At 51.3% G+C, this 57,671-nt stretch carries 38 protein-coding genes (2 of these 38 cut by a window edge); 26 read left to right on the plus strand and 12 right to left on the minus strand.

Translation table 11 applies throughout. The annotated features are described in order from the left end of the window. The 16 genes from J2Y43_RS26105 to J2Y43_RS26180 all read left to right on the plus strand — a co-directional run. On the plus strand, positions 1 to 410 hold the final stretch of the coding sequence (locus tag J2Y43_RS26105) for a formylglycine-generating enzyme family protein (RefSeq protein WP_309990034.1). Its footprint begins 676 nt before the window's first position; only the last 410 of its 1,086 coding nucleotides appear in the window; the start codon falls outside the window, past its left edge; it ends in the stop codon at positions 408 to 410. 24 nt (positions 411 to 434) lie between these two features. Beyond that, positions 435 to 1,004: an alpha/beta hydrolase gene (locus J2Y43_RS26110; RefSeq protein WP_309990031.1), complete on the plus strand. Its 570-nt coding sequence runs from the start codon at positions 435 to 437 to the stop codon at positions 1,002 to 1,004. Between the two features lie 113 nt (positions 1,005 to 1,117). Next, entirely contained in the window at positions 1,118 to 1,717 is a 600-nt protein-coding gene (locus tag J2Y43_RS26115; RefSeq protein ID WP_409014506.1) for a YceI family protein, read from the plus strand. 102 nt (positions 1,718 to 1,819) lie between these two features. Then, positions 1,820 to 2,965 carry a glycoside hydrolase family 130 protein gene (locus tag J2Y43_RS26120; protein WP_309990028.1) on the plus strand — a complete coding sequence of 382 codons (1,146 nt, stop codon included), beginning with the start codon at positions 1,820 to 1,822 and terminating at the stop codon, positions 2,963 to 2,965. Positions 2,966 to 3,280: 315 nt separating this feature from the next. Beyond that, positions 3,281 to 4,015, plus strand: coding sequence for a DUF1080 domain-containing protein (locus tag J2Y43_RS26125; RefSeq protein ID WP_409014505.1), 735 nt, complete (start codon positions 3,281 to 3,283; stop codon positions 4,013 to 4,015). 94 nt (positions 4,016 to 4,109) lie between these two features. Further along, entirely contained in the window at positions 4,110 to 4,961 is an 852-nt protein-coding gene (locus tag J2Y43_RS26130) for a sugar phosphate isomerase/epimerase family protein (protein WP_309990025.1), read from the plus strand. A gap of 27 nt (positions 4,962 to 4,988) precedes the next feature. Further along, complete coding sequence (locus J2Y43_RS26135; RefSeq protein WP_309990020.1) at positions 4,989 to 6,038, plus strand: ThuA domain-containing protein; 1,050 nt, start codon at positions 4,989 to 4,991, stop codon at positions 6,036 to 6,038. A gap of 29 nt (positions 6,039 to 6,067) precedes the next feature. Then, positions 6,068 to 6,895 (plus strand): TIM barrel protein, encoded by an 828-nt coding sequence (locus J2Y43_RS26140; RefSeq protein WP_309990017.1) that lies wholly within the window; start codon positions 6,068 to 6,070, stop codon positions 6,893 to 6,895. Positions 6,896 to 7,005: 110 nt separating this feature from the next. Beyond that, positions 7,006 to 7,818 (plus strand): alpha/beta hydrolase, encoded by an 813-nt coding sequence (locus tag J2Y43_RS26145; protein WP_309990015.1) that lies wholly within the window; start codon positions 7,006 to 7,008, stop codon positions 7,816 to 7,818. Positions 7,819 to 7,905: 87 nt separating this feature from the next. Next, positions 7,906 to 8,997, plus strand: a complete 1,092-nt coding sequence (locus J2Y43_RS26150) for an aldose 1-epimerase family protein (RefSeq protein WP_309990012.1) — start codon at positions 7,906 to 7,908, stop codon at positions 8,995 to 8,997. Positions 8,998 to 9,053: 56 nt separating this feature from the next. Beyond that, the gene (locus J2Y43_RS26155) at positions 9,054 to 10,268 is read left to right on the plus strand and encodes a hypothetical protein (RefSeq protein WP_309990009.1); all 1,215 of its coding nucleotides are present in this window, start codon (positions 9,054 to 9,056) and stop codon (positions 10,266 to 10,268) included. Between the two features lie 105 nt (positions 10,269 to 10,373). Further along, positions 10,374 to 11,408, plus strand: coding sequence for a TIM barrel protein (locus J2Y43_RS26160; protein WP_309990005.1), 1,035 nt, complete (start codon positions 10,374 to 10,376; stop codon positions 11,406 to 11,408). Positions 11,409 to 11,574: 166 nt separating this feature from the next. Then, entirely contained in the window at positions 11,575 to 12,735 is a 1,161-nt protein-coding gene (locus J2Y43_RS26165; protein ID WP_309990002.1) for a Gfo/Idh/MocA family oxidoreductase, read from the plus strand. An 81-nt stretch (positions 12,736 to 12,816) separates the two neighbouring features. Continuing rightward, positions 12,817 to 14,319 carry a sugar ABC transporter ATP-binding protein gene (locus tag J2Y43_RS26170; RefSeq protein ID WP_309990000.1) on the plus strand — a complete coding sequence of 501 codons (1,503 nt, stop codon included), beginning with the start codon at positions 12,817 to 12,819 and terminating at the stop codon, positions 14,317 to 14,319. 135 nt (positions 14,320 to 14,454) lie between these two features. Further along, complete coding sequence (locus tag J2Y43_RS26175; RefSeq protein ID WP_309989996.1) at positions 14,455 to 15,387, plus strand: ABC transporter permease; 933 nt, start codon at positions 14,455 to 14,457, stop codon at positions 15,385 to 15,387. Positions 15,388 to 15,494: 107 nt separating this feature from the next. Further along, complete coding sequence (locus J2Y43_RS26180; protein WP_309989993.1) at positions 15,495 to 16,436, plus strand: sugar ABC transporter substrate-binding protein; 942 nt, start codon at positions 15,495 to 15,497, stop codon at positions 16,434 to 16,436. Positions 16,437 to 16,440: 4 nt separating this feature from the next. Here the strand turns inward: J2Y43_RS26180 and J2Y43_RS26185 are convergent, their stop codons facing one another. Beyond that, positions 16,441 to 16,590 (minus strand): hypothetical protein, encoded by a 150-nt coding sequence (locus J2Y43_RS26185; RefSeq protein ID WP_309989989.1) that lies wholly within the window; start codon positions 16,588 to 16,590, stop codon positions 16,441 to 16,443. Continuing rightward, positions 16,587 to 17,030 (minus strand): DUF6934 family protein, encoded by a 444-nt coding sequence (locus J2Y43_RS26190; RefSeq protein WP_309989986.1) that lies wholly within the window; start codon positions 17,028 to 17,030, stop codon positions 16,587 to 16,589. The genes J2Y43_RS26185 and J2Y43_RS26190 overlap by 4 nt, the downstream gene beginning before the upstream one ends. 163 nt (positions 17,031 to 17,193) lie before the next feature. Between J2Y43_RS26190 and J2Y43_RS26195 the strand changes: the two genes are divergently transcribed. Together J2Y43_RS26195 and J2Y43_RS26200 are read left to right on the plus strand one after the other, a co-directional pair. Continuing rightward, the gene (locus J2Y43_RS26195) at positions 17,194 to 18,561 is read left to right on the plus strand and encodes a Gfo/Idh/MocA family oxidoreductase (protein WP_309989981.1); all 1,368 of its coding nucleotides are present in this window, start codon (positions 17,194 to 17,196) and stop codon (positions 18,559 to 18,561) included. A gap of 208 nt (positions 18,562 to 18,769) precedes the next feature. Then, entirely contained in the window at positions 18,770 to 19,345 is a 576-nt protein-coding gene (locus tag J2Y43_RS26200) for a DUF4136 domain-containing protein (RefSeq protein ID WP_223399956.1), read from the plus strand. A gap of 70 nt (positions 19,346 to 19,415) precedes the next feature. Here the strand turns inward: J2Y43_RS26200 and J2Y43_RS26205 are convergent, their stop codons facing one another. Further along, entirely contained in the window at positions 19,416 to 23,792 is a 4,377-nt protein-coding gene (locus tag J2Y43_RS26205) for an efflux RND transporter permease subunit (protein ID WP_309989978.1), read from the minus strand. Positions 23,793 to 23,796: 4 nt separating this feature from the next. Continuing rightward, positions 23,797 to 25,254, minus strand: a complete 1,458-nt coding sequence (locus J2Y43_RS26210) for a TolC family protein (RefSeq protein WP_309989976.1) — start codon at positions 25,252 to 25,254, stop codon at positions 23,797 to 23,799. A gap of 156 nt (positions 25,255 to 25,410) precedes the next feature. On the opposite strand from J2Y43_RS26210, the gene J2Y43_RS26215 reads away from it, so the two are divergent. Together J2Y43_RS26215 and J2Y43_RS26220 are read left to right on the plus strand one after the other, a co-directional pair. Beyond that, positions 25,411 to 26,088: a response regulator transcription factor gene (locus J2Y43_RS26215; RefSeq protein ID WP_309989972.1), complete on the plus strand. Its 678-nt coding sequence runs from the start codon at positions 25,411 to 25,413 to the stop codon at positions 26,086 to 26,088. After that, complete coding sequence (locus tag J2Y43_RS26220; protein ID WP_309989970.1) at positions 26,085 to 27,344, plus strand: HAMP domain-containing sensor histidine kinase; 1,260 nt, start codon at positions 26,085 to 26,087, stop codon at positions 27,342 to 27,344. Before J2Y43_RS26215 ends, J2Y43_RS26220 begins: the two co-directional genes overlap by 4 nt. A 169-nt stretch (positions 27,345 to 27,513) precedes the next feature. Here J2Y43_RS26220 and J2Y43_RS26225 read toward each other — a convergent pair whose 3' ends face one another. Next, positions 27,514 to 28,983: a thioredoxin-like domain-containing protein gene (locus J2Y43_RS26225; RefSeq protein ID WP_309989967.1), complete on the minus strand. Its 1,470-nt coding sequence runs from the start codon at positions 28,981 to 28,983 to the stop codon at positions 27,514 to 27,516. 187 nt (positions 28,984 to 29,170) lie between these two features. Here J2Y43_RS26225 and J2Y43_RS26230 point away from each other — a divergent pair, with 187 nt between their 5' ends. Then, the gene (locus tag J2Y43_RS26230) at positions 29,171 to 32,122 is read left to right on the plus strand and encodes an FAD-linked oxidase C-terminal domain-containing protein (protein WP_309989965.1); all 2,952 of its coding nucleotides are present in this window, start codon (positions 29,171 to 29,173) and stop codon (positions 32,120 to 32,122) included. A 3-nt stretch (positions 32,123 to 32,125) separates the two neighbouring features. On the opposite strand, the gene J2Y43_RS26235 is transcribed toward J2Y43_RS26230, so the two are convergent. Next, positions 32,126 to 32,386 (minus strand): hypothetical protein, encoded by a 261-nt coding sequence (locus tag J2Y43_RS26235; protein ID WP_106597568.1) that lies wholly within the window; start codon positions 32,384 to 32,386, stop codon positions 32,126 to 32,128. A 210-nt stretch (positions 32,387 to 32,596) separates the two neighbouring features. Between J2Y43_RS26235 and J2Y43_RS26240 the strand changes: the two genes are divergently transcribed. Beyond that, the gene (locus J2Y43_RS26240) at positions 32,597 to 33,361 is read left to right on the plus strand and encodes a hypothetical protein (RefSeq protein WP_309989963.1); all 765 of its coding nucleotides are present in this window, start codon (positions 32,597 to 32,599) and stop codon (positions 33,359 to 33,361) included. An 84-nt stretch (positions 33,362 to 33,445) separates the two neighbouring features. Here the strand turns inward: J2Y43_RS26240 and J2Y43_RS26245 are convergent, their stop codons facing one another. Continuing rightward, a complete protein-coding gene (locus J2Y43_RS26245) occupies positions 33,446 to 34,906 on the minus strand; it encodes a SusD/RagB family nutrient-binding outer membrane lipoprotein (protein WP_309989960.1) in 1,461 nt (486 codons plus the stop codon). Positions 34,907 to 34,931: 25 nt separating this feature from the next. Next, the gene (locus J2Y43_RS26250; RefSeq protein WP_309989957.1) at positions 34,932 to 38,069 is read right to left on the minus strand and encodes a SusC/RagA family TonB-linked outer membrane protein; all 3,138 of its coding nucleotides are present in this window, start codon (positions 38,067 to 38,069) and stop codon (positions 34,932 to 34,934) included. Positions 38,070 to 38,444: 375 nt separating this feature from the next. Here J2Y43_RS26250 and thrA point away from each other — a divergent pair, with 375 nt between their 5' ends. From thrA to J2Y43_RS26270, 4 genes are all read left to right on the plus strand, one after another. Next, positions 38,445 to 40,901 carry a bifunctional aspartate kinase/homoserine dehydrogenase I gene (gene thrA, locus J2Y43_RS26255; RefSeq protein ID WP_309989954.1) on the plus strand — a complete coding sequence of 819 codons (2,457 nt, stop codon included), beginning with the start codon at positions 38,445 to 38,447 and terminating at the stop codon, positions 40,899 to 40,901. A 16-nt stretch (positions 40,902 to 40,917) separates the two neighbouring features. Beyond that, positions 40,918 to 41,850: a homoserine kinase gene (locus tag J2Y43_RS26260; protein ID WP_309989951.1), complete on the plus strand. Its 933-nt coding sequence runs from the start codon at positions 40,918 to 40,920 to the stop codon at positions 41,848 to 41,850. A gap of 249 nt (positions 41,851 to 42,099) precedes the next feature. Continuing rightward, complete coding sequence (locus J2Y43_RS26265; protein ID WP_309989948.1) at positions 42,100 to 42,426, plus strand: iron-sulfur cluster assembly accessory protein; 327 nt, start codon at positions 42,100 to 42,102, stop codon at positions 42,424 to 42,426. A gap of 134 nt (positions 42,427 to 42,560) precedes the next feature. Beyond that, positions 42,561 to 43,460 carry a sugar phosphate nucleotidyltransferase gene (locus tag J2Y43_RS26270; RefSeq protein ID WP_309989945.1) on the plus strand — a complete coding sequence of 300 codons (900 nt, stop codon included), beginning with the start codon at positions 42,561 to 42,563 and terminating at the stop codon, positions 43,458 to 43,460. A 115-nt stretch (positions 43,461 to 43,575) separates the two neighbouring features. Here J2Y43_RS26270 and J2Y43_RS26275 read toward each other — a convergent pair whose 3' ends face one another. The 4 genes from J2Y43_RS26275 to J2Y43_RS26290 all read right to left on the minus strand — a co-directional run. Further along, complete coding sequence (locus tag J2Y43_RS26275) at positions 43,576 to 47,637, minus strand: FG-GAP-like repeat-containing protein (protein ID WP_309989942.1); 4,062 nt, start codon at positions 47,635 to 47,637, stop codon at positions 43,576 to 43,578. 174 nt (positions 47,638 to 47,811) lie between these two features. After that, positions 47,812 to 51,909 (minus strand): FG-GAP-like repeat-containing protein, encoded by a 4,098-nt coding sequence (locus J2Y43_RS26280; protein WP_309989939.1) that lies wholly within the window; start codon positions 51,907 to 51,909, stop codon positions 47,812 to 47,814. Between the two features lie 177 nt (positions 51,910 to 52,086). Continuing rightward, positions 52,087 to 56,154 carry an FG-GAP-like repeat-containing protein gene (locus tag J2Y43_RS26285; protein ID WP_309989937.1) on the minus strand — a complete coding sequence of 1,356 codons (4,068 nt, stop codon included), beginning with the start codon at positions 56,152 to 56,154 and terminating at the stop codon, positions 52,087 to 52,089. 233 nt (positions 56,155 to 56,387) lie between these two features. Further along, positions 56,388 to 57,671: the 3' end of an FG-GAP-like repeat-containing protein gene (locus J2Y43_RS26290; protein WP_309989934.1), read on the minus strand. It continues 2,802 nt past the right edge of the window; only the last 1,284 of its 4,086 coding nucleotides appear in the window; its start codon lies beyond the right edge, outside the window — the gene reads right to left on this strand; the stop codon is at positions 56,388 to 56,390.

The following is a 57,671-nucleotide window of genomic DNA, read 5'->3' on the forward strand; positions in this document are numbered from 1 at the left end:
ATTACTGGGGCGACCAGCTCAAACCGGGAGGCAAGTGGGTGGCTAACATTTACCAGGGCAGTTTCCCCGACAAGAATACCAAAGAAGATGGCTACCTCACGGCCGCACCGATCAAATCCTTCCCTGCCAACCCTTATGGCTTGTATGATATGGATGGAAATGTGTGGGAATGGTGCGAGGACCTTTACCGCCCTGATTACTACCAGAAAAGCCCGGCTGCAAACCCGAAAGGACCGTCGGATAGCTACGACCCCGACGAACCCGGCGCGGTGAAACGCGTGCAGCGGGGAGGGTCGTTCCTTTGCAGCGACGACTATTGTATTCGTTATAAGGCAGGTAGCCGCGGCAAAGGCGAAGTGACCAGCGGCAGCAACAACCTCGGTTTTCGTTGTGTAATGGACAAAAAATGATTTGAGTACCAAACCAATAATATCATGAGTGTGCGCTTTCTGACCGTACCAGGGCTTGCGAGCTCAGGCCCGCAGCATTGGCAGACTATCTGGGAAGAGCAATATCCCGACCGTTTCGACCGCGTACAGCAGGAGAACTGGGATTGGCCGGTAAAGCAGGATTGGGTGGCGCAGCTGCAAAAGCAGATCAGCGAACTCACCGAACCGACGATCCTTATTGCACATAGCCTGGGCTGTATTACCGTCGCGCATTGGGCGCAGGAGTTTAGTTCGGAGCTCATTAAAGGTGCATTACTGGTGGCCCCGGCTGATGCGGAGCTTTCCAAACGGTTGAATTTCGTGGTGGGTTTCACACCGATACCCGTGCGTACGATCCCTTTCAAAACGATCGTGGTGGCGAGTACCAACGATATTTATGCGACCATAGGCCGTTCCAAGGTATTTGCTGCGAATTGGGGAAGCGATTTTGTGAACGTCGGTAAAAAGGGGCACATCAATGCCGTTTCAGGGCTCGAAGACTGGACTGATGGCAAAAAGCTTTTAGAACGGTTCGAAGGCGTGAAATTGCTGGAAAGCGAAGCAACGCGCTCCTAAGAAACGGCGTATGCGTTTGTTAAAGCCTGTTAATGATTTGTTAAGTGCTTTTTATTCTTTATATCTTTCAAAACAGTTCTACACTTTAAACGATTGAAATTATTATGAAAAGAATGTTTGTACTCGCAGCAGCTGGTTTGCTTTTCAATGTTGCGGCTATTGCCAACGGTCCTGGAAAGAGTGCTGCCGACAAAACCCTGAAGGTGGATACCAAAGCGAGCACCATCAACTGGGGCGCTAAAAAAGTGACAGGAACACACGCAGGAACTGTGCCCCTGGAAAGCGGTACGCTCGTGATTGATAACGATAAGCTCAAAGGAGGAAGTTTTGTAGCCGATATCAAATCCCTGGTGGTGACCGACGTAACTGATAAGGAAATGAACGGCAAACTGACCAATCACCTCAAAAGCGACGACTTTTTCTCGGTAGAAAAACACCCGCAGGCGAAACTGGTTATTTCTTCGGTAACACCTAAGGGCGGCAATGCTTACGATGTAACCGGTAAACTGACGATCAAAGGCATTACTCAGGATGTAAAATTCCCTGCTACGGTAACAGCCGATGCTAAAAAGGTGACAGCTAATGCGAAAGTCGCCATCGACCGTACCAAATACGACATCAAATTCCGTTCGACCAACTTCTTCGAAAACCTTGGCGACAAGGCGATCGACAACGATTTTACACTCGATGTAAGCCTGGTGGCCAACAAATAATCAGCGAATATTTAGCAGATATAAAATCCGGTTTGAGCGATCAGACCGGATTTTTTTTGCTCTATATTTGGCAAACGTGATTTGATAACTGATAGAAAATCTATGAAAAATTTCATCGCGGGCCTCGCTATATGCACATCGATCTTTACCGGTCGGGCGTTTGCCCAAACTGAAAACAAATTGCCCGAATGGGCATTCGGCGGCTTCAAACGACCTGCCGGCGTGAACCCGGTTATTTCGCCTGACAGTACTTCCCGGTTTTTTTGCCCGATGAACAAGCGCCGGGTCGATTGGGAATCGAACGATACCTTTAACCCCGCCGCGACTATGAAAAATGGGAAGATCGTGGTGCTGTACCGCGCCGAGGACAAGGCTGGAAAGGCGATCGGAATGCGGACGTCGCGGTTGGGTTATGCGGAGAGCGAGGACGGAATCCATTTCAAAAGAAGAAAGGAACCTGTGCTATTCCCTGCCGAAGACAGCCAGAAAGCCAACGAATGGCCCGGCGGCTGCGAAGATCCGCGTGTGGCTGTTACCGAAGATGGCCTCTATGTGGTTGTTTACACGCAATGGAACAAAGACAAGGCCCGCCTGGGGGTAGCCACATCCCGCGATTTGCTCAGATGGGAAAAATACGGCCCGGTGTTCAGAGAAGCATACCATGGCAAATTCAATAATATCTGGACCAAATCGGGTTCCATCGTGACCAAACTGGTGGGCGACAAGCAAGTAATCGCTAAAATCAATGGAAAATACTGGCTCTATTTCGGCGAAGCCAACGTCAATATTGCCACCTCCACAGACCTGATCAACTGGGAGCCGGTAGTCGATAGCAAAGGCGAGCTGGTCAATCTTATTTCCCCAAGAAAGGGCTATTTCGACAGTAACCTCACCGAATGCGGTCCGCCGGCCATTCTCACCGACCACGGCATTGTGCTGCTTTACAATGGCAAGAATGATAAAGGCGAAGACGGGGATAAGCGCTTCACGCCGAACAGCTACTGCGCCGGTCAGGTGTTGTTTGATAAAAATGACCCCACCAAAGTGCTCGCCCGTCTCGATACGCCATTCTTCCGTCCAATGGAGTCATTCGAAAAGAGCGGCCAGTACGTGGCGGGGACGGTTTTTATTGAGGGAATGGTGTATCACAAGAAAAAATGGCTGCTCTATTACGGCTGCGCCGACTCGCGCGTAGGAGTGGCTGTGTATGATCCCGCCGCAAAAACTCCCGGCGATCCGCTGCCGTAACAGCTGGTACGCAGCTCCGGCTTCGTACTTACTATTCGCAGGCCTATGGCCGGTCGGAACGGCGATCATCGTGCATGGCAGAGCAGGAGCTCTGCAATATAGCAGGCACGAAGGCAAGACCTTCGCGCCAGTAGCAGGTTAGTACAGGATAGTGCATCAGATATTTTTAGGAATTTTTGGATATTAATTTCTGCTTTTTTAAGAGAAGTTAATGTCCAAATTGCCCTTGCAGTAAGGGAAATCAGTTGTTCAGGAGTCACTAAACCTATAAATGCGATCAAAATGAGTTTCAGATTTATCAAGGCCGGAATCCTTATGGCCGCCATGATGACCCTCACCAGCCAGGTCGACACTTTTGCCCAAAAAAGTGAAAAAGGCTTCAAATCCATCTTCGACGGAAAAACACTTAAAGGCTGGGATGGCGATCCGAAATACTGGCGTGTGGAAAACGGCTCGCTCGTTGGCGAAATCACTCCTGAAACACTGCTGAAAACCAATTCATTTATCATCTGGCGCGGCGGCGAACCGGGCGATTTCGAGCTGAAAGGCTCTTTTAAGATTGCAGCGGCAGGTAACTCGGGTATCAACTACCGCAGCGAGCAACTCACCGACGTGCCTTTCGCATTGAAGGGCTACCAGGCCGATATCGACGGTAAAAACAACTACACCGGCCAGAACTACGAAGAACGCAAGCGTACCACATTGGCCTACCGTGGCCAGAAAACGGTCATTAAGGAATATACTGGCGAAAAAACACCGGAAGGCGTACGCAAGAATGTGTCCAAGAATGCCTGGACCGGTTTCGAAGTGGTAGGCTCGCTCGGTTCTTCCGATTCTTTGAAAACTTTGATCAAAAGCGAAGACTGGAATACTTTCCACCTCATTGTGAAGGGAAATCACCTGCAACACTACATTAACGGCGTCCTGATGAGCGATGTTACCGACAACGACACGGTAAATGGAGCAAAAAAAGGCCTTTTAGGGGTACAGGTACATGTAGGCCCACCTATGAAAGTGGAATACAGAGATCTGCGCATCAAACAGTATTAATTTAACATCGGCTGTCGGCTGTCGGCCGGCGGCATAATGCAAAACCATTAATGCAAAGCTTATAGCCTAAGGCTTAAAGCGTAAAGCCTTAACAATGAATAAAATTGGATTTAATGTGCTGGCCTGGACGGCGGCGGTTTCGGACGACTTGTTTCCGATCATCGAGAGACTGAAAACGATTGGCTACGACGGCGTCGAGTTTTATTTAGGCCCCCAGGAAGCTGCTGCTTATCAGCGAATGGGCAGTTTTGTGAAAGATCTGGGCCTCGAAACCACGGCGGTAATGACAGTCGGCGCCGACGAAAATCCCGTGAGCGAATCAGCGGAAGTTCGCGGGAGAGCTTTGGATAAAATCAAATGGGCCGTTGACCGTGCGCATGACCTCAATTCGAAGGTTATCTGCGGGCCGTTCCACTCGGCGCACACGGTTTTTGTGAACCGCCCGGCAGACGACCGCGAATACGCATTGGCGGGGGAGGTACTGAATGCAGCTGCCGATTACGCAGCCCAGGCGAATATCACATTTGCACTGGAAGCACTCAACCGGTTCGAATGCTATTTGTGCAATACGATGGAGCAGCTGCTCAAACTCGTGAAAGCGGCCAATCACCCGAATGTGCGTGCGATGTTTGATACGCACCATTCCAATATCGAGGAGAAAAGTTACCTGGGCGCGTTGCAGACCATCGCACCTGTGCTAGCACACGTGCACATCAGCGAAAACGACCGCGGTACGCCGGGGACGGGCCAGGTGAAGTGGGACGATGCATTCGCGGCATTGGCGGCTATCAAATACGACGGTTGGCTGACCATCGAAGCATTCTCACGTAACGATCCCGGTTTCGCAAATGCGATCGGCGTTTGGCGGGAGTTCAACGAGCCGTGGGACATTGCCGAGAACGGCTACAAATTTATCCGCGAAATGGGCCTGAAACACGGGCTCTGATCAAACCACCTTTTTCAGTCCGGGTTTATGAAAAATCTTTTGAAATCAATGCTGGCGCTCGGCATTGCCCTGATCACTTTCGTCTCCAAAGCACAGGACGATCCCGCGAAACACCGCGTCGTGTACAAAGGCGACAAGGGGCCGGGCGTGGGTAAAAACATCGTTTTTATTGCTACCGACCACGAGTACCGGGGTGAGGAATCGCTTCCCGCGCTCGCACGCATTATGGCCAAGCGCTACGGGTTTACGTGTACGGTCGTGTACGCGCTCGATGAGAATGGCTACATTCTTCCCGGAAGCTCGAATGTAAAAGGCCTGGACGTGCTCGACAAAGCCGACCTCATGGTACTGTTCATGCGTTTCGCCCATTTCGAGGACAAGGAAATGCAGCATTTCGAGAAGTACCTCAAACGCGGCGGGCCTATCGTAGCGTTCCGCACTTCGACCCATGCTTTCGAAATCAAAAACGATCCGAAATGGGAGCATTATACCTGGAACTACAATGGGCCTAAAACGGCCTGGAAAGATGGTTTCGGGGAATACATTCTCGGTGAAACCTGGGTATCACACTACGGCACCAACCACAAGCAATCGTCCAAAATCATCATCGACGAGGCGCAAAAAAATCACCCGATCATGCGCGGCGTGAAAGATATGTGGGTGCAATCGGGTGGCTATACGGCTGCACCGAAAGGTACTGTGCTCGCAAAAGGCCAGGTGCTGAACGGTATGACAGCCGATTCGCCTGCCGATCCGACCAAGGAGCTGTTGCCCGTTGCCTGGATCCGCGATTATCAGATGGAGAACGGTAAAAAAGGCCGCGCATTTACTACTACGCACGGTGCTTCGGAGGATTTGCTGAATGAAGGTTTCAGAAGAATGGTCGTGAATGCGATGTTCTGGGGACTGGGGATGGAAAAGGACATCAAACCTACTAACGACATCGCATTTGTGGGCCCGTATAAACCTACCACATTTAATTTCAGCGGTTATAAGGCAAATGTGAAACCTTCCGACCTGGCAGGCTGGGATTCGCTGATCATGCCGGGCGAGGTAGTGAAGAAGAAGTCGAAGTGATTTTTATATAATTGAAAATAAACTCATTAATGTCTCAACAACTTCCATTCCGCTTTGGATCAGAGGTTTATACCTGGTTCATGAGCAACAGCGGCCAAACACATCAAGGCCGGCTAGGGCATATGATCGAAGTCATCGCGAAAGCGGGTTTTACGGGAATCCAACCGATTTTTACCTGGATGGGTGACCTCCAAGACCCCGATTTGCTTGAAGCTAAGCTCAAAGAACAGGGCATCCAACTTGCTGCATTGGCCCTCGCATTGGACTGGAACGAAGCCGAAGAAACAGAGCGCGAACGTGAAGTGGCCGACCATGCGATCCGCGTGGCGCAGCGTTTCCCGGGGGCAATTATAAATACCGTACAAATCCCGACAGGCAGACATAACATCGAAGAGCGCCAGAAACGCCTCGTGAATATCGTCAACACGGTATCGCGCCGGGCAGCCGAGAAGGGCGTGCCTTGCAGCTACCACCCCAATTCGCCTCATACCTCCATTATCCGCACGGAAGAAGACTACAAAATCGTACTCGAAGGCCTGGACGCGTCGGTAACCGGCTGGACGCCCGATGTAGGCCACATTATCAACGGCGGGATGGACCCGTTGACGAAAATGAAGGAGTATCAGTCGCTGATCAACCACGTGCATTACAAAGATTGGGACGGCAACCCGGAATTTACTCTAATGGGCAAAGGCAAAGTGGACCTGCTCGGCGTAACCCAGTGGCTCAAAGACATTAACTACAAAGGCTGGATCATCTGCGAAGACGAAGGCGAAGAAGCCCTCGAGGATCCGGACTTCGTGACGCTACACGACGGGAAGTGGATTCAGCAGGAGTTGGTGCCGGCGTTGAGATAAGCATTAGGCGATAAGCTATAAGCTTTAAGCCTAGTTTTTCAAAAATGTTCATTACAAAAAAGCTTAAAGCCTAAGGCTTACAGCTTATAGCCTAAAGCATTCAGCCAAATATGCCTACCATCAAAACCAACGGTATCAACTTTTACTACGAAGAACGCGGTTCTGGCGAACCTTTGCTCCTGATTATGGGCATTACCGCGCCGGGGGCCGTGTGGAATGTGCACGTGGCCGATTGGAAGCACCATTTCCGGTGCATTATCGGCGATAACCGCGGTGTGGGGCTTACAGACAAGCCTGCCGGACCGTATTCGACCGAGCAAATGGCGGATGATTATGCCGGTTTGCTGGATTCGCTGGGTTTGGAGAATGTGAATGTAATAGGCTGCTCGATGGGCAGTACCATCGCGCAGCAGCTCGCGATACGGCATCCGAAAAAGGTGAAATCGCTCGTGCTGATGTGCCCGTGGGCGCGTTGTGACAATTATGCGAAAGGCCTTTTTCAGCATATTATGAATGCCAAGGCACGTTTTCGGCCGGAGGAATTCAGCTTGTACATTCAATTGCTGATCTTTTCAAAATCGTCTTGGGACGATGCGAAACAGCATGAGGATCTGGAAAATGGCCGGAGGATCGATGCTTTCAACCCTTTTCCGCAGCCGTTGCATGGATTGGAAGGGCAGGCTGCTGCTTGCATTAACCACAATGCATTGCCGGATCTGGGCAAAATCAATGCGCCAACATTAGTGATAGGAGGCCGGGAAGATATTTTCACGCCGGTATGGATGGCCGAAGAGGTCGCCGGCGGCATTCCCGGGGCCGAACTGTTCTTGTACGACAAGCTGGGGCACGCATTCCATTTTGAAAATACGGAGGATTTCAATGCCCGCGTGAGAAACTGGCTGGCCGCCGTTCCGGTAGCCTGATCCCGCGTTTTTTGAGGTAAAAGCATTAAAAAGAGGCATTTTACGCCTTTTTCAGGTTTAGATAATTACGAGTTTAATTAAGATATAATGGAGATTGGCGATTCGAAAGGGACTGAGCAACAGGGAGATTGGAAGACCAAAGTGTCGAACCACATCCAGGTGGGCGGCATCGAAACTTCCGTGCTCGACAATGGTGCCGGGCGCGGTACCCGCATCGCGTGGATCAATACCGGCGGTGGACTGCGCTTCAAAGTAGTGATCGACCGGGCGATGGACATTGCCGAGGCATTCTACAACCAGCATAGCCTGGCGTGGATCAGCCACGGCGGCGTTACTGCCCCGCAACCGTTTTCCGACAAAGGCATTGACTGGCTCCGCACGTTCGGCGGCGGCTTGCTCACTACCTGCGGCCTCTCGCACGCGGGCGGGCCGGAGTCGGACAGCTTCGGTGACCGCGGTTTGCACGGGTTGATCGGTAACCAGCCCGCGGAGATCATTTCAATCGTCCAGCCCGATTTACGCGCCGGAAAATACGACATGAGCATTACCGGCATTATCCGTGAAACACGGCCATTCGGCCCGAGTTTGGAGCTGAAAAGGACTATTTCGGCCACATTGGGAGAAGCGAAACTGCGTATTCATGATGAGGTAATAAATAAAGCCAATACCGCGGCACCGCACATGCTGCTGTACCATTTCAATTTCGGCTGGCCGATTGTGGACGAGGGGACGGACATTCTCTGGAATGGCCAGTGGCGCCCGCGATTTGAGGAGAATGCGAAGATTTTCAGAGAGGGTAATGCATTCAAAAAAGCACCCGCGCCGCTCGAAAGTCATCTGGGAAGCGGGGAGGAGGTAGCATTGATCGACGTGGACGCGGATATTTTCGGCGATAGCATTTGCGGGCTGCATAATGAGAAGCTCGGGCTGGCCGTCGCATTGAAATTCAAAAAAGAACAATTGCCGTGGCTCGCTAACTGGCAGCATTGGGGCAAAGGCGAATACGTAACCGGTATCGAGCCAAGTACGCATCCGCTATCGGGCCAGGCGAAGGCGCGTGAGGATGGAACTTTGATTTTCCTTCAACCGGAAGAAACCAGAGCGTATGATCTGGAATTGAGCGTGTTGACGGCAAAGGAAGAGATCGAAGAATTTGAATTGAAGGTGAATGTGTCGTAACCGGTGCAGAGCACCAAAATATTTATAACCAAAACCAATTCTTTAATACAAAAACAATGGGACTTTCAAGTATAGCTGAGAAGGCGTTGGAGCAGGGGAAGGGAATTTTGCGCCTGGCGCCTACGTGGGTGCCGCGTTCGTTTTGCGTTCCCGGCCGCAGGATCAAATTGCACCCCGACGATTACTACATACTGGGTGGAGAGCGTGGCGGTATCGATGAGCGTTGGTTGTCGTCCACTACTCCTGCGGAAAATGGGCCGCTTACAGGCGAAAATGAAGGTTTGAGTCAGATCGTTTTGGAAGATGAATCAGGGGTTCAGAAAGTGACATTGCGCGACGCGGTAGCAGAGCTGAAAGGCCGGATTATAGGCGAAAGACTTTGGGATCAATACAAAAGCTGGCCTATGTACTCCAAGTTTTTTGACAATATGGGCCCGCTTCCGCATCATATTCACCACCGCGATGAGCACGCTGCTATGGTGGGCCAGAATGGAAAGCCGGAAGCCTACTATTTCCCGCCGCAATTGAACAACCACGGCGGCGATTTTCCATACACATTTATCGGTATCGCTCCCGGTACTACCAAAGAGCAGATCAAGGAGTGTCTGATGAATTTCACCAAGGGCGATAATAAGATTACCAATTACTCGCAGGCGTTTCGTCTGGAGCCGGGAACAGGCTGGGATGTGCCTCCTGGCATGTTGCATGCGCCGGGCAGCTTGTGTACCTATGAGCCTCAAAAAGCATCTGATATTTTCGCGATGTATCAGTCGCTTGTCAATGAAGCAGTTATTCCGGAAGAACTACTTTGGAAAGGAACGCCGAAAGACAGGATCGGCGACTACGACCTGTTGATGGAAGTGATCGACTGGGATCTGAACGTGAATCCTAATTTGATGGAAAAGCATTTCATGCGCCCGAAACCGGTAAAAGATGTCGAAGAAATGGCGGCGGAAGGATATAGCGAGAACTGGATTTGCTATAAAAACGAGGCTTACAGCGCCAAGGAATTGACCGTTTTCCCGGGACAGACCGTAACCATCAAAGACGCCGCCGCATACGGAATGATCGTGATGCAAGGCCACGGCAAGTTCGGCGTGTGGGATATCGAAACCCCGGCATTGATCCGCTACGGACAGCTGACTAACGACGAATATTTCGTAAGCGAAGCAGCTGCAATTGAAGGCGTTACAATTACTAACCCTTCAAGCAACGACCCGATCGTGATTTTGAAGCACTTCGGTCCGGGTAATCCTGATTTGGTATTGTAAATGTACTTCGGCTTTCGGCCGTCGGCTGTCAGCTTTTGGTTTTTCTTCTAAAGCCGATAGCCGACAGCTGACAGCCGAAGTCATTAACCATAAATTCCTCAAACCATGCCTGAAAATAATTTCCCTAAACTCCACAATGCCACATGGCCTGGTATCGTGGGCAAAGGTTCTGATTCAGAGCCGATTATTCCGTTTGATACATTGCTTGAAAAAACCGCTGCTGCTGAGGTTGACGGTGTGAAATTCGATGGCGTCGATATCGGTTTGTTTGACGAGCATATCGGCGAATACCTGAACGCAGCCGACGGCGGTAAACGCCTGGCCGACAAGCTGGCGGGCTATAACCTCGAAGCGGGAAGCCTCGTGGCGAACGTTTGGGCTGGTTCCGCAATGGGCAGCAAAGATGCCCGCGACACGTTTGTGGAGCAGGTGCGTAAGGCATGCGAGTTCGGTAAGCAATTGCGTGACGCCGGCATCCGGCATGGCGGTGTGATCCGCATCGACTCGGCTGCATCGCCGGAAGCATGGTCTGCTGATCCGAAAGGTAATACCAAGCAAATTGCCGAAACTTTCCGCCGCGCTGCTGATGTCGCCGCCGATTTTGGCGAGAGACTGGCTGCCGAAGGGGAGATTTGCTGGGGAGGCATGCACAGCTGGAAAGCGATGATCGATACGCTGGAAGCGACCGATCGCCCGAATGTGGGTTTCCAGGCTGATATGTCGCACACATTCCTGTATTTGCTCGGCTACAATGCGCCGGAAGACCGCATTCTGCCAGCCGATTTCCAATGGGACGACCGCGCAACTTTGGACGAAGCATTCAGGAAAATGACCGCAGCTTTGCGTCCGTGGACCATTGATTTCCACGTAGCACAAAACGACGGAACCGTTCACGGAACCGGTTCGCACGATAAAACCGGCCGCCACTGCCTCGCCACTGATCCAAACGGCAAACTCGATATCGTACACCACGCCGGCTTCTGGCTCCGCGACGAAAAAGGCGAGCTCACCAAAGCATTCCGCCACATTTGCTGGGACGGCTGTATGTTCCCGAACGAGGTAATGTACAAGCAACAAACCTGGAACGATATCCTCGCAGCGCTGGTACGAGTACGCAATGCGCATGGGTGGCAGGGGTAAGAGAACTTCGGCAGTCGGCCGTCAGCTATCGGCCTGTTTTAGATAGTTGACACCTGATTGCTGGAAAATTTTAAAATAAGGCCAACAGCCGCAAGCCGCAGGCCGAAGTATCTATAACCAAAGGCCGAAAGCCGAAAGCCGACGGCCGATAGCTATTTTAAATCTAATGTCTGAAAAAAAACAAATCCGCGTCGCCCTGATCGGTTCCGGTTTGATGGGCCGCACGCATACCAATGGTTATAAAAGAATCGGGGATTTTTTTCCTGAACTCGAATACCGCCCGGTGCTGGCGGCTGTTTGTTCCCGCAACGAGGAGAAGGTGAAGGCCTTTGCCGAGCAATGGGGCTATGAGTCGTACGAAACCGATTGGCGCAAAATCATCGAGCGAGACGATATCGACGCGGTGGACATTTGTACGCCAAACGATACGCACGCCGAGATCGCATTGGCGGCAGCTGCAAAGGGCAAAATGATCCTTTGCGAAAAACCTTTGGCACGCACATTGGCAGAAGCGAAAACGATGGTGGACGCTATCGAAGCTGCGGGTGTGAAAAACACGGTTTGGTACAACTACCGCCGCGTTCCTGCTGTGACTTTGGCGAAGCAAATTGTGGATTCAGGTAAATTGGGCCGTATTTTCCACTACCGCGCCAACTTCCTGCAGGACTGGACGATCAGCCCGGATGTACCGCAAGGCGGAACCGCAACCTGGCGCCTCGATGTAGACGCAGCGGGTTCCGGCGTGACCGGCGACTTGCTCGCGCACTGTATCGACACCGCGATGTGGATCAATGGCGGTATCAAGGACGTGTCGGCGGTGGCAGAGACATTCATCAAGGAACGCAAGCACGCTGGTACCGGCGAAGTACAGAAAGTAGGTATCGACGACGCTTGTATTTTCCATTGCCATTTCGATAACGGCTCACTAGGCTTGTTCGAATCCACGCGTTATGCGCGCGGCCACAAGGCGCTTTATACTTTTGAAATCAATGGCGAGCACGCTTCCATCCGTTGGGACTTGCACGATATGAACCGCCTCGAATACTTCGATCACGACGACCAGTCGATCGTGCGCGGATGGCGTTCGATCCTGGTGACCGACAGCGACCAGCCATATATGAAACGTTGGTGGATACCCGGAACCAGCATTGGTTACGAGCACTCGTTCGTACACCAGGCGGCCGATTTCTTCGAAAGCCTGCAAACCGGCAAACCTTGCTCACCGACTTTCCGCGACGCTTACGAAACACAGAAAGTGTGCGAAGCGGTACTCGAATCAGCGGCTTCCAAAAGCTGGAAAGATACCGGCGTACATTGGGAGGGTTAATCCAATAATGCATTCATAATCTGAGGCTTTAACCGGATCCCGCACTGTGGGTGAGGTTAAAGCCTCAGTTTCGATACCGCTATGTCCGATTACATTCTCAGGGTTAAGGAAATTTCGAAGTCGTTCTCCGGTGTCAAAGCGCTGGACAATATCCATTTTGACCTGAAAAAAGGTGAAGTGCATGCCTTAATGGGTGAGAATGGGGCTGGAAAATCGACCTTCATGAAAATCCTGATCGGGCTTGTAGCACCGGATTCCGGGGAAGTTCTGCTTGAAGGCGAGAACCTGATCGGCAGCAACGTAAATGATACCTTGAAAAAAGGCATTTCGATGATTCACCAGGAAATCCTCATCATTCCCGAGCTGACTGTGGCGCAGAATATATTCCTGGGAAGGGAAAGGGAGGTTTCGGGGAAAAACGGATTGCTATCCGGTTGGCTGAACGACAGCGAAATCAACCGGCAGGCGGCTGCATTGCTGGACAAAATGGGGGTTAATATCGCTCCAAAGGCGAAAATGAAACACCTCAGCGTGGCGCAGATGCAAATGGTCGAGATTGCGAAGGCTATTTCTAACAATGCGAAGGTGATCATCATGGACGAGCCGACTTCGGCCATTTCAGACAAAGAGGTGGGCACATTGTTCCAGATCATACGCGACTTGAAAGCACAGGGCGTGAGCATCATCTACATTTCCCACAAAATGGATGAAATATTCCAGGTTTCGGACACCATTACCGTGCTCCGCGACGGGAAATACATCGGTACCAAAAGTGCCGCCGAGCTGGACCAGAACGCATTGATTGCCATGATGGTCGGGCGGGAAATCGATCAGATGTTCCCGGAGGCGACGCAAGTTTTTGGGCAGGAATTACTTTCGGTGAAAAACCTGGGTAGGGCAGGCAAGTTTTCCAATATCAGTTTTAATGTAAAATCCGGCGAGATACTGGGATTAGCGGGGCTGATGGGCGCCGGAAGAACAGAAATCGCCAGAGCCATATTCGGGCTGGACCCGTGGGATGAGGGGGAGATTAGTATCAAACAATCACCGCTTCGTGCGCGTACGCCACGCGAGGCGATCGACCGCGGTATCGGGTATGTGAGCGAGGATAGGAAAGGGCTTGGGTTTATTCCGAGAATGTCGGTCAAGGATAATATCACGCTTTCGAGCATGAACAATCACCGCAAAGGCGGTTTGATCAACACACACAGCGAGCAATCGGTTACCGAAAAAATGATCGCCGATTTGAAGATCAAAACGGCGGGTACCGGTCAGCATGTGACATATTTGAGCGGGGGAAACCAGCAAAAGGTCGTCATCGGCAAAGTGCTGCTCGCTTCACCCGAAATCATCATCCTCGACGAACCTACGCGGGGCGTGGACGTCGGGGCGAAATTTGAAATATACAAACTGATCCGCAGCCTGGCCGACCAGGGCATGGCGATCATCATGATATCATCGGAACTGCCGGAAATCCTGGGCCTCAGCGACCGGATACTGGTACTGTCCAAAGGCAAACAAACCGCGCTGCTGTCAAAAGCCGAAGCGACGCAGGAACTGATAATGCGGTATGCGGTGGCGTGATGGCTGTCGGCTGTCGGCTGTCGGCTGTCGGCTGTCGGCTGTCGGCTGTCGGCTGTCGGCCGAAGATGAATGTGCAATTTAATACATGAACCAAAAAGCTCGACTGCCGAAAGCCGACTGCCGAAGTCTTAAAATATGAACAAATTCTCCAAACTAGCCCAGTACGGCATCTTTCTCGCATTTGCATTGATATGTCTCGTGCTGGCATTGAGTACGCCGAAGTTCTTTACGGTCTCTAACCTGCTGATTATTGGTAATCAGGTGTCGATTAATGCATTGCTGGCATTTGGCGTCACTTTTGTGATCATCACCGGCGGTATCGACCTTTCGTTAGGCTCAATGGTGGCGGTAACAGGCGTGGCGGCTGCGAGTTTTGCGCATCCTGACACCTATCCGTTGATAGTGCCATTGTTGGTAGGTCTGGGAGCGGGTTCGGCTATGGGTGCGTTCAATGGTTTGGTGATTACCCAAAGCAAAGTACCGCCATTCATTGTCACATTGGGAACGATGACTATCGGTCGCGGATTGGCATTGATCCTCAGTAAAGGAAGGCCAGTCTCAAATCTCTCGGACGAGTTCAATTTCATCGGCGGAGGAAATATTGCCGGTATCCCATTTCCTATCGTCATTTTGCTGATTGCATTCGCGGTTTGCTCAGTGGTTTTGAATAAAACTATTCTTGGGCGCTATATGTACGCGGTGGGGGGGAATGAGCCTGCTGCGCGTGCGTCGGGTATACGTGTGAGTCGTGTAAAAATGTGGGTATATACCATTTGCGGATTACTTTCTGCATTGGGAGGTATCCTGCTCACGTCGCGCATTACCACCGGCCAGCCCAATGCCGGAGCGGGTTTCGAGCTGGATGCGATCGCCGCCGCAATTATCGGCGGTACGAGCACCTCTGGCGGCACCGGAACCATGACGGGAACGTTGATCGGCGCATTGCTGATCGGCGTGATCAGCAACAGCCTCGATTTGCTGAATGTGACTTCCTATTATCAGCAGGTGGTGATGGGTGTAATCATTATCGGGGCTGTGGTATTGGATGGAGTTGGGAAGAAGGATTGACTAGGGGAGGAAAGGGAAGATGGAGGAAAGGGAGGATGGAAGAAAGGGAGGGATTTTAATATACTGAAACATATTTCGACGGCCGACAGCCGAATGCCGACAGCTTTATGAAACGTAACGCAATTTTTGCTACCCTTATCGCTACCGCTTTACTCGCGGGCTGTAATCAATCGTCCAACAAAGAATCCGGCGAAGGCGGCGGCGACAAGCTGGTGATCGGGGCTACGATGTTGAGTATGCAAAATGAGTTTATTGTGAATGTGAGCGACGCCATGGAAGCGAAAGCCAGGGAAATGGGCGTGGAACTGATCACCGTGGACGCAGAGCGCTCCGCATTGAAGCAGGTAGAGCAGGTCGAAAGCTTTATTGGGCAAGGCGTGGATGCTATTATCATGAACCCCTGCGAGGTGGAGGCGAGCTCTCCGGCCGTCAAACTGGCGATGGACGCGAAGATTCCTATCATTAATGTCAATTCTGAAACCTCCGCAAAACCGACTGCATTTGTGGGCTCGGACGATACCGAATCGGCACGCATTGCGATGAAATACATTGCCGAAAAGCTCGGCGGTAAAGGTAATGTGCTGATGATGCATGGCTTCATGGGTCAGGCCGCGCAGATCCGGCGCGACAATGGCGCCAAGGAAATCCTGAAAGCCAACCCAGGCCTCAAACTGCTTGCCGAACAAACCGGCGAATGGGACCGCGCTAAAGGAATGTCCCTCACCGAAAACTGGATCCAATCCTACGGCGACAAAATCAACGCCATTTTCGCCCAGAATGACGAAATGGGAATGGGCGCCGTGAAAGCACTGGAAGCTGCGGGTTTGAAAGGTAAGGTGCTCGTCGTAAGTGTAGACGCTATTCCTGATGCATTGCAGGCCGTGAGAAAAGGGACGTTGGATGCCACCGTTTTCCAGAATGCAAAAGAGCAGGGCGGAAAGGCGATTGAAACGGCGGTTAAAGCGGCTAAGAAAGAGGCGTTTGAGAAGGAGGTGCTGATTCCTTTTCAGTTGGTGGATAAGGGGAACGTTGAGCGTTTTTTGAAATAGCTGCTCAACTCTCCCGTGCCTTGATTGCACTCAAATCAGCAGTTGCAAGGAATTTCTCCGCGGCGTCAATCTTGACCTTGAGAAAAGCCTGAAATTTTGGATCTGCGAACAATTTTTGCCTGCTTTCTTTGATAGTCATTTCCCTAGCTTTCATATGCTTATTGATTTTATGATATAATGATGATATTCTTTTCCCGGCTCAAATGTCTCTGTCACTGAATCAATCGTACCATAAATTTCATAATACTTTTTGATTCTTGAAAGTTCTTTTGAAATGATGATCCGATATAGTCGATTTCTGGCCGGGGTATTGGCCTGCAAATAGATATCAGCCCATGGGTACGATTCGAAAAATTGGGCGACGCATTGAAAAACGGTTGCCATAACTTTTTCAAGATCACCATTGTTACTGATTGTCTTGTCGCAAATACTTCCATCCGGACGCACATCAACAAGTGCCAGGTTGAAAACTTCGTGTGCAGATAGGGGAGTAAAAATTACCGCCTTCCGGATTGTCCTCTCCGGGCTAACACTCAAAAAATCGAAATACAGCCGATCATCGTCGGCGTAAAAAGGATAAAATTCCAAATCCATACAATCGGGAGATAACGGGTACCATATCGAATGCAGGAAGTTGAGTGATTGTAGTTGCGGCAAATGTAAAATAATCTCCCCTTAAAAGTAAAACGCCACGCTACCCGCCCTTTTACCGGCGTATGGCATTTGCCAGTTGTCCTAAAACCAATCAAAATCACGAATGAACACTTTCAATATCAACCGCCGTAGTTTCCTCCACGGGGCCACGGCTGCATTGGCACTTTCCACTTTCGGAGCACAGGGAATGGACCTGATCAACCCCGCCAAAACATGGCGTGTAGGGTTAATTGGCACGGGTTGGTATGGTAAAAGTGATCTATTCAGATTGATTCAGGTTGCGCCGGTGGAAGTGATCGCGCTTTGCGATGTGGATAAAAACCAATTGAACGAAGCGGGTAAATTGGTGAGCCAGCGGCAGAAATCGGGCAAGACGCCGAAGTTGTACGGCGACTACCAGAAAATGCTCGCCGAAAATGAAATGGACATCGTGCTGATCGGGTCGCCCGACCATTGGCATGCATTGCAGATGATCGATGCCGTGAAAGCCGGTGCGCATGTGTATGTGCAGAAGCCGATCAGCGTGGATGTAATGGAAGGGGAAGCGATGGTAGCCGCTGCGCGTAAATATAAAAAAGTAGTACAGGTAGGAACGCAGCGCAAAAGCACGCCGCATTTGATCGATGCCAAGAAGAATATCGTCGACGCAGACTTGCTGGGCAAGATTTCGCATGTGGAAATGTGCTGCTACTATCATATGCGCGCCAACGGTAACCCGCCGGTGGAGGCTGTGCCCGATTACCTCGACTACGAAAAATGGACAGGCCCCGCGCCGCTGCGCCCTTACGACGGCTCGCCACACGTGCGCTGGTGGAGGACATTCATGGAATATGGCAATGGTATTACCGGCGATATGTGCGTGCATATGTTCGACACGGTACGCTGGATGCTGAAACTGGGATGGCCGAAAAAAATCACGTCGACAGGTGGTATTTATGTACAGAAAGAGGGTAAGTCTAATATATCCGACACACAATCGGCGATTTTTGAGTATGACGGTTTGAACTGCGTATGGCAGCACCGCACCTGGGGCACGCCGAACAATCCCGATTATCCGTGGTCATTTACGCTCTACGGTGAAAAAGGAACGCTTTGGGCAAGTACCATGGCCTACGATTTCATTCCGCAAGGCAAGGGCGAGAAGATTCACAAAGATGTTGTGTATGAAAAGGAGAAATATCCCGAAGACCTCAAAGAGGACAAGATCGAGCTGAACGCGGCACCCGCGACACGCCTGCACATGCTCGACTTCCTGGCGGCCATCGAGAACAATGGCCGACCGGTTGCCGACATCGAGGAAGGGCATATTTCGACCGCAAGTTGCATTTTGGCAAATCTTTCGATGAAAACGGGCCGTTCGATTGTTTATGACCCAATAAAACGCGAAATTGTGGGAGATAGAGAAGCGAATGCGTTGTTGGCCCGCGCCTACCGGGCTCCTTACAAACATCCTGACTATAAACACGTCTAGGATAGGTCATTAAAGTTCGTGGTCCCTTATATATTCCCAGTACATCGCGTCCGGCAAAATCCGGGCGCGTTTTTGTTTGTATATTTTACCGATCGATATATCAATTTTATTTGTTTATAAGTTTAATAGATGTTTCACAGGTATTTAAACCATTTACCCTCTGAAACTGTCAGAATAGCATAACAATAACCAAACGTTCCAAAGCACGATGAAAACCATAGTGAAGTTGATAAAATCCGCTGGTATGGCGGTTGTGGCGGGTGTATTCATGATGGCATGCAGCAATGCCCTTCAAGTGAGTTACGATTACGACTCCTCAGTGAACCTGAAACAATTCAAGACCTTCAAAGTAGAGGCCGAGCATAATATCGAGCAGGACCCGTTGCTGGGTAGTGAATTGAACAGGCGCCGGTTGGGCGATGCCGTGGTGGAGGTAATGGAAGCCAAAGGCTACAAGCTGGATCAGCAGAATCCTGAGATTATCGTACGGTTTATGACGGATGTAAAAGACCGTCAGCAAGTACGTTCCAACAATATGTATTCGCCATATATGTGGTGGTATGGTGGAGGTAACAATATTTCTACCTACAACTATCAGGAAAGCCGCTTCATCCTGAACATCTACCAGAAAGCCACCGAGCGAATGGTATGGCAAGGCTGGGCTTCCGGCAAAGTGAAGGCGCCAACGAAGAAAGAAGATCAGAATACGATGATCAAAAACACGATGGCCGACATCCTCCGTTCGTTCCCGCAAGCAACGCTGGATACTTACAGTCGGAAATAATTTTGAAAGTGATATGGTAAAAAATGCCGGGCTTACGTCCGGCATTTTTTGTTACGATATATCAGGCAATTTACAAATCCTGCCCGTTACGATACTCTTCCGAGGCTTTCTTCACAATCGCATCGCCATCGTGCAGATCGCCGAATACTTCTACCAGCGTATCGACTACGATGCCGCGTTTTACGGGTACCCATTCGGCTTTTTTACCTTTGTCGCGGATCACAAATACTTGCTCGCTGGAATTGACGACCGCGGTCGTGGGAACGAAAAGCGTATTGCCGGTGCGCTCGGTGTTCAGCTGCACTTGTGCGTACATGCCGGCTTTCAGTTCGTTGGAGCGGTTGTTGACGTCGAATTCGGTCATCATAGAGCGGTTCTCTTCCGATAGTGTGCGTGAACTGCGGGCGTAAACAGCCTTGTAAACCTTTTCGGGACTGGCCGAAACCGTGAAACTTACTTCGCCCTTGTTCGGGATGGCGCTCGACATGTTTTCGGGGATTGCGAGTGTCAGACGTAGCTTGGTATTGTCTTCTAATATAAATAACGGCTTCGCGCCGCCCTCACCGGGACCTACCAATGCTCCCGGGCTGATATTCCGCTCGGTAATAATGCCGTCGAATGGCGCAGTCACAGTCAGGTAGCGCGAAAGCTCTGCCTTCGTTTCCATGAATGACCTCGCGGCTTGTACATTGCCTTTCGCTACGGCCATAGCAGAGCTATCGGCTGCGGCACGGGCTTTGGCAAGGTCGAGCTCATTGAGCGATACAGCGCCCTCGGTGCGGTTGGTTTTTTGGAGGCGGCTGTACGTTAATGCACTGGCCTGATAGCGCGTGGTGGTTTGCTGCAATGCGGCTTCCGCAGCAATCAGCTGCGCCTTGGCCTGGCTCAGCTCCGAGATTACCTCCGGTGCTTCCAGTACTGACAATACCTGACCTTTTCTGACAAAAGTCCCACGGTCGACATTCACTGTTTTGACGAACCCCTTCACCTTCGGATGGATGCTAACCTTGTTCCAGGGCTTCAATTCGCCGGGCAATGCGATCTGCTTGGCCGGTTTCATGCTTTTGACATAGGCCAGTTCCACAGCAGCCGGTTCTTTGGCGGCGTTTTCTGCCGGCGCGGTTTTCGCTTCGTGGCTTTCGCTCGTCTCTGCGGTGCTGCTGCACGCGCTCATACCGGCTGCGACGGTGATCAGTATCAGAATGGATTTCAGGGTGTTCATGGAAACGGATGTTTGGAGTTTTTTACGGAAGAAATTGCTTTCAGGATCTTCGGGGTCGAGGGACACCGAGTTGACGGACGCCTTGCGCTGAACCAATGTGAACACGGCCGGCAAGATCAGCAGTGAGGCCAATGTAGAGGCGATCAGCCCGCCGATTACCGCTTGCCCGAGCGGAGCGATCTGGTCACCGCCTTCGCCAAGGCCGGATGCCATCGGGATCATCCCGGCGATCATCGCGATACTCGTCATCAGGATCGGGCGGATCCGACTGCCGGCTGCGAGCGTCACGGCTTTGTGGGCATCCTGCAATTTCAGGCGGAGGTTTTCGGCATTGGTCACCATCAAAATCGCATTCGCAACAGATACCCCCACGGACATAATCAGTCCCATATAGGATTGCAGGTTGAGCGTCGCACCGGTGAGCAGGAGCAGGCCGATAGAGCCCACAACTACCGCAGGGATGGTCGAAAGTACCACTAGCGAGAGTTTGAACGACTGGTAAGTAGCCGCCAGCAAAAGGAACATGATCACGACAGCAATCAACAGACCGGTTTGCAAGCTGCTCAGTGTTTCGGTGAGCAGTTCGGTTTGTCCTTTCAATTCCACGATTACTCCGCGTGGCGGTTCACCCGCATTCTTGATTGCTTTTTGAACAGCGGTAGTGGCTGCACCCAGGTCTTTTTTGTGAATGTTTGCCGTAACGGTTACGAGTCGGTTCGGGCCGGCACGGTCGTATTCCCCCGGTGCTGTTTTTTCGGAGAAAGTGGCCACATCGGCGAGCAGCGGGTTGCTCACGCCGGTTTTCAATGGAATTGTACCAATGTCTTCCACGGAGGTCATCTGGTATTCCGGAATCTGCACCTGTACCTGGTAGGCAAGCCCCTTGGCATCGTCGAGCCAGAGGTTTTTGTCGGTAAAACGGCTGGAAGACGTAGCAGCCACCATCGAACGTGCTACCTGCGTGGAAGTAATGCCCAACTGTCCGGCACGCTCGCGGTCGATTTTTACGTCGAGTATCGGGTACTGCAATGGCTGGGCGATCTGCACGTCGCGGAGGAAGGCGATCTGCTGCATTTCCTTCTGGATTTTACGGGCGAACCTTCCGGCTTCTTCCACATCTTTCGCAGCCACACTCACCTCGATCGGCGTCGATGCACCCTGGCTCATGATTTTATCCACCAATTCAATCGGTTCGAATGAAATAGCCAGATTTGGAATCTCTTTCGCAATTCTGGCCCGCAGCTTTTCCTTCAAAGCATCCATTCTCACGGGAAACTCTTCTTTCAAAGAAACCTGCAAAACCGCCTCATGCGGACCGCTGTTAAACACGAAAATATTGGAAGTACCATAGCTGGAAGGGACGGTACCCACATACGCAGAGGATATTTCAACATTTTCTTTCCCTACTTCCGATTTAATCAGATTCAAAACCTTTAATGTAGCCTCCTCCGTGCGCTCCACGCGTGTGCCATCGGGCACTCGCATCCGCATCTGGAACTGGTGGCTGTTCGCCTTCGGCAGGATGTCGGTACCGATGAGGAAGAACCCGCCGACGATCAATGCAATGCTGCCGACGAGGTATACCGGCACAATGAGGCGTTTAACCATAATGCCGCCGAGTACATTCAGGTATTTTAATTTAAATTTCTCAAAACCGGTAGGCGGCAGTGATGGGTGAGCGCCCTCTTCGATCACGTCGTCTATTTCCTGGCTATCCAGTGCCAATGTCGGTGCTTCGTGGTGCGGATGGTCTTTCAAAAGCCAATTCGAAAGTACGGGTACCAATGTTTGCGAAAGCAAAAACGAAGCGATCATTGCAAAACCCACGGCGAGCGAGAGTGGCAAAAACATCGATCTTGGAATACCACTCATTACAAACGACGGCGCAAAAACAGCCAGGATCGCGAGCAAAATCAGGAACTCGGGGAATGCGATTTCCTTACAGGCATCCCAAATGGCCTGTTCCTTCGGTTTACCCATTTCCTGGTGCTGGTGAATGTTTTCGATGGTCACAGTCGCCTGGTCTACGAGTACGCCAATCGCCAGCGCCAGCCCGCTCAATGTCATGATATTGATTGTTTGACCAAACAAATTCATCAATATTACTGCCGAGAGAATGGAAATAGGAATAGTCACAATTACAATAATCACACTGCGCCAGTCTCTCAGGAAGAGCAATACCATTAAGCCCGTCAACAAAGCACCGAGAATCCCCTCGGTGATAAGGCTTTTCAAAGAGTTGGTCACATACACCGATTGGTCGAATTCATAGGAGATCTTCACGTCTTCGGGCACGGCATTGCGCAGCTGAGGCAATGCAGCGCGGATATTGTTCACCACGTCCAGTGTAGAGGCGTCGGATTTTTTAACAACCGGAATATAAACCGCCCGGCGGCCATTGATCAGCGCGTAACTCACGGTAACGTCGGCGCCATCTTCCACCACACCCACATCACGGATAAATACGGTCGGTCCGGCTCCTACGCGGATAGGAATATTCAGGAAGTCCTCGGGTTTCTTAATGAGTGAGTTGACGGGCGTCATCAGCGTTTTGTCGCCCATGCGGATATTACCGGCCGGTGAAGGCTGGTTATTGGCAATAATGGATTTGATTACCTCTTCGGGTGTCAAATGGTAACTTCTAATGCGCTCGGGATCCACACGGACGACGATCGTGCGCTGGTTACCACCAAATGGCGGCGGGCTGGAAACCCCCTCAATGCGGCTGAACATGGGCCGAACGCGGGAAGAAGCGAAGTCCTGGATCTCGTTCAGCGAGCGCGAGGCGCTTTCGAATACCATCTGGCCGATCGGCACCGAGCTGGCGTCGAAGCGGACCACCTGCGGAGGCACGGTACCCTCGGGCATGTAGGCCTTCGCGCGGGAGACGTTGTTGGCGACCTCCGCAGCCGCCTGCGCCATATCGGTACCTGGATAAAACGAGAGTTTGATCAATGACAGTCCCTGGATCGTTTTCACGTCCACATCACGAATACCCGACACATACAGGAAGTGGTCCTGGTAGCGGGTGGCGATGAAGCCATCCATTTGGTCGGGGGCCATACCGCCGTAGGGTTGTACCACGTAAATGGTCGGCAAATCGAGGTTGGGGAATATGTCGACGGGAATGCTCCGTATCGACAGAATCGAGAAGAATAGGATGCCGATCACGACCACCACAATGGAAATGGGCTGTCGGAGGGCAGTTCTGATGAGTTGATACATAATGTTATTGGTTTATCTGGCTCAGGAAAATGTCGAGATCGCCTGCGGCGGCGGCTTTCAGCAGAAGCGAGCGCCATGCATTGCCGTTGGTGACAAACTTGTCGACCTCGGCGCGGTTCAATGCATTCACACTTTGTGCCAATGTGAAAAGGTCTGTGAGGCCGCTCTGGTAGCGTGCTTCGGCCTGGTTGAATGCCGTCCGCGCCGCTGCAAGCTGCACGGGTGTGAGGCGTGCCTGCGCGAGCGAGAGCTGAAACTGGATCTCGGACTCGCGCGTTTGGCGGTCGAGTTGCAGCTGCTGGGTTTGGTACAACGATTTGAAACGCTCGGCCTGGAATTGCTCGGCGTGGTAGTCGTTTCTGACTTTGAAAATGTTGGTCAGGTTCCAGCGTGTGGAAACGCCCACGAGGTAGTTGTAAACCTGGTATTTCACGCCGCTGCCAAAGTCGGTACGGAAGGAATCGTCTTTATTTGAAACACCCGAACCGCGCCCCCAACCGGCACCCACGAGCGAAACGGACGGCAAGTAGGAACGTTTTACGGCCAGGCTGCGTGCTATCGAGGCATCAATTTGCGCTTGTGAAAACCTTAATGCCGGGTTTTTGAGGAATGAAGCGATTTCAGGGGAAGCTGTGGGCAGTTGGGCGTAAAAACCCATCGTATCCACCTGAATGCTATCGTGCAGTTCGCCGGTCAATTCCGAAAACCGGAGACGCTGCGCCTTTTCCGACCGCTGGCTTTCCAGCAGCAGCAATTGTGCTTTGGCATATTCGGCGGCGGCCAGTGAGCTATCCACGCCCGGGCGCATGCCGGAAATCACGGCGGCGTCGGTAACGCGTTTGAAAACCGCCGCCCGTTCCAGGTTCTGACGCTGGGCATCTACCAGTTTCTGATTGATCAGAAGCAGCAAATAGGCATCGATGATTTTGACCTGATGCTGAAAAAGTTCGTTCTCATAATCGGCCTGGGTGCGGGCGAGGTCGGCTTTGGCAGCATTGACGTTGGCATTTACTTTTCCAAAATTGAAAACCTTCCAATCGACCATCGCTGTGGTGAAACTCCCGAATGTGGCCGTATAAATGTTTTCGGGGCGGATCCCACCGGAGGGCGACAATGCGCTACCCTCATTGGGCAGGAATGCGCCCGCCACGCTGTTGCTGGTGGCATAGGTATATTGGTCCTGCACGATGAATGCGGGCAGGTAATCGGTTTTGACGGATTTAATGCGGCTTTCGGCGCTGTGAATTTCGGCCTGTTTGGCTTTCAGAAAGGGGAAATTGCCCTTGGCCTGTTCCAATGCTTCGTGCAGTTTGATGTGCTGGGCGCTGGCCTGTACACATGCGAAGGCGACGAAAAGGAAAGCAAGCCATCTGTTTTTGATTTTGAAGATCCGGTGTGCCGGCGAATGCGTGTTTCCCGGCGGAAAAAAGCGGGAAATCGAATGATACTGGGAGTGCTTCATAATTCGGGTTAAAGATATTTTTAGCCGAAATTAGAGCTCAATTCTGGAAACATTTGGGAAGCAGGACCGTGCAAGGGGCTGTTTATTACCCGATTATCCTTCCTAAATGTTTCCAACTTCAGGGTGTATTTTTGTAAAGTATCTTTTGAAAGAGGAATGAAAATTTTAGTTGTCGAGGACGAAAAAGGGCTTGCAGAAAGTATCACCGATTACCTTTCCCGTGAAGGGTTCATTTGTGAGGTAGCCAACACATTCTGGCAGGCCGATGAAAAAATCAGCCTCTACCAATACGATTGCACGATCGTGGACCTGACGCTGCCCGACGGCAATGGTTTCGACATTATTCAGACATTGAAAAAGATCGCCGCTGCAACGGGTATTATCATTATTTCGGCGCGTAATACGTTGGAAGACAAGCTGAAAGGTTTGGAGATAGGTTCGGACGATTACATGACCAAGCCATTCCATCTTTCGGAGCTGAATGCGCGGGTAAAGTCGCTGATCCGCCGCAGGAATTTCGGGGGGAATAACGATATGACCTGGAAGGATATCCGCGTGAACCTGCCTGCGAGGAAGGTTTTTATTAAAGATGTCGAAACTACATTGTCCAAGAAAGAATACGATTTACTGCTCTATTTCCTGTCTAATATTGATGTTGCATTAACCAAGGAATCCATCGCCGAGCACCTCTGGGGCGACAATATGGACTCGGCCGATTCGCTGGATATGGTGTATTCCCATATTAAAAACCTTCGCCGCAAGATCGTTGAAAAGGGAGGAAAAGATTACATTCAATCGATTTACGGAATAGGATACAAATTCACCGCACCTTGAAACTGCTCGAAAAAGCCAGCCGCATTTACCTGCTCGCCTCGCTGCTGATTTATGCGGCGGTGGGGATAGCCTTTTTCTGGATTATCAAATTCATGATCTACGACGAAGTGGAGAGCCGGCTGATGGTCGAAAAGCAGGATTTCGAGGCCTATGTCCGAAGCAACGACACGTGGAGCAACAATTCCTACTTTGTCGAGAACAAAATTGAAGTGGTACCGGTGTTCGGCAGGTTCGATAATAAAGTCGCATTTACGGACACGCTCATCAGCAACCGCTATGACGAAACGGCCGATCCGTTCCGTCAGCTTACATTCTATACCTTAATCGGCGGCTCGCCCTACCGCGTCGCGATCAGGAAGTCGATGATCGAGTCCTACAAGCTGATCGAAGCCATTTCGGCGGCGATGATCGCATTTTTGGGGCTGCTTTTGGTAAGTACCTTCCTTTTTCACCGCGTTTTATCCGGCAAGCTTTGGAAGCCGTTTTATGATTCACTAGCCAAAATCAAGGACTTCGACTGGACGAAAAACAAGCCGCTGGAAACGGTCCGAAGTGAAATCACCGAGTTCAACGAGCTGGGTGATGTGATGGAGAAGATGGCGTCGAAAATGCAGCACGATTACCGGAGCCTTCGCGAATTTACCGAAAATGCTTCCCATGAAATCCAGACGCCGCTGGCGCTCATCAATGCGCGGGTGGAGCAGTTTATCCAGTCAAAGGATTTGGGCGAAAACCATACCTACTGGATCGAAGAGATTTACCATGCCGCGCGGCGGATGTCGCGGCTTAATCAGGGACTATTATTGTTGGCCAAAATTGAAAACCAGCAATTTACCGAACAGGAGAGCCTGGATCTTTCCGAGTTAGCATTGAACAAGCTGAAAGATTTCGAAGATATTTTACAGCATAAGGAGATCCGCGTTTCATTGCAGTCGACGGGAAGTTTCAGGAAAGTCATGTCGCCTGCATTGGCGGATATTCTGCTTACGAACCTGATCAACAATGCAATCCGGCACAATTACACCGGCGGAGAGCTGCGGCTGGAATCCGGCGCCGACTATGTGCAAGTGAGTAATACCGGCAATCCGTTAAAAAGCGAGCCGGAGCGGCTGTTTGAGCGGTTCAAGAAGGAATCGACTGGCGCGGAATCGCTGGGGCTCGGGCTGGCGATTGTGAAGCAGATTTGTGATAATTGCGACCTGCGGATCTCGTACCAGTACGAGGAGCCGATACACTCGATCAGGATCACAGTATAGTGCGAAGCTCCTGCTTCGCATACGCTATATGGAGGCCTCCGGCCGACTTTTGTACGATATTTCCTCCGGCCGACTTTTGCACGATGTTGCATTTATGACCGGCCGGAGGCCTGCGAATAGTAGGCACGAAGTTCAACTTCGCGCCAGCGTGTTCAGCGCAGCTTCGCCATTATTTTGCGACTTTCTGTAATTCAGCTTCCAGGGTTTTGTTGTTCGGAAACTCCTGCGGGATCCAGCGATTCACGATTTTACCCGCACCGTCGATCACCAGGAACGGGTACCGGATATCAATACCATATTTCTCTTTCAAAACCTCAATGTTTTCATCCGAAGCCCACAAATGCTTCGCGGTAGGACGTGCCTTTACATATTGCTTCCAGGTGGAAAGCGGGATGCCTGTGGCAACAGAAATGTAAGCGAACGTCACTTTATCGGCATATTTATCTTCCAAAACCTTTAATCCCGGCTCGTGCTGGCCGATGCTGAATGAGAAAACCATCAAAACCGGTTTGCCTTGCAATGAGGATATTGTTACGGCCGTGCTGTCGGTGTTCAGTAAGCTAATGTCCGGAATGGCCGCGCCGGGTTGGAGCGATTCTTTCGTCTGGATCAGCTTGGAAATGTACTCGGTGTAAGGCGATTGTGGAAATGTGGCTTTGTAATCTGCCAACAGTGTTTTAGCAGTTTCGATGTCCGGGATGGCCGTAGCCGCGTAGTTGAGCCAGTAAGTAGCCAGGTATTCTTTCTGTTTCGGATAACCGGCCAGCTTTTCCTTGCTAAATGCGTACACGTCCTTCAATGCATCCGGGCTGATTTCATAGCGCGTTTCCGATTCGAGCGGGTATTTACGGGTCGATGGGATGAGCGCCCAGTAGCGGAGTTCGTCGCGGTAGGCCTGGCTGAGTAAAGCGTCGTCGGGCTGGATTTTGAAGTCGGTCAATGTAAAATCTTCAAGTTCTTTCCGTTGTGCAGCGTCGAGTTTCGCCACGCGGTTGCGGCGCATGATTTTCTCCTGAATGAGCTGGCGGGTCAGCGATGGCTCCGTAGCGGTGGTAGCCAGTACGTATGCTTCGAATGCAGGTACGACGGGATTCGCCATTTTGAATTTCTCAAATGCGTCCAGCCGTACTTTTTTGAGGCTGTCGCTTTGCTGTACGACGCTTTTGTTATCGATTTGCGAAGGTTTGTAACCAAAAACCGGCAGGTACTGGTATTGGTTTTCCAGAAAGTAGTTTTTCAAAAACGTTTGATAACCGGCATTCTTGCCTGCGAAAGTCACGTCGGCCTTGTCGGCGAAATTGATCGTCAGGTCGTCGCCGGGTTGGAGGAAAAGCATCCAGGTCCTGTTCACGCCGTTGCCGCTGTATTGCAGGCGCATCATTTTGGGCTCATTAAGCTGAATGACCGTTTTTTCGGTGGTTTTATCGGCAAAGTTCACCGAGGCCACGGCGTCGAGCTTCGCGTCGGCAAGGCCCGTGCCCAGATTGGGGTGAAAATGTACATCTTCGAGCACCAGCGTAACGGTCACAGGTGCCTGCTTGGCCGCTGTGAGTGTGATATTGGCGGTGTTTTGCGCGTAAGTAGCCCAGCTGATTGTACAACTGAATAGTGTGAGGATCAGAATGTTTATGTGTTTCATCGGTTCGAAAGGGACAACTGTTTTTACCAGAATCAGGAGGTGTAAAAATTGTGCCAATATACGTAACTCGTGCCGGTATCTGCTCCGCCGGCTTATTCAGCGTAGTCCGGGAGCACATTAATGCAGTTTTTAAAAGCATTAATAGGTCAACTACCGTAAATTCGCTCTTTGATTATCGATTGTTCCCATGACCCGCGTTTCACAATTTCAGTTCAATACCCTCCGCGCCCGGTTTGAGGGTGAATTGTATTTCGACAATTCCACGCTCCACACAGCACAGCGCACAGTTTACGCCACCGACGCATCGGTTTACCAGGAAATGCCGGTGGCGGTGGCTTTGCCGAAAACCGTGGAGGATATCCGTGCGCTGATCGATTTTGCCCAAACCAATAAAGTGACATTGATTCCCCGCGCAGCCGGAACCTCGCTGGCCGGGCAAGTGGTAGGAAAGGGGGTTGTGGTCGATATTTCGAAGCATTTCCGCCAAATTATCGAAGTGAACGCGGACGAAAAATGGGTGCGGGTTCAGCCGGGGGTGATCCGCGACGATCTGAACAAGCACCTCGCACCTTACGGCCTGCTTTTCGGCCCGGAAACTTCCACCGCCAGCCGCGCGATGATCGGCGGGATGATCGGTAACAACTCGTGCGGGCTGCATTCCATCACCTGGGGCGCCACGCGCGACCATTTGCTGGAAGTGAAAGTGCTGCTTTCCGATGGTTCTGAGGCGGTTTTCAGTGAGCAGACCATCGCCGACTTTACCAAAGAGATTCGGGAAAAGCAGCTCAAAGGCCAGCGCCTGCAATCGATCCTGGCGGGTATGTTCGGCCTGATATCGAACCCTATTGACCAGGATTTAATTAAAAAACAATTTCCAAAACCGACCGTCACCCGCCGGAACTCCGGTTACGCGCTGGATGCATTGGTGCGGAATTTTGAAAAGGGAAATATCAACCTCTGTAACCTCATTGCCGGTTCGGAAGGCACATTGTGCTTCGTTACCGAGGCGAAAATCGCATTGGTGGATGCCCCGCCTGCGGCCGTGGGCGTCGTGTGCGTGCATACGGGCTCGCTGGCGGAAGCGCTGCACGCGAACCGCGTGGCCATGCAGCACGATCCCAAAGCCTCGGAGCTGGTAGACAAGTACATTATGGATTTTACCAAAAACCATAATGTGTACTCTCAAAACCGCTTTTTCATGCAAGGCGACCCGGCGGCGATGCTGATGGTCGAGTTCTGGGGCGTTGCCAAAGAGGAGGTGGAGCAAAAAGTTGCCGCATTAATCGCGCAGTTGCAGGCCGAAAACCTCGGATACGCCTATCCGCTGCTGTTCGGGGATGACGCCAACAAGGCCTGGGATATTCGCAAAGCTGGTCTCGGGCTGATCCGTAACCTGCCGGGCGATACCCAGCCGGTGAACCTGATCGAAGATTGCGCGGTAGCCGTGGAAGATCTGCCCGCATATATCGAAGAATTGGAGGTATTGCTGCACAAACATGGGCTGAGCGCCTCGTACTATGCCCACGCGGGAGCGGGTGAGCTGCACGTGGAGCCGATGATCAACCTCAAAACGAGTGAAGGGAAACAGCAATTCCGCGACGTGCTGGCGGACACCGCCGTTCTCGTGAAAAAATACAATGGCGCATTGTCGGGTGAGCATGGCGACGGCCGCTTGCGCGGGGAGTTTATCCCTTTCATGATGGGGGAAGAGGTGTACGAAATGTTCAGGCAGGTGAAGCGGATCTGGGATCCGGATGGCGTTTTTAATGCCAACAAAATCGTGGATACGCCGCCGATGAATGAGTTCCTGCGCTACGGGCAGGATAAGCCGAATCCACAAATCGAGACCATATTTGATTTTTCAAGACAAGAAGGCATTCTCCGCCTCGCTGAAAAATGCAGCGGCTCCGGCGATTGCCGTAAAACCGAGCTCACGGGCGGTACGATGTGCCCCAGCTACATGGCGACGCGCAGCGAGCGCGATACCACGCGAGCCCGGGCGAATATTCTGAGGCAATACCTTACCCCTGAAACCGCTCCGGCAACGAGCCAGGAAATGGTGAAAGAGGTTCTCGACCTTTGCTTGTCCTGCAAAGGATGTAAATCGGAATGCCCTTCCAGCGTAGATATCGGCAAAATGAAGGCAGAATTCACGCAGCAATATTATGAAACGCACGGCGTGCCCTTGCGCAGCAAGCTGATCGCACAGTTTTCAAACCAAATGAAACTGGCCTCGATCGCCCCGTGGGCGTTCAATGGCATATTCGGAACGCCCGCGCTGCGACGCATCGCCAATAAAATGGTGGGTTTCCACCCCGAACGGTCTATGCCGAAACTCGATGCGGAGACGCTGAAAAGCTGGTGGGAAAAACATCAGCGGAACAAGCCGGCGGTTGCGCCGCACTCGCGCAGGGTATACCTGTTTTGTGATGAGTTTACCAACTATAATGATGCTGAGGTAGGGAAAAAGGCGGTACTGTTGCTTGAAAAACTGGGTTACGAGGTCATTATTCCTGAGCATTTGGAATCGGGACGCTCGTATTTGTCCAAAGGTTTTGTGAAAGAAGCGCAGAAACTGGCGATCCGGAATGTGGCTTTGCTGAAAGACAAAATCACTTACGATGCGCCGCTGGTAGGCATCGAGCCGTCTGCAATTCTGTCGTTCCGGGATGAATATGTGGATCTGGTAGGGGAAAACGAAAGGGGCAATGCCCAGAAAGTCGCAGAGAATGCGTTGCTTTTTGAGGAATTCGTCGCTCGCGAAATGGATGCCAAACGCATTCAGAAAAGCGCATTTGTGGGGAAAAACCAGCTGATTAAGCTGCACGGGCATTGCCACCAGAAAGCGCTTTCGACTTTAACTGCTTCTAAAAAGGCATTGCAATTGCCGGAGAACTACCACGTTCAGCTGATACCGTCGGGTTGTTGTGGAATGGCGGGGTCGTTTGGCTATGAGGAGGAACATTTCGAAGTGTCGATGCAGATCGGGGAACTGGTGCTGTTCCCAACTGTCCGGCAGCAGCCCGAAGAGGTGATCATCGCGGCTGCCGGGACGAGTTGTCGCCATCAGATTAAGGACGGCACAGGGCGCAAAGCGATGCACCCTGTCGAAATTTTATACGATGCACTGATCAAGTAACGCCTATTGGGTACCGCGCACGTGCTCATAAACCGTATCGGAACGCAGCGGTGTACCTGCGGTATCGGAAGCAATGCTGTCGACAGCAGTGGTGCCCTGATCGGCCGGGTTATCCGCCTGGCCCGACAGATTTCTATCATGGTTAAAGAAGCCGCCAAACCAGGCGATCAGCGAAAGAACGATACCGATGCCGACGATCCACTTCCATACGTTTTTCACGTTCTTGGTGGCCCTTGCTTCCTTATCTGTTTCTTGCCTGTTCATGGGTTGAATGATTTAGTTTGAAATAACCCTTACCATTTCCATACCAGCGCGGATTCAGCACTTTTTGAGCGATTTATATAACATTGTGTTGATAAAATTTCCCCAAACTAAGTCGTGAAATCAAAATGTAATAAATCGGGGATGTTTCATGTTACCTTAGCTGGAAATTTCGTTTCACGTACTAGTTCTTCTCACAAACCAGCCATATTCATGAAAATCAGCCAACGTTTCTCTATCCTTGTTTTTGCACTTTTCCTATTTACGCAGCTCGATGCAGAGGCACAAAACGATAACCGGTCCTTCTTTTCGGTTACTGCCGGGTACAGCTTGCCGGTAGGGGAGCTTGCCAGGGAAAAACTGAACGACCCTTTCGCAGGTCTGACAGGTTCAGGATATTATGGTCAGGTGAATTATGATTTCCGCATTGCGCGCTGGTTTGGATTGAAGTTTTCTGGAAGTATGAACAAGAACACGACGCGCCCGCAGCCGATCGTAGACATTGCGGACCTCCGCGTGGAAGAAATCAAAGGATTCATCAATGAAACGACTTCACATACCTGGGACACGAAGGTATCGCGCTGGAAATTCAATGCGATCATGGCAGGGCCAGCGATTTTCCTCAATTTCGGAAGGGTGCAACTGGAAGGGCACGTGCAAGGCGGTTATGTGAAAGTTACTTCTCCTACTGTGGACATGGTAGGCACTTTCCAATCCGGTGAAAACCAAATACTCGTGCATTTGAGCCCCGCTTCTACCAGCGGTTTCGGTGTAGGCGCCGGTGCAAGCTTGCGTTTGCCGATTGCCGGGCCATTGTATTTCCACCTGTCGGGCGACTTCCTCGCAACCGAAGCCGAGTTAAAAAACGTAGCCGTGAATGTGCGTGTGGGCAACTATCCCGAAGTAGGCATTCCGATTAATGAAAAGCGGTTTGTAGGGGTGGCGAACATCGGTGCCGGGCTAGGGATTTCATTTTAATTCATATCCCATATTAGCAAGAAAACGGGCCGGATGCCGCACGCATCCGACCCGTTTTGCTTTTTCGGCGCATTTGGTACTGCATTATTTGGCAAACCAAAGCTTCATTTTCATGTCATTCTTGCCTCCCTGGGCGGTGAGGGCCGCTGAAAAATTCTCGTAGTTCAGCGATTCTTCCGAGCCCGGGTAAGACAGCCGCGTTGGAATGACATTACCGTTGGTATTCAAAACAGGAGGGGAAAGGGCAGGAATGCCGGTCCGGCGGAACTCGGTCCAGGCTTCTACACCCTGGCCGAAGAGCGCGATCCATTTCTGCTCCATGATCTGAGTAAATGCTTCTGTGCCTGTTTTCAGGGCGTTCGCTGTCAGGTAGGCTTCCGGTACCGTTAGTTTGTATTGTGCAAATGACGCGGTAATGCCGTCCGCATAATTTTTAGAGGCTGTACCTGCCGCTGCGATGCCTTTGTATGCAAATTCCGCTTTCAGGAAAAGCAATTCGGCGTAGCTCATGATCACGCCCGGAGCGGTCGCCGCCACGAAGTAATCGCCAACTTTCGAAGTTTTGGAAAGCCCTAGCGCATTCGCGTCCGATGACGATAGGCCGTTTGGAACACCCTTGTAATCGCCGCCATCAGCGGGTTTGTTGGCATAAACAGCCAGCCGCCCGTCGTTCAATGCAGCGAGTTTGTTCACCAAAGTCGCACTCACGCGATGGTCGTCGCGGGTTTTGCGGTTCTGGTTAATCGGGTTGTTGTTGTTCGTAGCGTCGAGGTAGTTGAGCTGGATATTATCCGCCACTGCCTCCATCACGGGGTATTTGGCCGGGTCGCTCAGAATGCGGGTAACCTCCGATTTTACGTCGATGGGCGCGTCGGCTTTGTCGATCATGCGCGCAAGCACGCGGAGGCTCAGCGAGTTGGCGAATTTCTTCCACTTGGTGAGGTTACCATTGAAAAGAATATCGCCTGCAATGGCCTTGCTCTTGTCGTTCACGTCGATCAGGTCGTTGGCGGTTTTCAGCTCTGCCACGATGCCGGCGTACACATTCTTCTGTGCGTCGTATTTGGGCAAAAGCTTATCGTCCAGGCCCTGCAACGCGTCAGTGTAGGGAATGTCGCCGTAAATGTCGGTAAGCAGCAGGAATGCCCAGGAGCGCATAACCATGGCCACGGCCTTGTAATTAGTATTGCCCGATTCTTCGGAAATCTTCATGATGCGCTGGAAATCAGCGAGCGACTCGATGTAGAGCGTCTGCCAGCCGGTAGTGTAAACATCCGCCGAAACGGTGTACTGGTCGATATCCGTGTACTGAATGCGCGCCCAATGCTGCGAGAAACCGTCGCCGATATCCTGGCCGATGGAGCCGCCCCAATATAAATCCACAGCGCTCTGAATGCCATGAGGCAGGAAGAGGTCTGCGGTGCCGGTAGCGGCGCTGTTGTTGTTGGTATTTACTTCGTCGAAATCACCCGTGCAGGCCGACAGGCAAACGATGGATGCCGCCAGCAGGGTTTTGGATTTGAATGAACGTATGATGCTTTTCATGCTTGTAATCAGTTAGGATAATGGCTTACAGGTTGAAGCTGATGTTGAAACCAACCGTTCTGGTCGTCGGGATCTGCCCGTTTTCGATGCCTTGCAGGTTACCGTCGTTGTAGTAGCTCGTTTCAGGATCGATGTGCGGCAGGTTGCTTTTCAGGAGCGCCAGGTTGCGGCCTACGACCGAAATCGCAATGTCGCGGAACGGCAGTTTCTTGAACACCTGCCCCGAAAGCATGTAAGTCAGCTTCACTTCGCGCAGCTTCACATAGCTCGCGTCGAAAATGGTATTCTCGTTGTTTGTCAGCAGGTAATATTTGTGATGGTACTCTTCGGAGCTGATGCGTTTTTCGTTCGGAACATATTCCGGCGCCGCCGCGGTGCCTTTGTTCACTACGCCCTGGCCAACAATACCATCTTCGCGTCCCAGGGTAGTTTCTGCCAGTACTCCGGTGTAGCGGCCGATGTTGATCGATTGCGAGAAGATATCGCCGCCGTGTTTTACGTCGATCAACGTGCTCAACGACAGGTTTTTGTAACGGAATGTGTTCGAGAAGCCGCCAATCCAGTCGGGTGTGAAGTTACCCAGCACGCGGCTCGACGATTCGAGCATCGGGTAACCTTGAGCGTCGTAAACGATCTGGCCGTCCGGAGCACGCAGGAAGCCTTTTCCAAAGAATGTACCATAAGGCTGGCCCACACGCGCTTCCACAGAAAGGCCACGGAAGCTGTTGGTAGAGGTAGTCTGCGTCAGTGGGTTATAGCTGGTGTTCAGCTGATAGGTGGTAAGGTTGTTGGCTAGCGAAACGACTTTGTTCTTGTTCCGTGCCCAGTTTAAACCTACTTGCCATTCAAAAGCCTCGGTCTTAACGGGCGAAGCCGTCAATTGGATTTCAATACCCTGGTTCTCGATCTTACCCGCATTCAGCAGTTTCGACAGATAACCGGTTGCATTGGAAATGTTTACATCGAGGATCTGGTTGGAAGAGACCTTTTTATAGTAAGTAATGTCCAGGCCAATGCGGTTTTGCCACAAACGAATATCCGTTCCGATCTCATAAGAAGAGGTAAGCTCGGGTTTCAGGTTGGCATTCAGCAGTGCATTGTTTTCCGAAAGGCTCGGCGTGCTGCCCCAGGGGTTTTCGTATTTATAAGTACTTGCCAAACGGTACGGGTCGGTATCGTTACCCACGCGCGCCCAGCCCGCACGAAGTTTCGCAAACGACAACACCGGAGATTTTACGTCGAAAATGTCGGTAATGATTGCACTTACAGCCGCAGAAGGGTAGAAATAGGAGCGATTGTCGCTCGGCAGCGAGCTCGACCAGTCGTTACGGGCCGTCAGATCCACAAACAGGTAATTGCGGAAACCGAGGTTGGCCGAAGCATAAAGACTGTTTACATTTTTCCGGATGAAACTGTTCTCTGTCACCGGGCGCTGGCGCGAGTTACCCAGGTTGTACACACGTGGGATCGCGAGTTCGGTCGCACCCATGTAATTGCGCTGCGCGTAGTTGCTGCGGTGGTTACCGCCGATGTTGGCTGTGATATCAAATTCGCCGAACTTGTGCGTCGCATTCAGGAGGAAGTCCGAGTTGGACTCGCGGACGAATATTTGTTCTTCATTATAAGCATCATACAATGCCGACGCCCCGATTTTCGCCTGACGTGCCGCGGTTTTGGTCTTGCGGCGATCTTCATAAAAGTCGGTGCCAGTGCGGGCAGTGAGGCTCAGCCAATCGGTAAACTTGTAGGTCGCCGACATATTGCCGTACAGCCTGTCGCGTTCGTTGGCGCGCGTGCTCTCGTTCAGCAGGTAGTACGGGTTAGTCCAGTAGTTGTCGTTCCAGTTGTATTGGTAAATGCTGCCGGGCTTGTGGTAGTCTTTCAATTTATCCATATCTACCTGGCGGCCAAACCAGATGAAGTACAGCCCGAAGTTGTTGCGGTTATCGCTGCCGTCGTTTACATAATTACCCGTGGCGCGAATGCTGAGCTTTTTGGTGAGATTCCAGCCGGCGTTCAGTGATACCGTGCGGCGTTTGTAATTGGTATTAGGTAAAATACCCGTCTGGTCGAGGTCGGTGAACGAAAGACGGAAATCTCCTTTGTCGTTCGCGCCGGTAATGGCCACGTTGTTGGTTAATGTGCGGCCGGTTTCGAAAAATTTGTCCACATTATCGGGATGCGCGATCCACGGCGTAGGCGTGCGTGTGCCGTCGGCGGCGATCGGCGAATCGAACTGGGGCAGCAGGCGGCCGTCGAGTTTCGGGCCCCAGCTTTCATCCACACCGTCGTTCACACCCGCACCGGTTCCGTCCACGTACGAGAACAATCCTTTTGCGCCCTGGCCGTATTCATTCTGCCATTTCGGAAGGCGGAACGGCGATTCGAATGCCGTATTGGAATTAAAAGAAACCCCGATACCTTTCGTACCCTTACCGCTTTTGGTCGTGATCAACACCACCCCATTTGCCCCGCGCGAGCCATAAAGTGCCGCCGCACTGGGCCCTTTCAATACGTTGATGGACTCCACGTCATCCGGGTTGATCGATGCTGCCGCATTACCGTAATCGATCCCCGTTCCCGAGCCGAAGTTGCTGTTATCCACCGGTACGCCGTCCACGACAAACAGCGGCTGGTTGTTGCTGCCGATGGAGCTTGCCCCGCGAATGATCATCCGCGACGAGGAACCCGGCGCTCCATTGGAATTGGTCACCTGCACACCCGCCAGGCGGCCCGAAAGTGAATTAACCAAGTTGGTCTCCCGCGCTTGCGTGAGTGTTTTGCCGCTTACTTCCTGCACAGCGTAGCCCAACGCCTTTTTTTCGCGGGCAATACCGAGTGCGGTTACGACGATCTCGTTGAACTGCGTCGCGTCGTTTTCGAGCGTAATGTCGAACACGGTCTTTGAGCCCACCGGGATTTCCATTGTTTTGTAGCCGATAAACGAAACGACGAGGGTTGCATTGGCCGGCGCACTTAGGGTAAAGTCGCCGTTGGCGTCCGTGGTGCTGCCACGGCTCGTGCCCTTGATGAGGATGCTGGCCCCGGGAAGGTACCCGTCGGCCGATTGCACTTTGCCTTTGATGCTCAGGTCTTGTGCAAAACCTGCTCCGGCGAGGAACAGCAAGATCCATAAGAAGCCTAATGTAAAGACTTTCTTCATAATTGATTAAGTAATGGAGTGAAACAGTTAGGTAACCTAATTGAAAACAGAAGAATCTTCTATTTTTAATTAATTTCAAAAAATATCTGTTCGAGAAAAAATGTTTTAATAAAATATTCGGCGATAAAAGTGATTTTATTTAAAATTTAATATTTTAAAAAGAGATGTTTATATGAAGTTACACCGGTCGGCAACTGACTGAGGGTGAGGGATACCGATGGTGGGCGGTTCCGGCAGCCGGGTTAATTCGCCGGAGCCGCCTGCATTTAGGGGTATTATTGAAAGTAAGCGGCGTTTGAATTACTATATTTGCATTCTGTTCAAAATGAGCGGCCCTGTGCCGTTCACATTCGCATATTTCGAATATAGCTTTAAATGAAGGTTCTTAAATTTGGCGGCACCTCTGTCGGATCGGTCGACAGTATCAAAACGGTAATCAGTATCCTCGAAGAAAATCTGTCAAAAGGCGAGCGTATCACGGTCGTTTTTTCTGCCATGGGCGGGGTTACGAACAGGCTCATCGAAATCGGGAAAATGGCAGCCGCCGGCAATACGGAATATGTCGAATTTTTGAAGGGCGTAGAGGAAAGGCATTTCGCGGTCGTGCGCGGGCTGATCCCGGTAAAGAACCAGAGCAGCACATTTGCAGCTGTACGCGGCCTTTTCAACGAACTGGAAGACATTCTGCGCGGTGTTTCCTGGATCCGCGAACTGTCCGAACGCACGCTTGACCTCATTATGAGCTTCGGCGAGCGGCTTTCGACGCTGGTGATTACCGAAATCCTCAAAAGCAAAGGCGTCGCCGCCGAGTTCTGCGACGCGCGCCAGGTGATCCGCACCAATGCCACCTACGGCATGGGGGATGTCAATTTTGAAGTTACCAATCATTTAATATTAGAGCATTTCGCGAAAAGCCCGGCGCTGCAATGTGTCACCGGCTTCATCGCATCGACTGCCGAGGGCGTAACCACGACGCTCGGCCGCGGCGGCTCCGACTACACGGCATCCATCCTGGGTGCCGCGCTGGAAGCAGACTCGATCGAAATCTGGACGGACGTCGACGGGATGATGACGGCCGACCCACGCAAAGTAGCTAATGCATTCACGATTCCATCCATTTCGTATGCGGAAGCGATGGAACTGTCGCATTTCGGTGCGAAGGTGATTTACCCGCCGAGTTTGCAGCCGGCATTTGCCAAAAACATCACGCTGAAAGTGCTCAATACTTTCAATACGGATTTTGAAGGAACGTTCGTTCAGAAATCCGCTAACGGTAAGGAGTATGTGATCACCGGGATTTCGTCGATTGACGAGATCGCGCTTGTGAATATCCAGGGCAGCGGGATGATAGGCGTTGCCGGTATTTCCGGACGTTTGTTTACTGCCCTTTCCAACAATGCTATCAGCGTAATCCTCATTTCGCAGGCTTCGTCGGAGCATTCAATCTGTTTCTCCATTGATCCGAAGAATGCGCAAAAGGCGATCGACGTGCTCGAAAAAGAGTTTGCGACGGAGATCGGTCTGGGGCATATCGATGGTATTTCTGTCGAGAAAAACCTGTCGATCGTCGCCATTGTGGGAGAGGGGATGAAGAAAAATACCGGTATCTCGGGTAAGCTGTTCTCGGCTTTGGGTAAAAACGGTATCAACGTGGTGGCTACCGCACAGGGCTCTTCCGAGCTGAATATTTCGGTGGTTATTTCTAAAAGCGACCTTTCCAAAGCGCTGAACGCAATTCACGGTGTATTCTTCCAATCGGAAACGCGTTCGCTGAACCTGTTTATTGTGGGTGTAGGGCTGATTGGCGGCACGCTGATCGAGCAGATCCGAAACCAGACGCAGTATCTGCGGGAGGAAAAGCTCCTGAACCTGAACATCGCCGGTTTGTCCAATACCAAAAAAATGCTCCTCGATCCGGACGGTATCAAGCCCGAAAACTGGCGTGACCGCGTGATGGACGAAGGCGTGAAAACGAGCCTGCCCGCATTCGTGCAGCGTATGATCGAGCTCAACCTCCCGAACAGCGTTTTCGTAGATTGTACTTCCGACAAGGACATTGTACAGTATTACCACATGCTGCTCGATGCCAGCATTAGCGTTGTTACCCCTAATAAAGTGGCCAACTCCGGCAGTTATTCGGAATACATCGCCTTGCAGCGCACCGCATTGCAGCGCGGCGTGAAGTTCCTGTACGAAACCAACGTTGGTGCGGGTCTGCCGATTATCAATACCATCCAGGGATTGATGGCGAGCGGCGACAAATTCCTGAAAATCGAAGCGATCCTTTCGGGAACGCTATCCTATATATTCAACAATTTCGGCGGGGAAAACCGCTTTGTGGATGTCGTGAAAGAAGCCAAAGCCAAAGGTTTCACCGAGCCCGACCCACGCGACGACCTCAGCGGCGCCGACGTAGGGCGGAAAATCCTGATTCTTTCGCGAGAAGTAGGCGTGGCATTGGAGCCGGAAGATGTGAAAATCTCACAAATCCTGCCCGGAAACTGCCTGAATGCACCGACAGTGGACGCGTTCTTCGAAGAATTGGAAATCTCCAACGCATTCTTCGCAGATATGCAGGCGGCAGCCGAAGCCCGGGGCGAGAAACTGCGTTACATCGCAGCGCTCGAAAACGGCAAAGCCACCATTGAGCTTAAAACCGTGGACGCCTCGCATCCGTTTTACACGCTTTCCGGCAGCGACAACATCGTGTCCTTCACTACGGAACGTTATAAGGACCGCCCGCTTGTGATCAAAGGCCCGGGCGCCGGTGCGGAAGTGACCGCTTCCGGCGTGTTCGCGGATATCATGAGTATCAGTAGCTATTTGGGATAGAAAACAACCATTTACAGTGAATTCAGTAAAAGCTTTTGCGCCGGCGACAGTCGCTAATGTGTCGTGTGGATTTGATATTTTCGGGTTTGCCATTCAGGAGCCGGGGGACACCGTTGAGTTGACCAAGCGGGATGAGCCGGGCGTTGTCATTACGGAAATTACGGGTGATGAGGGGCGCTTGCCGCGGCAGGCTGAGAAGAATTCAGTTACGGTGGTGATGCTGGCTTTACTCAAACACCTGGGGATCAAAGACCTGGGTTGCGAAGTGGTTTTGCGTAAAAATATGCCGCTTGGCAGCGGAATGGGATCGAGCGCGGCGAGTGCGGTGGCGGGTGTGGTGGCGATGAATGAATTGCTGGGTAACCCGTTGAGCCGGAAAGAATTGTTGCCGTTCGCGATGGAAGGCGAGCGCATTGCGTCCGGTTCGGCACATGCGGATAATGTCGGGCCATCGCTTTTGGGCGGTTTTGTCGTGATCCGCAGCTACAATCCGCTGGATATCTTCACAATACCGGTTCCTGATGACCTGTATTGTACACTTGTGCATCCTGATATCGAGATCAATACCAAAGATGCACGCTTCATTTTACGCAACGAGGTTTCCCTGAAAAATACAATCGCCCAAATGGGCAATGTGGCAGGTCTGGTAGCCGGACTGATGAAAGCGGACTATGACCTGATCAGCCGCTCGATGGTGGATGTGATCATCGAACCCGTTCGTTCGATCCTCATCCCAGAGTTTAAAGACGTAAAGCAGGCAGCTATTTCCAATGGCGCGCTGGGATGCAGTATTTCCGGAGCCGGACCATCGATGTTTGCGCTTAGCCGCGGCATTGAGAATGCGCAGAATGCCGGAAAAGCCATGCAGGAGCGGTTTGCGAGTGCTGGAATTGAATCGGCCGTGCACGTTTCAGGCATTAACCAGGGCGGGGCGGTGATATTACAATGATCCGCCGTGGAACGGGGAATGAGTGAATGATTGAATGAGCCGTGGAACGGGGAATGGGTGAATGGGTCGTGGTGGAACGGGGGATGCGCGACCTTCTGACTACCAATATTACATCGCTATGCGATTTTTCCTGAAATCACAACCTGCCGCGAGTAATGACCGGGGGTGAATTACGTGTTTTCGACCACAATGTGAACTTTCAGGTTCGGTTAAAACGTTAATTTGGACAGGTAATAAAACATTAGAAAAATGGTTACGGTAAGCGATACAGCCAAAAACAAAATTGTAGAACTCCGCAAGGCTGACGGTTTTGACGACGATTATCAGATTCGCGTCGGCGTGCTGGGCGGCGGTTGTTCGGGTCTCACATACAACCTCGAATTCAACACCGAGTCGAAGCCGAACGATATGGTTTTTGAGGATAAAGGAGTGAAGATTATCGTAGACAAAAAGAGCCTCCTATACTTGGCCGGAACGACCCTCGATTTTACCGACGGGCTGAACGGAAAAGGCTTTCAGTTCATCAATCCCAACGCCACCCGCACTTGCGGATGCGGCGAGAGCTTCGCGGTATAATTAAATTATTAAAATATTTTATTTTGAAAAAACGCGCTCCGAAACCCGGAGCGCGTTTTTTTTATCGTTTTGAATGGGTTTATTTTGAACCGTCTTTTACACACCGCATTAAAGGAACGTTTAAATCCATTTGAATGAAACCAACTCTTTTGATTTTGGCTGCCGGCATCGGTAGCAGGTACGGAGGTATCAAGCAGCTCGACCAGTTCGGTCCCAACGGAGAAACCATCATCGATTATTCTTTATACGACGCCATTCGCGCAGGTTTTGGAAAAGTAGTATTTATCGTACGCCAGGAGATCAAAGACAGCGCCGAAGCGATTTTTGCCCCGAAACTCAAAGGTAAAATCGACTTCGACTTCGCGATCCAGGGTGTTCAATCCTACGTTCCCGAAGACCTCGGCGCCGTGGAGCGTACCAAACCTTGGGGTACAGGCCATGCTACCCTTTGCGCCTGGGAGCAAACCGACACGCCGTTTGCGGTGATCAACGCTGACGATTTCTATGGTCGTGATGCATTCGAAACCATGGCTAAGTTCCTGCAAACCGATACCAACGACAAGCAGCACGCTATGATTGGCTACGAGCTGAAACGCACGCTTTCCGAAAACGGCACCGTCTCACGCGGCGTATGCGTGGAGCGCGAGGACCACAACCTCGAATCCGTGGTGGAACGTACCAAAATCTTTGAAGAAAACGGTGTAATCTATTTCGAAGAGGGCGAAACCCGCACCGAGCTCGCGCCTGAAACACCGGTTTCGATGAATTTCTGGGGCTTCAAACCGTCGATGTTCCCGATCACGAAAGAACTCTTCGAAAAATACGCCCGCGAAAATATCAACACCCCCAAAGCCGAATTCTACATCCCGACCGTGATGACGCACATCATCAAAAGCGGCCTGGGCGATTGCCGCGTGTTCCGCATCGCTTCGGACTGGTTCGGGGTTACCTATCCCGAGGACAAGCCATCGGTGCAAGCATCGCTGAATGCATTGCATGAGGCAGGGGCTTATCCTTCGAAGTTGTGGGAGTAATGCATTGCTGAAAAGTTTCTTTTGAAACTGGTATGGACTTAACTAAAAGGCGTTCGCGAAACTCGCGGACGCCTTTTGCATTACATCTAAACCTTATTTATGAAGTTTTTTTGTATTATCTGCGGATCAGTATTTGTCGGGTGGTGAGCGAGCCATCCGTTTCGGTGATGATCAGAAAATAAGCGCCTTCGGAAAGTTTACTCACATCCACGGATGATCGAAGCTCATTCGATTGATATACCACCGATCCGGTTGCTGTGAGGATTCTCAAACTTTGGATGTGGTCTTTGTCCTTGAAATCGATATTCAACCGATTGGAAACGGGGTTCGGATAAACCGTAGCCGATTCCAATGCTTCACCCTCACCCAAATGGGTAGCTTTCCTTTCGATAGCTTCCGATAAATCATTCCCTTCTTCGTCCGGCACAGGATTGGTACTATTGCCCATCAAGTAGGCTGGTAGATACCGCCAGGGGCCATAAGACTGCCCGGTCAATGCCAAAACCGGATCATATTTGACACGTACCCGCACCTTGGTACCTGACCCTTGCTTGTCGATCACATTTTTCAGCTCCAATCCTGTGGTACCCAGGTTCGAATAGGCGTTTTGCGAACTGGTCGATTGGGTACTGTTGGTAATGCGGTTGTTGCTACCCTTAGAAAAGCCTTGTCCTGTCGGCCTGGTTTCCCATACCAGCTTACCTTTGTTGCGGCCCGTGAAGGATTTGGCGAACAGACCTGCGCCGAAGTTGGGTTGAGGGAATTGGGTGTGGTTGATGGGGGTTGTGAGGTCGGTGTTGTAGAGGCGGAGGTTGTTAATGATATCAGTGCCATTCCCACCTTTATAAAGAAAAGCAGAGCCTTTGCTGTTGGAAAAAGGGGCTCCTACTATGACGTCAGAATAGCCATCTCCATTCGCATCACCTGCATAGGCCACAGATGTTCCCATTTGTGAATTTGCGGTATTACTTTCGAATTTGACGGGAATTTGTGAATATATTCCTGTTAACGATCCAAAATACATAAAAGCAGAACCTGCATTTGTGAGGGAATAATTGACAGCTCCAACTATTAAATCTCCATAGCCGTCTCCATTATAATCTCCGGCAGCGGAAACGGAATTGCCGAAATAAGACGGTTCGCCAATCGTTAGGATTGTTTTCAAGGAATTATTATTTATACCGCTGGACGAGCCGTAGTACGTTAGAGCAGCGCCTTCACCAGCTTGAGTTGTCGGACAACCAACGATGATATCTCCATATCCGTCGCCGTTTAAATCTCCGGCAGTCGATACACTGTATCCCATCCAAGCTTGATTTACATTGTTTTCCAGTGTTGTGTTCGTATTGCCCACTCCCGAAACAGAACCGTAAAATATTAGTGCGGCTCCTTCCGACGTTTGTGAGTTGCTGTAAAAAGGTGCTCCAACGATTATATCGTCAAAACCATCTCCGTTCACATCCCCGGCACTCGCAGCAGAAAACCCTAGCTCTTCTGCATTTTGGTTACCTTCTATGATGAAGGCGGGTGCGGTAGTAATCCCTTGATTGGATCCATGATAAATAAATGCGGCCCCTTCGTCAAATTGTTTGTCATAGTTAGGGTCGCCAACAACGACATCATCATAACCGTCGCCATTCACATCACCAGCGTTGGAAACAACCCAGCCAAAAGAACACTGTGTTTGATTTGCGTTTTTTAAAACAGAAAATGTGTTCGGGTTGATGCCTTGGCTTGACCCATAGAAAATTAGGGCCGCTCCCTCGATCAGTCCTTTTTGCGCATCCCAACTGACGAAGTAGGATGGATCTCCGATGATAACATCAGAATAGCCGTCCCCATTAATATCTCCCGCTCCCGAGACTGAATAGCCCAAAAGATGGCTTCCCTGAATATGTTCAATTTTCGTAACTGAATTAACATCTATACCCCATGCTGCACCGTAATAAATGTACGCCGCGCCCGAGTTGGGCTGTCCGCTGTCGAATTCCGAAGCTCCGACAATTATGTCGCTGAAACCGTCTCCATTTACATCGCCCGCACTAGCGACTGATTGTCCAAAATTGCAGTAGTTGTCCTGATAGCCGTTCAGCTCTCTCAAATTAGTATTTGTACTGGCGGCTTGCCCATACCAAATAAACACACTCCCCTCATCGGTCTGCCCATGATCAAATGCATAACTCCCCACCAGCACATCACTGAATCCATCCCCATTCACATCGCCAGCCGGAGCCACGGCACTACCCAGCCAGGCGTCAACCTGATTGCTTTCCATAATCGAGACCGGCGTTGCATTGAGTCCGTTTTGAGAACCCTGGTAAATGAATGCCGCACCTTCATTAACCTGTCCCTTGTCGTAGTATCTGGCCCCGACGATTAAATCTGCAAATCCATCCGCATTCACATCACCTGCACAGGCCACGGAAATACCGAACTGCGCTTCAATCTGATCGCTTTCAAGCGTTTGAGAGGCAACAGTGCTGACTCCATTGACCGAGCCGAGATGTATCATAACAACACCTTCGTTGCTGCTCCCCTTGTCGTATTGGTAGGCACCAAGTGCAATATCAGAAAAGCCGTCCCCGTTCACATCGCCTGCGGACGAGAGCGCATGCCCGAGCCGGGCGTCGGCCTGGTTGCCTTCAATAACCGTCGGATTGGCCGTTACGACTCCGTTAGCCGAACCTTTGAAAACAAATGCGGCACCTTCCAGGGCTTGTCCGTTACTGTAAAGCCGCGCTCCGGCCACTACATCGCTGAACCCGTCGCCATCCACATCGCCCGCACCTGCCACGGCAAAGCCCATCATAGCGCCGGGCTGGTTGCATTCCAGTAGTTCGAATGTGCCCAGACCATTGGCTGTTCCGTAGTAAAGCAAGGCTGCTCCCTCATTATTTTCGCCGTGATCGTATTGATGTGCACCAACTAAAATGTCACTAAAACCATCACTGTTTACGTCGCCGGCGACCGCCGCCGAAATCCCCAGATTCGCTTCTGCTTGAAAAGTGTATAAGGGTTGAACGGATCCATTGCTTAGTCCCTGAGAACTCCCATAATAGACAAATACTGCCCCCTGATTGCTCAGCGTATAGTCATAATAGGGTGCGCCGACTAATACATCGCTATAACCATCTTTATTAATGTCGCCCGCGTTGCTTACGGAATAGCCCATTTGGGCACCCGCTTGATTGAATTCCAGTGCCTTAGCGGCGAGGCTGATCCCCCCCGCCGTGCCGGGGTAGAGGAAAGCGGCACCCTCGTCGGCCTGGCCGTTGTCGTATTTGGGAGCGCCAACGAGCACGTCGCTGTAACCGTCTCCGTTCACGTCGCCTGCGGTGGAAACCGAAAAGCCCAGCCAGGCAGAGGTTTGGTTAATCTCCAATGTTTTGTCAGCGTTGGCAGGGTTGCCATTGGCGATGATCGGGTCGATGGTGACGGGGTAGGTTGCGTTAGACACGTCGACATTGATTTCAATCTGCTTTCCGGAAAGTACAATACCCGCAGTAAGAGGCTTGCCATCCGCGTCCCAGCATTTCAAGTCGCTGTATGTGAGGCGATCGGTTTGCTTGCCGCCATTATCGGAATAGAATACTAAGTGATCACTATCCTGCTGTCGCGCATGCAGGCCGTATAATGACAGGCGCACGGACAATTCCCCCGTATGTGCAGGCGCCCGGGCGATTATGAAGTTCTGCCGGATACCTGCCTGATTATTGATGAATTCTTCGGCGAAGCCCTGGTGTGTGATTGCCACCGTGTCGTTACTGTTGTGGGAAACAGCGTCCGATTCTGCTTTGGCGATTAGGTGTCCGTCCGCATAGATTCCCTCATTGACGAGCTCCATTCGAAAATTCTGACCTATCGAGTCGATGCGGTTTTGAATGGAAAGCTTTCCGGGGCGGTAATAGGCCCTCAGGTTGTGCACCCGGTTAGGGCTCTGCAATGCGTGATGCGCTGAATCGAAAGTAATGTGATACTCTCGTTTCGCAATTTCGTTTTGAATGCTGGTTAATGTGCTACCCGTCGGATCATTCTTCAAAGAAGGCTTCGACATCTCCGGTTGAATGGAGAAGGTTTGCTTCTCTCGATTACTGACCAGCGAAGCGAGAACCAGAAATATTGCAAAAGCCGCAATTGCGGCCGTGCTTCCAATGATAGTAGCGTAGTGCTTTTTCATAATCTTGTCCGGTTTTGATTTAAAGAGGTAATACTCCGATCGAGCTTACAAGTTGATAATGAGCGGGATTGAAATCAGAAAGCGATGTCCGATCGGCTGGAAATCATTGACCCTTCGGAAATAAAAAATGCTTCCCGGAATTTCCGGGAAGCATTTTGAACACGAGTCGTCCTATTATTTTCTGATCAAAACCTTGTGAGAAGTTTTGGAACCGTCTTTCCGGTTGATTACCAGAATATACGATCCTGCCGGCAGGTGTTTTACGTCTACCTCGCTTTGTGGCATAGCAGATGTGAAGGCCATTGTGCCGTTTGTTGAAATCAATTGCAGCGAGGCAACCTGATCCGGGTTGGTGGATTGGATAAACAGGCGGTCCGATACGGGGTTGGGGTATACGGTAACCCTTTCGCTGCGCTCTGTATTTTCAAGAGCGTGTTTTGGGACAAAAATTTCGTTTGAAACTTCCTCCGGTACAGTAAGGGGCTGTATATAAATAATAGGTTTTGACGAATATCGCCATGGGCTGTAACGCTGGCCCGTCAAGGCGGTTGTCAATTCATATTTTACCCGGCCGCGTATGCGAAATGATGAACCCACGGGCTTTGCAACGAGCTCTTTGAACTCATACGGAGGGAGGCTGTAAAAAGCCATTTGTCCATTGTCAGTCTTGGTGCTTGTCGTGATGGGATAATCTTTGGGATTGCCTGCAACACAGGAGAATTTTTGGCCCGGCGTGGCAAAATCCCACATCATCCTGCCATTGTTACGTCCGGTAAACGAGGTGCCGGTTAGGCCGAGACCAAAGCTTACGTTGGTGGCTTGTTGGTAACTCATCGGGCTGCTCAGGTTGCCATTATAAAGTCGGAGGTTGTTGCGCTTGTTCTGCCAGACGTTACCGTGGTTCCCGTTGTTGCCAAAATAAGCCCAGCAACTTCCGCTGTTGACGGTGCCGCCCTGGTTGTAGTTTGGAATACCTACAACAAAATCACCATATCCGTCGCCGTTAAGATCGCCACCGCCTGAGACTGACGCTCCCATGTGTGCAAGAAGCTGGTTACTTTCTGTGTTGAAACTGCTGGTGAAATTTACACCATCGGGTGAACCGTAGAATACCCATGCCCCACCTTCATTGCTGCTGCCATTGCCGTAAAAAGGTGCTCCAACGATCACGTCGTCATAGCCGTCGGCATTCACGTCCGTATTGCCTCCAACGGACCTGCCGAAATACGCACCGGCCTGGTTGACTTCCAGGTTGGTTTTATTCGCCGAAGTACAGCCGGTACTGGAGCCATAAAATACGGTCGCCCGTCCTTCGTCATTCTGACCGTTGTCATACTTGTCTGACCCAACAACAATATCACCATATCCGTCGCCATTTACATCCCCTGCACCGGCAACGGAGATGCCCATGTTGGCATCGGGGACATCAAGTTCCAGTAAATTATTGAAGATAGCATCAGTTGCAATGCCGGACGCGGAGCCACGCCAAATAAATACGGCCCCTTCTCCGTTCTGGCCTATGCTAGCCTGATTGGCTCCAACGATGATATCACTATACCCGTCACCATTTGTGTCCGCAGAGGACAAGCTGTTACCAATATGGGTATTGGCAACTCCGGAATTTACACCAGTTGGGTTTAGATTAAGACCAACACCGGCACCGAGGTAAATATATACCATTCCCGTGCCTGGGGCGTTCGGTTTGGTGGCGTTGGGAACACCTATAATAATATCATCAAAGCCGTCCCTATTAATGTCACCAGCTCCTGACACTGCAGTACCGAAACCGGAATTTCCGCCGCCAAACAGTTCGACAGGGATCCCGGCACCCGCATTTTTGGGAGCGCCGAAAATCACATACACACCGCCAACATTTACTCCACTCGTAGCACCGGGTGCGCTCACAATGATGTCGTCCAAACCATCGCCATTAACGTCTCCCGCTCCTGAAACCGCCGAGCCGAACTTGGCATTATTGCCAGTGCCTTTCCATAATATCTGAAAGGCTGTTCCGGTTGTCGCATCGCCATAGTGGATAAACAAAGCTCCCTGATCCGTATAACCGTCGTCATAATTCGGGGCGCCAACAGCAATATCGTCAAGGCCGTCGCCGTCCAGGTCTCCCACGATGCTCACAGAGGTACCTGCCGACGCTCCGCTGACGGCATTTAAGGTGGCCACTTTCGCGGTAGCCCCTGGTGCATCGGGTTTACCATTGTAGATCACCACAATCCCTTCGTCGTTTTGGCCATTGTCATAGGTAAATACGCCTACAACAATATCACTATAACCATCACCATTCACATCGCCGGCGCTGGCTACTGCATTACCCATCCAGGCTTCGCCTTGGTTACTTTCAATGACGGCATTGGCAGTTTGGCTTACCCCGGTTGGCGAGCCGTTGTGTATAAACACCGCCCCTTCGTTGGCCTGCCCATTGTCGTAAAAGCGGGCTCCGATAATAATATCGCCGTATCCGTCGCCGTTGTGATCGCCGGCGGCGTTGACGGCAAAGCCCATCTGCGCCTCGATTTGGTTCCCTTCGATGGTTTTGGCAGCTGCCGGATTGACCCCATTAGCAGAACCATGGTGAATAAATACAGCTCCTTCGTTGGTCTGGCCATTGTCAAATAAATACGCTGCAAGAATGACGTCCGAATACCCGTCGCCATTGACATCCCCCGCGGTGGATAGGGCGTGACCCAGTCGTGCGTCGATCTGATTGCTTTCGATAATTTGAGGCGGACCATTTTGGAGAACAGGAGTTGAAAGCACCGAACCTTTGTAAATAAATACGGCTCCTTCATAAGTTTCCCCGTTACTGTAAAGCCGGGCTCCGACCATGATGTCGCTGGCACCGTCGTTGTTGACATCTCCTGCACCTGCCACCGCGTAGCCCATCATGGCTCCCGGCTGGCTGCCTTCGAGAATTTCCGGCGAATTGAGTTGCAGCCCATTAGGCGATCCATAATAGAGAAAGGCGGCACCTTCATTTACCTGATCGTGGTCATACAAGTGCGCACCGATCAACACATCGCTGTACCCATCGGCGTTGACGTCGCCAGCCAGTGCCGTTGATATCCCGAACGCAGCACCTGCCTGGTCGGCTTCCAGGATGGTAAAGTTGACAGCGCTTACCCCGTTTTGCGATCCCAGGTACAATTGAACAATCCCCTCGTTCTTCTGCTGCTTATCGTAGTAGGGGACGCCTACCAGAATATCGCTGAAACCATCGTTGTTGACATCCCCTGCACTCGAAACCGAAGTCCCCATCAATGCGCTATCCTGCTGCGCTTCCAGTACTTTTCCGTCTTTAAGGCCTAAACCGACCGTCGTGCCCAGGAAAACATATGCGGCTCCTTCGTCTGTCTGGCCGTTGTCGTATTTCGGCGCTCCTACCAGTACGTCGCTATACCCGTCGCCATTGATATCGCCGGCGCTTGCGACAGAGAAACCCAGCCATGAGTTGTTTTGGTTATTGTCGATAAGTTTATCTGCATTGTTAAGCGTGGTGTTGGCAAGAATCGGATCGATAGTGACCGGGAAGGCTGCGTTTTCCACATCCACCTTGATTTCTATGCGGTCATTCACATACGCCAGGCTGGCCTCGAGAGGTTGCTTGTCGGCATCCCAGCATTTCAGGTCGCTGTAAACGAGGCGGTCTTCCGTTTCTCCTTTTTGGTTGACCACAAAAAAGCGCAGCTCATTTTCTGCGCCATTGCGCACTTGCAGACCTGATGCAGCTAATTTCACCGTCAGCTCCCGGGTTCCTTTCGGTGCCTGTTCTATGATGAAATTTTGCCTTATCCCTTGCTCGTTATTGATAAATTCCTCCGAGAAGCTTCCATGATCTACTATCAGGTGGTTGTCCTTATTTTCCGGGGTTGCATGGTTTTGCGCCGTCATAACGCGCCGGCCATCGGCAAAGATCCCTTCATTGACCAGTTCCAACCTGAAATTGTATCCGCTGGAATCGACGCGGTTCTTGATGGAGAATTTCCCGGGCTTGTAGTAAGCTCTCAGGTTCTGTTGCCGGTTAGGGCTTTGCAAACACTGTGTTACTTCGTCAAAAGTAATGTTGTACTCCTTTTGGGCGATGGTAGCGCGGATATCCGCCATCACGTCTTTGGAAACTACGGAAGATTCCTGGGCAGCATTCGAGGTTTCTTTCTCCGACGGCAAGTCGGGAGCGGAGCCGGTGAAAATGTAGCCCACAGAAACTGATGCCAGCACCATTCCCGCGTAGAGAACGGACTTGTAACAATGTCTCATTGTGTGAATTGATTTTGGTAAAACAAAAGGTCGTGGCACAAACGCCGGGTTAAATTTTACGCTTATGGCAATCCATTTTCGAATCCGTTTAGCCGGATGGATGAAGCAATGATTTTAAGGCAAAAGGCGGCCTTCCCGGAATAGGGAAGCGCCGCCTTTCAGTCAATACAGGGGTGCCTATTTCTTTACAATCACCTTGTGAGAACTTTGGGAGCCGTCCTGCCGCGTGACCAGCAGCACATATACTCCCGGGTTCAGGCTTGTCACATCAATTTCTGCCGCCGGGTTTTGGGATTGATGAATCAGTCTTCCTGTCGGAGTAAGGAGCCGGACGCCACGGATCTGTTCCATGTTTTCTGTTTTGATGAACAGCTTGTCTGAAACCGGATTGGGATAGGGGACAACTGAAAGCCCGGACTCTTCGCTAATTTCCATCGCTTTTCTTTTGATCGTTTCGGCCATTGCTTCTTCCGGTACCGGGGCATTGTTGTAGCCCGCCAATTGAGATTGCAAGTACCGCCATGGGCCGTACATTTGGCCCGTAATCGCCAGCGCAGGCGAGTAGCGCACGCGTACGCGGAGTTTGGTGGAGATGCCGTTTTTTGCAATAGAGTTTCCTAATACTGTAGTGCCCCCCGTCATACCAGAGATACCCGAAATGCCCGTGAACAGGTTACTCGTTGTGATCGGACTGTTCCCCACTTTGGAGAAAGGCACTCCCGGTCCCATAGTTTCCCATACAAATTTGCCTTTGTTTCTTCCAATAAATGATTTTGCGGATAAAGTGCCAATGAAGCTGGGTTGGCTGAATTGGCTATGGTTGAGCGGAGTGACCAGGTCGCCGTTGAATAGCCGGACGTTGCTTTTCAGACCTTTGCTGTTGTTGCCGTAATAAACCGTCGCTGCCCCGACATCATTAGTCTGGTTGTGATTGGCATGCGGGGCGCCAACGATAATGTCGCTGTACCCATCTCCGTTAACGTCTCCTGCGCCGGCAACGGACGTCCCTAGTTTTGCATTATCCTGATTACTCTCGACGCTAAATGCTGCTATTGGTTTGACTCCTGCGGGCGATCCATGAAATACAAATGCTTTTCCTTTAATCATTGCAGCGACATTCTCAAAATCGGCGGCACCGGCAACAATATCGCTGTACCCGTCACCATTCACGTCCCCTGCGCCTTTAACTGAGAATCCGAATCCGCCGTCTGCGAGATTCTGTTCAAGGGTAATAGGTGCCGGGCTAACATCACTTATTCCATTTGATGAGCCGTAGTACACTATGACAGTTCCTTCATCAACCTCCGGTTTGTCAAAATAAGGTGCCCCTACTACAATGTCGCTAAATCCATCTCCGTTGACATCCCCGGCTCCTGAAACGGACCTGCCCATTTGAGCACCTATTTGATTACCCAGCAGAATTTTGGGATTATTACTCGATATTCCCTGATCGGAGCCATGGAAGACGTAGACTGCACCTTTGTAACTGTCGTAGCCGGAAGCTCCTACAACAATGTCGCTATATCCGTCTCCATTCACATCGCCGGCAGAAGAAACGGAGTTGCCCATATACGCATATTGTACGTTGGACTCAATAATTGCTTCATTGACAGGGCCGCTGGTAGAGCCATAATAGATATGTATAGCACCTTCGCCTCCCTCCCCGGCTGAGTATTTATTGTCCCCGATGACGATGTCGGCATAACCATCCCGATTGAGATCGCCTGCACCTGAAACTGCACATCCAAAATCGCGTTGCGGTATATTGCCCTCCAATTGTTTGACTGATGCAGGATTGATCCCTGCATTTGAGCCAAAGTATATGAAAGCGGCCCCTTCGCTCGCCTGGCCATTGGTATAATTATCGGCGCCCACAATAATATCATCATATCCATCACCATTGATATCGCCAGCCCCGGCGACAGATGTTCCGAAGTAGCTGTCGGGCTGATTTTTGCTCAACATGATCTGATTCCCCAGCTGAATCCCATCCATCGATCCATAATACACCAAGGCAACACCGCCAGTTGTACCATTGAAATCAAACTCTGGCGCCCCCATAATAACATCATCAAACCCATCGCTATTTACGTCTCCGGCACTCGCAACTGAGTAACCCATCAGGGCATCAGTAACGCTGCCCGAAAGCGTCACTGCCCCATTCGTACCAATCCCTTCCGCACCGCCATGGTAGATAAACGCATGGCCCTCATCCGTCTGGCCATTGTCAAACGTATAGCAGCCGATGATGATATCGCTGTACCCGTCCCCGTTCACATCCCCGGCGCTGGCGACGGCGGTGCCGAACCAGCCGTCGATCTGGTTGCTTTCTAATGTAGAAGCGGGGCCGCCGATGATGCCGTTTTTTGAGCCATGATAGACGAACACGCCACCTTCATTGAACTGCCCATTATCGTAATACTGGGCGCCGAGGAGGATGTCCGAGTATCCATCTCCATTCACATCGCCTGCGCAAGCCACTGATGAGCCCAATTGATCGTTGGGATTGCTGCCGTAGAAGGTTCTGATTGGTACCGGGTTGATACCGTTGGACGATCCGAGATGAAGGGCCACTTTGCCCTGATCCTTAAACTGCGAATCATCATAAAGATAGGCCGCTATAAGCACATCACTATACCCATCGCCATTCACGTCCCCTGCCGAGCTTACTTTGTTGCCCATGGCGGCATTGTATTGGTTTCCTTCTATTATTACTGGATTGTTTTTAAGCAGACCGTTACTGCTTCCGCGGTAGATGAAAGCAGCACCTTCCGCGTCCTGACCCTGGCCATTGGTATAGTAGCGTGCGCCTACGATGATGTCGCTGAATCCGTCGGCATCGACATCACCGGCAGGAGCGACAGAGTAACCGAACTTTGCATTGGCTTGATCTGAATGAAGTAATTGTTCCATTTTGCCTCCTGCTTGGGCACCATAGCAAACATAAGCGACTCCCTCGTTGATTTGATCAAACTTGGCGCCGTGGGCACCAATAATGATATCACTAAATCCATCACCATCTATGTCGCCGGCAGTCGCAACAGATATTCCACAATTGCTACCAGCATCGAATGTTGGGAAGTTGATAGGAGAATTGGTTGATATGCCTTGTGCAGAGCCATAGTACAACCTGGCTAGACCGTTATCTTGTTCGGCATTCAAGTCATAATAAGGTATTCCTACCAAAACATCACTAAACCCATCTCCATTAAAATCCCCTGCACTTGCCACAGAGTACCCCATTTGGGCACCAGCTTGATTACATTCAAGCGTTACGGCAGCCAAACTCAAGCCAACGGCAGTACCTGGGTATACAAAAGCCGCTCCTTCGTTGTCCTGCCCCAGGTCATACAGCGGTGCGCCCACGATCACATCGCTGTACCCGTCGCCGTTCACATCGCCCGCACTGGATACCGAAAAGCCGAGCCACATAGAGGTCTGGTTGACTTCGAGCACTTTATTGGCGTTTTGTGGCGTACCGTTGGCGATGATGGGATCGATGGTGACGGGGTAGGCGGCATCTGTTACGTCGACGCTGATCTGAATGCGGTTGCCTGCATAGGCAAGGCTCGCGCTTAGCGGCTTTTTGTTGGCGTCCCAGCATTTGAGGTCGCTGTAAACGAGCTCGTTACGAATGTGGCCGTTGGCTGTTTCGGAATAGAAGCGCAGCTCGTTGTCTGCACCTTGTTCTACTTTAAGACCTTTGGGATTCATTTTCACCTGCAACTGGCGGGTATCTTTCGGAGCGCTTTCAATGATGAAGTTTTGGCGGACGCCGTCTTCATTATTGATAAACTCCTCGGTGAATGCGTGGTGGCTGATCTGCACCTTGTTTTCGTGATGTTCAGCTTTCGCGCTGGCCTGGGGCGTGTAAAGGAGTTTCCCGTCAGCGAATACGCCTTCATTCACCAGCTCCATATTGAAACCCTCGCCGGTGGTGTCCACGCGCGTCTGAACCGTGAGCTTTCCCGGCTCGTAATAGGCGCGGATGTTGTTCCGGCGATTGGGACTTTGCAGCTTTTTCTTCTGCGCATCGTAGGAGATATGGTACTCCTGTTTTTCCAATGCGTTACGGATATCTGATAGGGTTGCCTGGGACACTTCCGCGGGTAATGCGGACGCTGCCTGTGTTTGGGCAGGGTTTCGTGGAAGTGACCGGCTGAGGCGATCAATGGAGTGAAAACCGGCAGCGAATGCCGCGAAAACCATTCCTACGTACAGAATGGGCATGTAACGATTTCTCATGTCAGAAATACTTTAAGTGAAACAATCGGTTACAAGGAGGGCGTACGCGAAGCGTTTGCGTAAAGTTTACCGATGCTTCAAAAGTGATTTCAAACTGTTTAGCCGCCGGGGGAAAGGGAATGATTTGCCGGCGTGGAAGCTGTAAGCGGTAGGCTTTAAGCTGTAAGCTATATGCTTGGCAACGCATAAGTAAAACGCCTCCCCACGGTACGGGGGAGGCGTCGGAGAGGGGGCTATCGCCGGATCAATACCCGGTGCGATGTACTTGTGCCGCTGGCCCGGTTGAGCATGAGGATATAAACGCCTCCGGGTAATTTGCTTACGTCGATATCCTTCTCAAACCGTGGCGATTGATACAAAAGCTTGCCTGCCGTATTGAAAAGCCTGACCGAGCGGATGTCGCCTGGATTTGTTGCCTGAATAGATAGCCTGTCCGAAACCGGATTGGGAAACAACGCCACTGCCGATTCGCGAGAGGCTTCCGGATTGGCTTTATGAGTGATGGTTTCAGCCATCGCCTCTTCCGGAACCGGTGCATTGTTGTAACCAGCCAATTGGGATTGCAGGTACCGCCATGGCCCGTACATTTGCCCGGTGAGCGCCAGCACAGGCGAGTAGCGCACGCGCATGCGGAGTTTGGTGGCGATCCCGGTTTTTACAATTGGAGCCCCAAGTAGAGAGCCAGTAGAGGAGAGATTGGCAAGAATCCCCGCTCCCGTGAATTGGTTGCTCGTCGTGATCGGATTGGTGCCGATTTTGGAGAATGGTACGCCCGGCCCCATTGTTTCCCATACAAGCTTGCCTTTGTTTTTTCCAATAAATGATTTTGCAAACAAACTGCCTACAAAGTTGGGCTGGTTGAATTGGTTATAATTGAGCGGCGAGGATAGATCTGTATTGAACAGCCGGACGTTGTTTTTCAGGCCCTTGCCGTTGTTGCCGTAAAGTACATGCATTCCCCCTCCATCGTTAAAATGCGGCATTCCCACCAGCACGTCGCTGTATCCGTCACCGTTCACATCGCCGGCACCGGCAACGGAGGTCCCTAATTCTATGTCGTTCTGCTCACCTTCAATGCTGAAAGAAGCAGTCGGTTTGACGCCGCTTGGTGAGCCATGAAACACGAAAGCTTTTCCTTCCTCAGTATTGCCATTAGAAAGATACTTGGCACCGATAATGACATCCCCATAGCCATCGCCGTTGACATCACCTGCACTTTGGACAGCGCTGCCAAACCGCGCATTGGCTACATTTGCTTCCAGGATCGATGGCCCCGGGTTTGAATCGATATTGCCTGTGCTATTTCCATAGTAAACAAATGCGACCCCTTCGTTCAACTCGTTTTTATCATAGTACATAGCTCCCACGATAACATCTCCAAAGCCATCGGCATTGACATCACCGGCTGAGGCGACAGACGTCCCGAACCATGCATTGGCCTGGTTTTTTTGAAGGACCTTCCCGGCCGTATTGATTCCGCCACTGGTTCCCAGGAATATATAAGCCGCGCCTTCCTG

This window comes from Dyadobacter sp. BE31, assembly GCF_031457695.1.
Taxonomy (GTDB): domain Bacteria; phylum Bacteroidota; class Bacteroidia; order Cytophagales; family Spirosomataceae; genus Dyadobacter.

Coding starts and splice junctions, on each gene's coding strand:
- J2Y43_RS26175 (WP_309989996.1), top strand. CDS start 14,455: ATGAACAAATTCTCCAAACTAGCCCAGTACGGCATCTTTCTCGCATTT.
- J2Y43_RS26280 (WP_309989939.1), bottom strand. CDS start 51,909: ATGAGACATTGTTACAAGTCCGTTCTCTACGCGGGAATGGTGCTGGCA.
- J2Y43_RS26250 (WP_309989957.1), bottom strand. CDS start 38,069: ATGAAGAAAGTCTTTACATTAGGCTTCTTATGGATCTTGCTGTTCCTC.
- J2Y43_RS26215 (WP_309989972.1), top strand. CDS start 25,411: ATGAAAATTTTAGTTGTCGAGGACGAAAAAGGGCTTGCAGAAAGTATC.
- J2Y43_RS26115 (WP_409014506.1), top strand. CDS start 1,118: ATGTTTGTACTCGCAGCAGCTGGTTTGCTTTTCAATGTTGCGGCTATT.
- J2Y43_RS26125 (WP_409014505.1), top strand. CDS start 3,281: ATGGCCGCCATGATGACCCTCACCAGCCAGGTCGACACTTTTGCCCAA.
- J2Y43_RS26230 (WP_309989965.1), top strand. CDS start 29,171: ATGACCCGCGTTTCACAATTTCAGTTCAATACCCTCCGCGCCCGGTTT.
- J2Y43_RS26185 (WP_309989989.1), bottom strand. CDS start 16,590: ATGAAAGCTAGGGAAATGACTATCAAAGAAAGCAGGCAAAAATTGTTC.
- thrA (WP_309989954.1), top strand. CDS start 38,445: ATGAAGGTTCTTAAATTTGGCGGCACCTCTGTCGGATCGGTCGACAGT.
- J2Y43_RS26120 (WP_309990028.1), top strand. CDS start 1,820: ATGAAAAATTTCATCGCGGGCCTCGCTATATGCACATCGATCTTTACC.
- J2Y43_RS26200 (WP_223399956.1), top strand. CDS start 18,770: ATGAAAACCATAGTGAAGTTGATAAAATCCGCTGGTATGGCGGTTGTG.
- J2Y43_RS26170 (WP_309990000.1), top strand. CDS start 12,817: ATGTCCGATTACATTCTCAGGGTTAAGGAAATTTCGAAGTCGTTCTCC.
- J2Y43_RS26155 (WP_309990009.1), top strand. CDS start 9,054: ATGGGACTTTCAAGTATAGCTGAGAAGGCGTTGGAGCAGGGGAAGGGA.
- J2Y43_RS26150 (WP_309990012.1), top strand. CDS start 7,906: ATGGAGATTGGCGATTCGAAAGGGACTGAGCAACAGGGAGATTGGAAG.
- J2Y43_RS26225 (WP_309989967.1), bottom strand. CDS start 28,983: ATGAAACACATAAACATTCTGATCCTCACACTATTCAGTTGTACAATC.
- J2Y43_RS26275 (WP_309989942.1), bottom strand. CDS start 47,637: ATGAAAAAGCACTACGCTACTATCATTGGAAGCACGGCCGCAATTGCG.
- J2Y43_RS26235 (WP_106597568.1), bottom strand. CDS start 32,386: ATGAACAGGCAAGAAACAGATAAGGAAGCAAGGGCCACCAAGAACGTG.
- J2Y43_RS26140 (WP_309990017.1), top strand. CDS start 6,068: ATGTCTCAACAACTTCCATTCCGCTTTGGATCAGAGGTTTATACCTGG.
- J2Y43_RS26135 (WP_309990020.1), top strand. CDS start 4,989: ATGAAAAATCTTTTGAAATCAATGCTGGCGCTCGGCATTGCCCTGATC.
- J2Y43_RS26265 (WP_309989948.1), top strand. CDS start 42,100: ATGGTTACGGTAAGCGATACAGCCAAAAACAAAATTGTAGAACTCCGC.
- J2Y43_RS26145 (WP_309990015.1), top strand. CDS start 7,006: ATGCCTACCATCAAAACCAACGGTATCAACTTTTACTACGAAGAACGC.
- J2Y43_RS26110 (WP_309990031.1), top strand. CDS start 435: ATGAGTGTGCGCTTTCTGACCGTACCAGGGCTTGCGAGCTCAGGCCCG.
- J2Y43_RS26165 (WP_309990002.1), top strand. CDS start 11,575: ATGTCTGAAAAAAAACAAATCCGCGTCGCCCTGATCGGTTCCGGTTTG.
- J2Y43_RS26245 (WP_309989960.1), bottom strand. CDS start 34,906: ATGAAAAGCATCATACGTTCATTCAAATCCAAAACCCTGCTGGCGGCA.
- J2Y43_RS26190 (WP_309989986.1), bottom strand. CDS start 17,030: ATGGATTTGGAATTTTATCCTTTTTACGCCGACGATGATCGGCTGTAT.
- J2Y43_RS26180 (WP_309989993.1), top strand. CDS start 15,495: ATGAAACGTAACGCAATTTTTGCTACCCTTATCGCTACCGCTTTACTC.
- J2Y43_RS26270 (WP_309989945.1), top strand. CDS start 42,561: ATGAAACCAACTCTTTTGATTTTGGCTGCCGGCATCGGTAGCAGGTAC.
- J2Y43_RS26240 (WP_309989963.1), top strand. CDS start 32,597: ATGAAAATCAGCCAACGTTTCTCTATCCTTGTTTTTGCACTTTTCCTA.
- J2Y43_RS26205 (WP_309989978.1), bottom strand. CDS start 23,792: ATGTATCAACTCATCAGAACTGCCCTCCGACAGCCCATTTCCATTGTG.
- J2Y43_RS26285 (WP_309989937.1), bottom strand. CDS start 56,154: ATGAGAAATCGTTACATGCCCATTCTGTACGTAGGAATGGTTTTCGCG.
- J2Y43_RS26210 (WP_309989976.1), bottom strand. CDS start 25,254: ATGAAGCACTCCCAGTATCATTCGATTTCCCGCTTTTTTCCGCCGGGA.
- J2Y43_RS26195 (WP_309989981.1), top strand. CDS start 17,194: ATGAACACTTTCAATATCAACCGCCGTAGTTTCCTCCACGGGGCCACG.
- J2Y43_RS26160 (WP_309990005.1), top strand. CDS start 10,374: ATGCCTGAAAATAATTTCCCTAAACTCCACAATGCCACATGGCCTGGT.
- J2Y43_RS26130 (WP_309990025.1), top strand. CDS start 4,110: ATGAATAAAATTGGATTTAATGTGCTGGCCTGGACGGCGGCGGTTTCG.